This window comes from Pseudomonas sp. PME37.24/006, assembly GCF_055556635.1.
Map to the genome: position 1 here is coordinate 1 of NZ_JBVHNL010000001.1, position 55,802 is coordinate 55,802.

The 55,802-nt window shown below is 63.1% G+C and carries 54 protein-coding genes and 1 pseudogene (1 of these 55 running past the window's edge); 26 read left to right on the plus strand and 29 right to left on the minus strand.

Translation table 11 applies throughout. The annotated features are described in order from the left end of the window. The 12 genes from ACZ3GY_RS00005 to ACZ3GY_RS00060 form a co-directional block, all read right to left on the minus strand. Positions 1–299: TRAP transporter large permease subunit (locus ACZ3GY_RS00005; protein ID WP_465908488.1), on the minus strand; the 299-nt coding region annotated here is incomplete at its 3' end. After that, positions 296–934 (minus strand): TRAP transporter small permease, encoded by a 639-nt coding sequence (locus ACZ3GY_RS00010; RefSeq protein ID WP_465908489.1) that lies wholly within the window; start codon positions 932–934, stop codon positions 296–298. The genes ACZ3GY_RS00010 and ACZ3GY_RS00005, both read right to left, overlap by 4 nt. A gap of 157 nt (positions 935–1,091) precedes the next feature. Continuing rightward, positions 1,092–2,087, minus strand: coding sequence for a C4-dicarboxylate TRAP substrate-binding protein DctP (dctP, locus tag ACZ3GY_RS00015; protein ID WP_463563378.1), 996 nt, complete (start codon positions 2,085–2,087; stop codon positions 1,092–1,094). A 325-nt stretch (positions 2,088–2,412) separates the two neighbouring features. Then, complete coding sequence (locus tag ACZ3GY_RS00020; protein WP_463563379.1) at positions 2,413–3,798, minus strand: sigma-54-dependent transcriptional regulator; 1,386 nt, start codon at positions 3,796–3,798, stop codon at positions 2,413–2,415. Then, positions 3,795–5,612, minus strand: coding sequence for a sensor histidine kinase (locus tag ACZ3GY_RS00025; RefSeq protein ID WP_463563380.1), 1,818 nt, complete (start codon positions 5,610–5,612; stop codon positions 3,795–3,797). The genes ACZ3GY_RS00020 and ACZ3GY_RS00025 overlap by 4 nt, the downstream gene beginning before the upstream one ends. 126 nt (positions 5,613–5,738) lie before the next feature. Next, on the minus strand, positions 5,739–6,608 hold the full coding sequence (rfbD, locus tag ACZ3GY_RS00030) for a dTDP-4-dehydrorhamnose reductase (RefSeq protein WP_465908491.1): 870 nt from the start codon (positions 6,606–6,608) through the stop codon (positions 5,739–5,741). After that, positions 6,605–7,150 carry a dTDP-4-dehydrorhamnose 3,5-epimerase gene (gene rfbC, locus ACZ3GY_RS00035; RefSeq protein ID WP_463563382.1) on the minus strand — a complete coding sequence of 182 codons (546 nt, stop codon included), beginning with the start codon at positions 7,148–7,150 and terminating at the stop codon, positions 6,605–6,607. The genes rfbD and rfbC overlap by 4 nt, the downstream gene beginning before the upstream one ends. Further along, positions 7,150–8,019: a glucose-1-phosphate thymidylyltransferase RfbA gene (gene rfbA / locus ACZ3GY_RS00040; RefSeq protein ID WP_225835866.1), complete on the minus strand. Its 870-nt coding sequence runs from the start codon at positions 8,017–8,019 to the stop codon at positions 7,150–7,152. Before rfbA ends, rfbC begins: the two co-directional genes overlap by 1 nt. Next, positions 8,016–9,083 carry a dTDP-glucose 4,6-dehydratase gene (gene rfbB / locus ACZ3GY_RS00045; protein WP_465908492.1) on the minus strand — a complete coding sequence of 356 codons (1,068 nt, stop codon included), beginning with the start codon at positions 9,081–9,083 and terminating at the stop codon, positions 8,016–8,018. The genes rfbA and rfbB overlap by 4 nt, the downstream gene beginning before the upstream one ends. A gap of 63 nt (positions 9,084–9,146) precedes the next feature. Then, positions 9,147–9,710: a hypothetical protein gene (locus ACZ3GY_RS00050; RefSeq protein WP_463563384.1), complete on the minus strand. Its 564-nt coding sequence runs from the start codon at positions 9,708–9,710 to the stop codon at positions 9,147–9,149. Positions 9,711–9,806: 96 nt separating this feature from the next. Beyond that, on the minus strand, positions 9,807–10,667 hold the full coding sequence (ypfJ, locus tag ACZ3GY_RS00055) for a KPN_02809 family neutral zinc metallopeptidase (protein ID WP_463563385.1): 861 nt from the start codon (positions 10,665–10,667) through the stop codon (positions 9,807–9,809). A 25-nt stretch (positions 10,668–10,692) separates the two neighbouring features. Further along, the gene (locus ACZ3GY_RS00060; protein WP_465908494.1) at positions 10,693–11,127 is read right to left on the minus strand and encodes a DUF411 domain-containing protein; all 435 of its coding nucleotides are present in this window, start codon (positions 11,125–11,127) and stop codon (positions 10,693–10,695) included. A 152-nt stretch (positions 11,128–11,279) separates the two neighbouring features. Here ACZ3GY_RS00060 and ACZ3GY_RS00065 point away from each other — a divergent pair, with 152 nt between their 5' ends. The 9 genes from ACZ3GY_RS00065 to ACZ3GY_RS00105 all read left to right on the plus strand — a co-directional run bounded on the left by ACZ3GY_RS00065 (position 11,280) and on the right by ACZ3GY_RS00105 (position 18,617). After that, a complete protein-coding gene (locus ACZ3GY_RS00065) occupies positions 11,280–11,696 on the plus strand; it encodes a DUF4345 domain-containing protein (RefSeq protein WP_465908495.1) in 417 nt (138 codons plus the stop codon). After that, on the plus strand, positions 11,689–12,141 hold the full coding sequence (locus tag ACZ3GY_RS00070; protein ID WP_465908496.1) for a GNAT family N-acetyltransferase: 453 nt from the start codon (positions 11,689–11,691) through the stop codon (positions 12,139–12,141). The genes ACZ3GY_RS00065 and ACZ3GY_RS00070 overlap by 8 nt, the downstream gene beginning before the upstream one ends. A gap of 422 nt (positions 12,142–12,563) precedes the next feature. Then, positions 12,564–12,725 carry a hypothetical protein gene (locus tag ACZ3GY_RS00075; protein WP_179539244.1) on the plus strand — a complete coding sequence of 54 codons (162 nt, stop codon included), beginning with the start codon at positions 12,564–12,566 and terminating at the stop codon, positions 12,723–12,725. A gap of 141 nt (positions 12,726–12,866) precedes the next feature. After that, positions 12,867–13,820: a SctD/MshK family protein gene (locus ACZ3GY_RS00080; protein WP_465908497.1), complete on the plus strand. Its 954-nt coding sequence runs from the start codon at positions 12,867–12,869 to the stop codon at positions 13,818–13,820. Positions 13,821–14,088: 268 nt separating this feature from the next. Next, a complete protein-coding gene (locus ACZ3GY_RS00085) occupies positions 14,089–14,460 on the plus strand; it encodes a hypothetical protein (protein WP_463563391.1) in 372 nt (123 codons plus the stop codon). Continuing rightward, positions 14,457–14,798, plus strand: coding sequence for a type III secretion apparatus assembly chaperone SctY (gene sctY, locus ACZ3GY_RS00090; RefSeq protein ID WP_465908499.1), 342 nt, complete (start codon positions 14,457–14,459; stop codon positions 14,796–14,798). The genes ACZ3GY_RS00085 and sctY overlap by 4 nt, the downstream gene beginning before the upstream one ends. Then, positions 14,795–16,930 (plus strand): type III secretion system export apparatus subunit SctV, encoded by a 2,136-nt coding sequence (sctV, locus tag ACZ3GY_RS00095; protein WP_465908500.1) that lies wholly within the window; start codon positions 14,795–14,797, stop codon positions 16,928–16,930. Before sctY ends, sctV begins: the two co-directional genes overlap by 4 nt. 29 nt (positions 16,931–16,959) lie before the next feature. Beyond that, positions 16,960–18,204 (plus strand): type II and III secretion system protein family protein, encoded by a 1,245-nt coding sequence (locus tag ACZ3GY_RS00100; RefSeq protein ID WP_465909203.1) that lies wholly within the window; start codon positions 16,960–16,962, stop codon positions 18,202–18,204. A 14-nt stretch (positions 18,205–18,218) separates the two neighbouring features. Continuing rightward, complete coding sequence (locus ACZ3GY_RS00105) at positions 18,219–18,617, plus strand: hypothetical protein (RefSeq protein ID WP_465908501.1); 399 nt, start codon at positions 18,219–18,221, stop codon at positions 18,615–18,617. 14 nt (positions 18,618–18,631) lie between these two features. Here the strand turns inward: ACZ3GY_RS00105 and ACZ3GY_RS00110 are convergent, their stop codons facing one another. After that, positions 18,632–19,441 carry a tetratricopeptide repeat protein gene (locus ACZ3GY_RS00110; RefSeq protein ID WP_465908503.1) on the minus strand — a complete coding sequence of 270 codons (810 nt, stop codon included), beginning with the start codon at positions 19,439–19,441 and terminating at the stop codon, positions 18,632–18,634. A 144-nt stretch (positions 19,442–19,585) separates the two neighbouring features. Between ACZ3GY_RS00110 and ACZ3GY_RS00115 the strand changes: the two genes are divergently transcribed. The 13 genes from ACZ3GY_RS00115 (at position 19,586) to ACZ3GY_RS00175 (ending at position 28,439) form a co-directional block, all read left to right on the plus strand. Next, on the plus strand, positions 19,586–20,179 hold the full coding sequence (locus tag ACZ3GY_RS00115; protein WP_463563396.1) for a type III secretion protein: 594 nt from the start codon (positions 19,586–19,588) through the stop codon (positions 20,177–20,179). 39 nt (positions 20,180–20,218) lie between these two features. Beyond that, positions 20,219–20,422, plus strand: a complete 204-nt coding sequence (locus tag ACZ3GY_RS00120) for a hypothetical protein (RefSeq protein ID WP_463563397.1) — start codon at positions 20,219–20,221, stop codon at positions 20,420–20,422. A gap of 102 nt (positions 20,423–20,524) precedes the next feature. Then, positions 20,525–20,845 (plus strand): hypothetical protein, encoded by a 321-nt coding sequence (locus ACZ3GY_RS00125; RefSeq protein WP_463565985.1) that lies wholly within the window; start codon positions 20,525–20,527, stop codon positions 20,843–20,845. Positions 20,846–20,847: 2 nt separating this feature from the next. After that, positions 20,848–21,627, plus strand: coding sequence for a type III secretion system inner membrane ring lipoprotein SctJ (sctJ, locus tag ACZ3GY_RS00130; RefSeq protein ID WP_465908504.1), 780 nt, complete (start codon positions 20,848–20,850; stop codon positions 21,625–21,627). Beyond that, positions 21,624–22,250, plus strand: coding sequence for a type III secretion protein (locus tag ACZ3GY_RS00135; protein WP_465908506.1), 627 nt, complete (start codon positions 21,624–21,626; stop codon positions 22,248–22,250). Before sctJ ends, ACZ3GY_RS00135 begins: the two co-directional genes overlap by 4 nt. After that, the gene (sctL, locus tag ACZ3GY_RS00140; RefSeq protein ID WP_465908507.1) at positions 22,247–22,831 is read left to right on the plus strand and encodes a type III secretion system stator protein SctL; all 585 of its coding nucleotides are present in this window, start codon (positions 22,247–22,249) and stop codon (positions 22,829–22,831) included. Before ACZ3GY_RS00135 ends, sctL begins: the two co-directional genes overlap by 4 nt. Continuing rightward, entirely contained in the window at positions 22,828–24,150 is a 1,323-nt protein-coding gene (locus ACZ3GY_RS00145) for a FliI/YscN family ATPase (protein ID WP_465908508.1), read from the plus strand. Before sctL ends, ACZ3GY_RS00145 begins: the two co-directional genes overlap by 4 nt. Next, on the plus strand, positions 24,147–24,626 hold the full coding sequence (locus ACZ3GY_RS00150) for a hypothetical protein (protein WP_465908509.1): 480 nt from the start codon (positions 24,147–24,149) through the stop codon (positions 24,624–24,626). The genes ACZ3GY_RS00145 and ACZ3GY_RS00150 overlap by 4 nt, the downstream gene beginning before the upstream one ends. Then, positions 24,623–25,633 carry a type III secretion system cytoplasmic ring protein SctQ gene (sctQ, locus tag ACZ3GY_RS00155; protein ID WP_465908511.1) on the plus strand — a complete coding sequence of 337 codons (1,011 nt, stop codon included), beginning with the start codon at positions 24,623–24,625 and terminating at the stop codon, positions 25,631–25,633. The genes ACZ3GY_RS00150 and sctQ overlap by 4 nt, the downstream gene beginning before the upstream one ends. Further along, positions 25,630–26,289, plus strand: coding sequence for a type III secretion system export apparatus subunit SctR (gene sctR, locus ACZ3GY_RS00160; protein WP_042556778.1), 660 nt, complete (start codon positions 25,630–25,632; stop codon positions 26,287–26,289). The genes sctQ and sctR overlap by 4 nt, the downstream gene beginning before the upstream one ends. A gap of 3 nt (positions 26,290–26,292) precedes the next feature. Beyond that, the gene (locus tag ACZ3GY_RS00165; protein WP_042556779.1) at positions 26,293–26,562 is read left to right on the plus strand and encodes an EscS/YscS/HrcS family type III secretion system export apparatus protein; all 270 of its coding nucleotides are present in this window, start codon (positions 26,293–26,295) and stop codon (positions 26,560–26,562) included. A gap of 3 nt (positions 26,563–26,565) precedes the next feature. Continuing rightward, a complete protein-coding gene (gene sctT / locus ACZ3GY_RS00170) occupies positions 26,566–27,384 on the plus strand; it encodes a type III secretion system export apparatus subunit SctT (RefSeq protein ID WP_465908512.1) in 819 nt (272 codons plus the stop codon). After that, complete coding sequence (locus ACZ3GY_RS00175) at positions 27,384–28,439, plus strand: EscU/YscU/HrcU family type III secretion system export apparatus switch protein (RefSeq protein ID WP_465908514.1); 1,056 nt, start codon at positions 27,384–27,386, stop codon at positions 28,437–28,439. Before sctT ends, ACZ3GY_RS00175 begins: the two co-directional genes overlap by 1 nt. 72 nt (positions 28,440–28,511) lie before the next feature. Here the strand turns inward: ACZ3GY_RS00175 and ACZ3GY_RS00180 are convergent, their stop codons facing one another. Further along, the gene (locus tag ACZ3GY_RS00180) at positions 28,512–30,242 is read right to left on the minus strand and encodes an ATP-binding protein (RefSeq protein ID WP_463566184.1); all 1,731 of its coding nucleotides are present in this window, start codon (positions 30,240–30,242) and stop codon (positions 28,512–28,514) included. Between the two features lie 704 nt (positions 30,243–30,946). On the opposite strand from ACZ3GY_RS00180, the gene ACZ3GY_RS00185 reads away from it, so the two are divergent. Continuing rightward, positions 30,947–34,351, plus strand: a complete 3,405-nt coding sequence (locus ACZ3GY_RS00185) for a hypothetical protein (RefSeq protein WP_465908515.1) — start codon at positions 30,947–30,949, stop codon at positions 34,349–34,351. Between the two features lie 195 nt (positions 34,352–34,546). Here the strand turns inward: ACZ3GY_RS00185 and trmA are convergent, their stop codons facing one another. From trmA to ACZ3GY_RS00225, 8 genes are all read right to left on the minus strand, one after another. Continuing rightward, positions 34,547–35,644: a tRNA (uridine(54)-C5)-methyltransferase TrmA gene (trmA, locus tag ACZ3GY_RS00190; protein ID WP_465908516.1), complete on the minus strand. Its 1,098-nt coding sequence runs from the start codon at positions 35,642–35,644 to the stop codon at positions 34,547–34,549. Positions 35,645–35,855: 211 nt separating this feature from the next. Then, entirely contained in the window at positions 35,856–37,145 is a 1,290-nt protein-coding gene (locus ACZ3GY_RS00195; RefSeq protein WP_463563410.1) for an NCS2 family permease, read from the minus strand. A 263-nt stretch (positions 37,146–37,408) separates the two neighbouring features. Next, a complete protein-coding gene (locus ACZ3GY_RS00200) occupies positions 37,409–38,647 on the minus strand; it encodes an MFS transporter (protein WP_463563411.1) in 1,239 nt (412 codons plus the stop codon). Positions 38,648–38,818: 171 nt separating this feature from the next. Then, positions 38,819–39,112 (minus strand): hypothetical protein, encoded by a 294-nt coding sequence (locus ACZ3GY_RS00205; RefSeq protein WP_463563412.1) that lies wholly within the window; start codon positions 39,110–39,112, stop codon positions 38,819–38,821. A gap of 192 nt (positions 39,113–39,304) precedes the next feature. Further along, positions 39,305–41,416: an ATP-binding protein gene (locus ACZ3GY_RS00210; RefSeq protein WP_465908517.1), complete on the minus strand. Its 2,112-nt coding sequence runs from the start codon at positions 41,414–41,416 to the stop codon at positions 39,305–39,307. Between the two features lie 113 nt (positions 41,417–41,529). After that, positions 41,530–43,920, minus strand: coding sequence for a hybrid sensor histidine kinase/response regulator (locus ACZ3GY_RS00215; RefSeq protein ID WP_463563414.1), 2,391 nt, complete (start codon positions 43,918–43,920; stop codon positions 41,530–41,532). Positions 43,921–43,981: 61 nt separating this feature from the next. Beyond that, positions 43,982–44,467: a response regulator gene (locus ACZ3GY_RS00220; RefSeq protein WP_225835795.1), complete on the minus strand. Its 486-nt coding sequence runs from the start codon at positions 44,465–44,467 to the stop codon at positions 43,982–43,984. Between the two features lie 20 nt (positions 44,468–44,487). Next, positions 44,488–46,776, minus strand: coding sequence for an ATP-binding protein (locus ACZ3GY_RS00225; protein ID WP_465908518.1), 2,289 nt, complete (start codon positions 46,774–46,776; stop codon positions 44,488–44,490). A gap of 296 nt (positions 46,777–47,072) precedes the next feature. Between ACZ3GY_RS00225 and ACZ3GY_RS00230 the strand changes: the two genes are divergently transcribed. After that, a complete protein-coding gene (locus ACZ3GY_RS00230; protein ID WP_465908519.1) occupies positions 47,073–48,008 on the plus strand; it encodes an SdiA-regulated domain-containing protein in 936 nt (311 codons plus the stop codon). Positions 48,009–48,157: 149 nt separating this feature from the next. Here the strand turns inward: ACZ3GY_RS00230 and ACZ3GY_RS00235 are convergent, their stop codons facing one another. From ACZ3GY_RS00235 to ACZ3GY_RS00255, 5 genes are read right to left on the minus strand one after another with little or no spacing between them, the layout of a single operon-like run. Beyond that, positions 48,158–48,721, minus strand: a complete 564-nt coding sequence (locus ACZ3GY_RS00235) for a DUF4136 domain-containing protein (protein ID WP_463563417.1) — start codon at positions 48,719–48,721, stop codon at positions 48,158–48,160. Positions 48,722–48,754: 33 nt separating this feature from the next. After that, complete coding sequence (locus ACZ3GY_RS00240; protein ID WP_225835788.1) at positions 48,755–49,372, minus strand: DUF4136 domain-containing protein; 618 nt, start codon at positions 49,370–49,372, stop codon at positions 48,755–48,757. Positions 49,373–49,398: 26 nt separating this feature from the next. Then, positions 49,399–50,148 (minus strand): methyltransferase domain-containing protein, encoded by a 750-nt coding sequence (locus ACZ3GY_RS00245; RefSeq protein WP_465908520.1) that lies wholly within the window; start codon positions 50,146–50,148, stop codon positions 49,399–49,401. Next, complete coding sequence (locus ACZ3GY_RS00250) at positions 50,148–50,450, minus strand: MazG-like family protein (RefSeq protein ID WP_465908521.1); 303 nt, start codon at positions 50,448–50,450, stop codon at positions 50,148–50,150. Before ACZ3GY_RS00250 ends, ACZ3GY_RS00245 begins: the two co-directional genes overlap by 1 nt. Positions 50,451–50,491: 41 nt before the next feature. After that, complete coding sequence (locus ACZ3GY_RS00255; protein ID WP_465908523.1) at positions 50,492–51,343, minus strand: MaoC family dehydratase; 852 nt, start codon at positions 51,341–51,343, stop codon at positions 50,492–50,494. Between the two features lie 240 nt (positions 51,344–51,583). On the opposite strand from ACZ3GY_RS00255, the pseudogene ACZ3GY_RS00260 reads away from it, so the two are divergent. Continuing rightward, positions 51,584–51,949: pseudogene (locus ACZ3GY_RS00260) on the plus strand (helix-turn-helix transcriptional regulator); the annotation flags it as partial. On the opposite strand, the gene ACZ3GY_RS00265 reads toward ACZ3GY_RS00260, so the two are convergent. Next, positions 51,950–53,305, minus strand: a complete 1,356-nt coding sequence (locus ACZ3GY_RS00265) for a 3-oxoacyl-ACP reductase (RefSeq protein ID WP_465908524.1) — start codon at positions 53,303–53,305, stop codon at positions 51,950–51,952. It lies immediately after the preceding pseudogene. Between the two features lie 149 nt (positions 53,306–53,454). On the opposite strand from ACZ3GY_RS00265, the gene ACZ3GY_RS00270 reads away from it, so the two are divergent. Then, positions 53,455–54,732: an acetyl-CoA C-acetyltransferase gene (locus ACZ3GY_RS00270; protein WP_465908525.1), complete on the plus strand. Its 1,278-nt coding sequence runs from the start codon at positions 53,455–53,457 to the stop codon at positions 54,730–54,732. 80 nt (positions 54,733–54,812) lie between these two features. Here ACZ3GY_RS00270 and ada read toward each other — a convergent pair whose 3' ends face one another. Then, positions 54,813–55,802 carry the 3' portion of a bifunctional DNA-binding transcriptional regulator/O6-methylguanine-DNA methyltransferase Ada gene (gene ada, locus ACZ3GY_RS00275; RefSeq protein ID WP_465909204.1) on the minus strand. Its footprint extends 75 nt past the window's final position, so only the last 990 of its 1,065 coding nucleotides appear in the window; its start codon lies off the right edge, out of view — the gene reads right to left on this strand; it ends in the stop codon at positions 54,813–54,815.

A 55,802-nucleotide genomic window follows, 5' to 3' on the forward strand; every position in this document is an offset into this window, starting at 1 on the left:
GCGAGGATCGCAGCGATGGCCAAGCCACCCTTGATATGACCGACGCAGGCGTTGGCGAAGTCGATCAGACGACGGGCCACGCCGCCGCTGGTCATGAATGCACCGGAGAGCAGGAAGAACGGAATCGCCAGCAGGGTGTAATGCTCGCTGGTCTCGAACAGCTTGATCGCCAGCGAACGCACCGAGTCGTTACTGAAGAACAGAATGGTCATGGCCCCGGACAAACCCAGGGAAATCGCCACGGGAATGCCGATGAACATCAGCACGAACAGGGCGACGAACAGGAAGGCAATGGTCATTTGGTAGTCTCCGCCTTGTCGCTTTCAGCCAGTTTCACAGCGTCATCAACTTCGCTGTGCAGGCCCAGGCCTTGTTGTTTGCCCTGCAGGACGCGGATGAAAATCTGTAGAAAGCGCAGGAACATCAGGGTGAAGCCGATCGGTACGATCATCACGATGTGCCATTGCTGAACACCGAAACGATCCAGATCCTCGGCGCCGGTGCCGACGCTGTACAGCACGGCGACCCACTGTTCGCTGGAGTACGCCATCAGGGCGCAGTAGCCCAGGCAGATGAGCAGCGCGAGGATAGCCATCAAGCGCTGATTGGCGGGGTTGAACTGGCGCACCAGCAGGTCGACGCCGATGTGCGCGCCGATGCGCACACCCCAAGCCAGGCCAACGAAGATCAGCCAGCCGAACATGGCCTTGGTCAGGGCCACGCTCCAGGTCATTTCCTGGGCGACATAGAGGATGCCGTCGCCGATGCTGAACATCGCATCGTTGGCGAAGGGCAGCGAATCACCCAGGGAATAGAAAACACCGTACAGGTTGTTGAATACCACGTACGAGAAGGTGACCAGGGTCATGCCTGCAAGCAGGAATGCCACCAGTATTTCCTCGAGTTGGTTCCAGACACGAGAGACAGCGTGCATGGGTTATCTCCATCAATAGAGCGGTCGCGAGGCGACGAATGAGACAGGAACGCGCAGCCCGACAGCCTGAGTGTGGCATTCGGTCAGAGATCTGTCGGTGAAACGGGCGGCGATCCCGCTCAGGAACCGCCGCCTATCGCGCAGCTAAGGCTCAGCCTTAGTTGGCGTTGTTGGAGTTCTCGGCAGCTTTGATCAGGTCAGCACCGATCTCGCCTTCGAACTTCTTCCATACCGGACGCATGGCTTCGCGCCACTCTTCACGCTGCTCGGGAGTCAGGGTGACGATTTCAGTGGTGCCAGCATCGATGATGCGCTGCTTGTCTTTCTGGTTCAGCTCGCCAGCCTGCTTGTTCACCTCAACGGTGACCTCAGCCAGGATCGCGGTCAGTTCTGTACGGATATCTTCCGGCAGACCTTCCCAGAACTTGGTGTTGGTGATCACCATGTAGTCCAGTACACCGTGGTCAGACTCGGTGATGAACTTCTGCACTTCGTGCATCTTCTGGCTGTAGATGTTCGAGTAGGGGTTCTCGGCACCGTTGACTACACCGGTCTGCAGGCCTTGATACACCTCGGCGAAGCTCATCTTGCGCGGCGCAGCGCGCAGGGCCTTGAACTGCTCATCGAGTACGGCGGAGGCCTGTACGCGGAATTTCAGGCCACGGGCGTCTTTGGGCTCAACCAGCTTCTTGTTGGCGGACAGCTGTTTCATGCCGTTGTGCCAGTAGCCGAGGCCGGTGATGCCTTTGCTTTCCATGCTGGTCAGCAGGGATTTGCCCTCAGGGCTTTGCTGGAAGCGGTCGACGGCGTTGATGTCGTTGAACAGGAACGGCAGGTCGAAGATCTGGATCTGCTTGGTGTAATGCTCGAACTTGGCCAGCGACGGAGCAATGATTTGCACGTCGCCAAGCAGCAGCGCTTCCATTTCCTTGCCGTCGCCGAACAGCGAGGAGTTCGGATAGACCTGCACGGTCACCTTGCCATCCATACGCTCTTCGACGAGCTTCTTGAACAGCAGCGCGCCTTGACCTTTAGGGGTGTGCTCGGCCACCACGTGGGCGAACTTGATGGAGATCGGGTCGGCAGCCTGAGCCATACCGGCGATGCTCAGCGACAGGGCGCAAGCCAGTGCCTTGGCAGTGAATTTGAACATGCGATGCTTCCTCTTGTTGTTGGATATCTAGCCCTGCTGGGGGCTGAAACGAGCGGACAAGAGCAAGTCGAGGATTGCCGTATGAAGCGGCAGGATCGGTTGGCTGCGATTAGGCCTGGACTTGTACTTGTTCTTCGCTGGTCAGGAATATAGCAAGCGCTGTGCCAGCCTGCGACGAAAGCGCGCAGGACAGCTTTGCGTTGTTCGCAAAGCCTTGTGGGGTGGGCTTGCTTGATTTCGCCAGGAAATGCTGCCGGTCATGGCGACTGTCGGCTTTCATGGGAGGTTGGCAGGGATGATGAATACTCGGCAATAATCCGCCTATTCAGTCGGCGTCGTCTGGCGAGCTACCGCCAGCGTCCGCGAAATTCAGCCCATGCTTACGCAATTTATCGTGCAGGGTCTTGCGCGGCACGCCGAGGGCTTCGGCCAGGCTGCGCAATGAGCCGTGGCTGCGGGTCAGCTCGGCAGCGATCAACGCGCGTTCGAAGGCCTCGACCTGTTCACTGAGGCTGCCGGTCAATGGGGCGCTCTGCGGCTGGCTGTTAATCGTCAACTCCAGGCCGAGATCCAGCCCCAGAGCGAAGCGCTCGCCGGCGTTCTGCAATTCGCGCACGTTACCCGGCCAGGGATGGCGCAACAGCATGGCCCGCTGGCCGGGCTGCAGTTCGCGTTGCGTCAGGCCGTGGCGGGTGCTGGCGGTGTCGGCGAAATGCTGGAACAGCACCAGAATATCCTCGCCGCGCTCGCGCAGTGGCGGGATACGCAATGGCGCGACGTTGAGGCGGTAATAAAGATCCGCACGGAAGCGACCCTGATCGGCGGCGGTGCGCAGGTCTTCCTTGGTCGCGGCAATCACGCGGATATCCAGGGGAATCAGCTGGTTGCCACCCAGGCGCTCGACCACGCGTTCCTGCAGTAGGCGTAACAGTTTGACCTGTACGTCGAGGCTCATGCTCTCGATCTCATCGAGGAACAAGGTGCCGCCATTGGCGAATTCGAATTTACCGATACGGCGCTTCTGCGCGCCGGTGAAGGCGCCGGGCTCGTGGCCGAACAGTTCGCTTTCCACCACGGACTCTGCCAGTGCGCCGGCATTGATGGCTACGAAAGGCCCGTCGCGTCGATTCGACAGGTCGTGCAGGGCGCGAGCGACAACTTCTTTTCCTGCACCGGTTTCGCCCAGGATCAGTACATCGGTGCTGATGCTGGCGAGGGAGCCGATTTGCTCGCGCAACCGTTGAATGGCGGGGGAGTTTCCGACCAGCCGTCCGGAGAGCTGCTGACGGTCGGCCAGGGCCAGGCGCAGGCTGCGGTTGTCCAGCACCAGGCGGCGCAGGGCGAGGGCTCGACGAACGCTTTCCAGTAAATCCTCGCTGGCGAAGGGCTTTTCCAGGAAGTCGTAGGCGCCCGTGCGCATAGCCTGTACGGCCAGCGGTACGTCGCCGTGCCCGGTGATCAACAGTACTGGCAGCTCGGGATCCTGTTCGTGCAATTGCTGCAGCAACTGCAGACCGTCGACACCAGGCATGCGGATATCGCTGACCACCACACCGGGCCAGTCGCGTTCGATGCGTTCGGCGAGGCCCTTGGCATCGGCCAGGGTGGTAACCTTGAGGCCTGCCAGATCGAGGGTTTGGCTGAGGGCCTGGCGCAGGTGCGGGTCGTCGTCGATCAGCAGAACCTGGGTACGGGCGTCGATGGTGGTCATACGGCGAAGTCCTCGGGCGGCTGGATGTTCACGCCATTTTCGGCGGTGTGCAGGCGCAGGATCAGGTGAGCGCCTCCTTTGGGATGGTTGCTGAACAGCAACTCGCCACCCAGGGCGCGCATCAGGGTGTCGCAGATCGCCAAGCCAAGGCCGAGGCCCTGGGCGCTGGTCTTGGTGGTGAAGAAGGGTTCCCGGGCATGGGCCAGAGCGGTCTCGGAGAAGCCTGGGCCATTGTCGCGCAGGTGCAGCTCGACCAGATTGTCGTGCAGCTCGGTGCTGATCCAGATGCGCCGCGGCTGCGCCCGTTCGCCAAGGGCGTCTAGGGCATTTGCCAACAGGTTGCTGAGCACCTGGCGCAGGCGGGTTTCGCCGGCCTGTACCCAAAGGGTGGCGTCGGGTAGGTCGCGGATCAGTTCCACATCCATCGCCCGACGGCGTTTGGCGAGCAGTGCCAGGGCATCATCCAGGGCCGGCTGTAGAGCCACGCTTTCCGGAGCGTGCCGGTCGCGGCGGGCGAAGGCGCGCAAGTGGGCGATGATCGAGGCCATGCGCTCGGTGAGCTGGCTGATCAGCTTGAGGTTGCCGCGGGCGTCCTCGGTGCGCTCGTGGTCGAGCAGCACACCGGCGTTTTCGGCATAACTGCGAATGGCCGCCAGCGGTTGATTGAGTTCGTGGCTGATGCTCGCGCTCATGGTACCCAGGGCTGTCAGTTTGCTGGCCTGTACTAACTCGTCCTGGGCCTGCACCAACTCCTGTTGGGCTTGCTCGCGTTCCAGGACTTCCTGTTTCAGGCGGCTGTTGAGGCGTTCCAGATCCTGGGTACGCTCCTGCACGCGCTGCTCCAGTTCCTGGCGGGCCCGGGTGCTGAGGGCGATGCGATCGAGGTAGTGACGGCGCCGCTGCATCATCAGGCCGAGCAGCAAAATCAGCACCAGCAGGGTACCGCCGCCGATGGCCACCACGGTACGTACCGAGCGGTCGAGCACCACGCGCGGGGCAAGAATGCTGACACTCCAGCCAGTTTCGTCGAGCACTCGGCTCTGTGTCAGCCAGACGTCGGCATCCAGTCGCAGGGGTGGCGGCGATTGGGTCGGATACGGCTGGATGGCTGCGATGGAGGCGCGCTCGGCCTTGTCCAGCGGGCGACTGGCGTGAAACCGCCAGTCCGGTCGCGAGGTGAGGATCACCACGCCATTGCCGTCGGTCACCAGCAACTGCTCCGGGGTATTGCCCCACAGGCTTTCGGTGTGGTCGAGATCGACCTTGATGACCATCACGCCGATCTTCTGGGCACCATCGTAAACGGCGGAGGCGAAGTAGTAACCGCGCTTGCCAGACGTGGTGCCGAGACCGAAGAAGCGCCCCAGGCGGCCGGCCAGGGCCTCCTGGAAATAGGGCCGGAAGGCGAAGTTGCCGCGCACGAAGGTGTCCTGCTGATCCCAGTTGGAGGCGGCCAGGGTTTCGCCTGCAGGGTTCATCAGGTAGATCACGTCGGCACCGGTCTGCTGGCGCACCCGCTTGAGCAACTGGTTGGCCGCAGCCTGGGCGGCTTCGTCTCCCGGCGTGGCCAGTACGGTACGCAGTCCCGGCAGGTCGCCGAGAATCGGTGGCAGCACTTCGTAACGGCGTAAGGTGCCCAGCAGGTTGGCCACGTACAGGTCGAGGGTTTGACGATTCTGCTCGGTCAGCTCGGCGCGGTAGTAACGCTCGGCAAGGTGCTGCAGTGGCCACAGCAGCGGCGCCAGCAGCAGCGCCAGCAGGGCCAGGCTGCGCCAACGTGGGCGTTTGGGCATGGTGGTGGGAATCGTGTTCATGAAATAGGCGCCGGGAAGACCTGGGCATTATGAGCGCATAAGCTTTCAGCCTGGTAGCTCGGGTCGAACGTGGCGACACCCAAGGCCCTGGGTATCGCTGCACTCAACCCAGGCTACGGGGTGGCGTCAGCGTGGACTGCTCAGGCACTCCAGCAGGCCATCCTGCCAGTCTGGCAGGCGTACGCCCCAATCATGTTCCAGGCGAGTGCCATCCAGCCGCGAGTTGAGCGGGCGCTGGGCGGGTGTCGGGTAGTCGCTGGTGGCAATCGGCTTCAGTTGTGCGACGGATTTGCCTTGGGCCTGCAACTGCGCGGCGATGGCTTCAGCGAAGCCGAACCAGGAGGTCTCGCCGCGAGCGGTGAAGTGATAGAGGCCCCAGGCAGCGGTCTGCTGCGTTTGCCAGCGTTCGATCAACTGAGCGGTGGCGGCGGCGATACTGCCGGCCCAGGTCGGTGCACCGATCTGGTCGGCGACTACGCTGAGCTGCTCGCGCTCCTGCAACAGGCGCTGCATGGTCAGCAGGAAGTTGCGTCCGTGCAGGGAATACACCCAACTGGTGCGCAGGATCAGGTGCTTGCCGCCGACCGCGGCGATAGCCTGCTCGCCGGCCAGCTTGCTGTGCCCGTAGACGCCCAGCGGATTGGGCGTGTCCTCCTCGTGGTAGGCGGCGGGGTTGCTGCCATCGAACACGTAATCGGTGGAATAGTGGATCAGCGGTACGTCGAGGTCGGCCGCTTCCTCGGCGAGCACTCCGGGAGCGCTGGCATTGATCGCGAAGGCAGCGTCCGGCTCGCTTTCTGCCGCGTCGACCGCGGTGTGCGCGGCGGCATTGACGATCAGTTCTGGGCGCAGATGGCGTACGGCTTCACGAATGCGCCCGGTATCGGCAAGGTCGAGTTGCTCTCTGCCCAGTACGATGAGTTCGTGATGCTGACTAAGCAGCAATTGCAGCTCTCGGCTGACCTGGCCGTGCTGGCCGAGCAGAAGAATTTTCATGGAAACAGCTCGGCCTCGTCGAAGCGCAGGCCCTGCTGATCCTTCGCCGAGAGTTTGGGATCGCCTTGCAGCTGCCAGTCGATGGCCAGTTTGGGATCATCCCAGCGGATGCAGCGCTCGTGGGCCGGCGCGTAGTAATCGGTGGTCTTGTAGAGAAATTCGGCGAATTCGCTGAGCACCAGAAAACCATGGGCGAAGCCTTCCGGTACCCACATCTGACGCTTGTTGTCAGCGGAAAGGTGAGCACCGACCCACTGGCCGAAGGTCGGCGACTGGCGGCGCAGATCCACGGCAACGTCATACACCTCGCCTGCGGTGACGCGCACCAGCTTGCCCTGGGCCTGTTGCACCTGATAGTGCAGGCCGCGCAACACGCCGCGCTGCGAGCGGGAGTGGTTGTCCTGCACGAAGGTGGGGTTCAGGCCGGTCGCTTCGGTGAAGGCCAGGGCGTTGAAACTCTCGAAGAAGAAACCCCGCTCATCACCGAATATCTTCGGTTGCAGAATGAGTACATCGGGGATTTCGGTGTGGATGATTTGCATCAATTGTCCTCGGCCAGACCGAACAGGTACTGGCCATAGCCGGTTTTGCCGAACGCCTTGGCCTGCAGCAGCAGGCGGTCGCGGTCGATCCACTCCTGCCCATAGGCGATTTCTTCCAGGCAGGCGACTTTCAGACCCTGGCGGTGCTCGATGGTTTGCACGTACTGCGACGCTTCCAGCAGGCTGTCGTGGGTGCCGGTGTCGAGCCAGGCGAAACCACGGCCGAGGCGCTCCACGCGCAGGTCGCCGCGCTGCAGGTAGGCATTGTTGACGTCGGTGATTTCCAGCTCGCCGCGCGGCGAGGGTTTGACCGCCTTGGCGATCTCGATCACGTCGTTGTCGTAGAAATACAACCCGGTCACTGCGTACTGAGAACGCGGCTGGGCCGGCTTTTCCTCGATGGAAATGGCCTGGCCCTGTGCATCGAACTCCACCACGCCGAAGCGCTCGGGATCGCGAACCCAGTAACCGAACACCGTGGCGCCCTTGTCCGCTGCCGCGGCACGCAGCAGTTTCTCGGTGAAGTGCTGACCATGGAAGATGTTGTCGCCGAGGATCAGGCATACCGAGTCATCGCCGATGAACTGCTCGCCAATGATGAAGGCGCGCGCCAGGCCATCTGGTTCGGGTTGTTCGGCGTAGCTCAACTGCAGGCCGAACTGGCTGCCGTCGCCGAGCATCTTCTGGAACTGTGGCAGATCGTGGGGCGTGGAAATGATCAGGATCTCGCGGATGCCAGCCAGCATCAGCACCGACAGCGGATAGTAGATCATCGGCTTGTCGTAGATCGGCAGTAACTGCTTGGACACGCCCAGGGTGATCGGGTGCAAGCGGGTGCCGGAGCCTCCGGCGAGAATGATGCCTTTCACTGTTGTTGCTCCTTGGGGGCGCCGAGCCGCTCACGTTGATAGCTGCCGTCCTGTACGCGGCGACACCAGTCAAGGTTGTCGAGGTACCAGCGTACGGTCTTGCGCAGGCCGCTGGGGAAGGTCTCTTCCGGCGTCCAGCCTAGCTCGCGTTCGATCTTGCTGGCGTCGATGGCGTAACGCAGGTCGTGGCCGGGGCGGTCGGTGACGAAGGTGATCTGTTCGCTGTAGGAGCCCGCTGCGCGCGGCTGCAACTCGTCGAGCAGGTCGCAGATGGCATGCACCACGTCGAGGTTCTTTTGCTCGTTGTGGCCGCCGATGTTATAGGTCTCGCCAACCGCGCCGCGGCTGACCACCTGCAGCAGGGCCCGGGCGTGATCCTCGACGAACAGCCAGTCGCGTACCTGTTGGCCGTTGCCATACACAGGTAGCGCTTTGCCATCCAGAGCATTGAGGATGACCAGCGGGATCAGCTTCTCAGGGAAGTGATACGGGCCGTAATTGTTCGAACAGTTGGTCAGCAGCACCGGCAGGCCATAGGTGCGCTGCCAGGCGCGTACCAGATGGTCCGATGCGGCCTTGCTGGCCGAGTACGGGGAGCTGGGGGCGTAGGGCGTCTGCTCGGTGAACAGATCGTCGACGCCGTGCAGGTCGCCGTACACCTCGTCGGTGGAGATGTGGTGGAAGCGGAACGCCTGACGACGCTGCTCGTCCAGACCCAGCCAGTAGGCGCGGGTGGCCTCGAGCAGAGCATAGGTGCCGACGATGTTGGTCTGGATGAACGCCGCCGGGCCGTCGATGGAACGGTCGACGTGGGACTCGGCAGCCAGGTGCATGATGGCATCCGGCTGAAAACGCTGCAGGGCATCGGCCACGGCGGCCTGATCGCCGATGTCGGCCTGCAGGAAGCTGTAACGCGGATCGTTCTCGACCTGCTGCAAGGATTCCAGATTGCCGGCGTAGGTCAGCTTGTCGAGGTTGAGCACTTCATGATCGGTATCGTTGATCAGGTGACGAATCAGCGCGGAGCCGATGAAGCCCGCGCCGCCGGTGACGAGAATACGCATTGAAGATAGCCCGACGGTAAAAGTGTGAAGTATGCCTGCCCACCGGGTTTTGCGTACAGCCGGTCATCCCTGGCCGATCTGCGGTGCAGTGATCGTATCGCGCTCCAGTAGGGTCTCGAAGCGATCCAGATCGAGCAGGAAAGAAGACTTGGCGTTGCCTTGGGTGTCGTGCATGCGGTGCGCGTAGAAGTGCTCTGGCGCGGATGCTTCGATCAGCTTGGCGAGTTGCGCAAAGGGCAGTCGATAGATGCCGGCTAGGTAGTCGACACGGCCGAAGCGTGATTCGGTTTGCGTCCAATCGACCCAGTAATAGATGTCGATCTGTGGATAAAGCCGCGAATAGCGTTCGTAGTCCTTACGGTTGAAAGTCACTGTACGGCGAGGATCCAGGCCATAGCGGGCGCTGACGAAAAAAGGTGTGTTTTGAACCTTGAGATCGGCCAGCCGACCCTCGACCAGCAGATCCGGGGCGTAGGGGTTATGCGATTTTTCCGGATTTTCCATGGCGCTTAGCCGCAGGTGGCGGCTACACAGCTCGACGAAGCTGCGCTCCAGATGCAGGCCGTGGTGGCACCACCAGCCTTTGTCTTCGGTATTGTGGATGACGCGGTCATTGCGGATAGGCATCGGTACATTCCTTGTCCGTGGAGTGGGGCGGTTGCCGATCCAGGCAACCGTGAAGGGGCATGCCGATTGAACGGCGTGCCCCTCCAGTCTAGACGCTTACAGCTGTGCGCTTGAAAAGGTATCGCAGGCATTGACCTGGCCGCCTTCGAAGCCGGTGGTGAACCAGCGCACGCGTTGTGCCGAGGTGCCGTGGGTGAAGGAGTCCGGGACTACCTGCCCACGGGATTTCTGTTGCAGGCGGTCGTCGCCGATGGCGTTGGCGGCGTTCAGCGCTTCCTCCAGATCGCCGGGCTCGAGCCAGTCCAGGCGTCGTTGTGCGTGGTGTGCCCAGATCCCGGCCAGGCAGTCGGCCTGCAACTCCTGGCGAACCAGCAGGCCGTTGGCACCCTCCAGGTTCTCACCGCGCTGGCGCGCCGCGTTGACCTTGGCGGAGACGCCCAGCAGGGTCTGCACGTGATGGCCGACCTCATGAGCGATCACGTAGGCCTGGGCGAAGTCGCCAGCCGCGCCGTAGCGCTGTTCCAGATCGCGGAAGAAACTCAGATCCAGGTAGACCTGCTTGTCGCCCGGACAATAGAAGGGGCCAACTGCCGAGCTGGCGAAACCGCAGGCCGAGTTCACGCCGCCATCGAACAGCACCAGGGTTGGATCCTGATACTGGCGATTGGCGGACTGGAAGATCTCGCGCCAGGTATCTTCGGTATCTCCGAGCACCGCCCGCACGAACTCCGACTGCTCGTCATTGGCGGCAGGATTATCCGTCTGACTGCTGGAGTAACCTCCCGATTGGCCCGCCAATTGACCCAATATCTGCAGCGGATCCTGGCCCATCAGTAGGCCGACCACTACGACAATGGCGATACCGCCCAAGCCCAGGCCACGGCCACCACCGAAGCGTGACCCGCCACCGCGGGCATCCACCACGTTGTCACTGCGTCGTGCTCGTTTCCAGCGCATGGGGATGTCCTTTCAAGAGGGCGATTCAGTTGCCCGGGTAGCTACTGACCACACTTTCGCCGCCTTGTGCGTCCAGACCGATGACCTGATAGGCATCGCGGATATTACCGCGCTCCATACCCGGTGAGCCGGTGGGCATTCCGGGTGCGGCGATGCCGAGTAAATCCGGGCGTTGGCGCAGCGTGAGGATGTCTGCCGCGGGAACGTGGCCTTCGACGAACTTGCCGTCGATCACGCCGGTATGGCAGGAACCCAGGTGCTCGGGTACGCCTAAACGCTGCTTGACCGCGTGCATATCGGTTTCAACGTGATCGTTGACTTGAAAACCGTTGTCTTGCAGGTGGCTGATCCAGCCTTTGCAGCAGCCGCAGTTGGCATCACGGTGCACATCGATGCTGGGCGGTTCGGCGGCCTGGGTGATACCGGCGAATAGGCCGGCGAGCAGAAGCAGTGGGCGCATGCTGAGAATCCTGATCAATGATGAACGAGCATAGCGCCGTGCCGGAGGATTTACCTCATCCGATGGCTTGACTGGGGCATGCTGCGCCAACGCCTTCCAGCGGCCGCGGTGAGTGGCCTATGCTCACTGCCTGTGAATAAAGGAGTCCTGCCATGTTGTTTGCCCGTGTGTTTCTCTCTGTGCAGATCCTAGTGCTCGCCGGGTTTGGCGTGGCTTATTTCCTGCGCCCCCAAGAGATGGGCGCAATCAGCGGCATGTTGCTGATGGAGGCGTCGGCGGTGACCGATGTTCGGGCCTATTACGGCGCCCTTCAGGTGGGGGTGGCGGTCTTTCTCGGTTTTGGTTTGTGGCTGCGCGAGTTGACTCGCCCGGCGCTGACGTTACTGCTGGTGCTCTACGTCAGCTTGGCACTGGGCCGCATTGTCGGTATGTGGCTCGATGGTGGCGCGCAGCAGACCTTCAACCTCTGGGCGGCGCTGTTCGAAATGGTATCAGCCGGTCTTGCCGGTTGGGCGCTGCAGCGTTTGCGTTTGCGTCGCAATCCACCGTTACGTGTATCAGATGAGTGACCTTCATATTCGGGCAGCCTGCGTTGCGGATGCCGAGGCGATAAGCGAGGTTATCGTCCGGGCTTTGCGACAAAGCAATGCGCTGGACTATCCAGCATCGGTGATCGAGCGCGTGGTGGGCAATTTTACGCCCGCTGCGATTGTGCAACTGCTTGCGATCCGTTTGGTGCTGGTAGCTGAGCTCGGAAACGTTATCGTCGGCACCGCGAGTCTGGATGGTGAGGTGGTGAGAACGGTTTTCGTAGCGCCCGCTGTGCAAGGGCGCGGTATTGGCCGAGCGTTGATGTGTGCGATCGAGCAGGCTGCGCTACAGGCAGGCGTGCGGCGGTTATCTGTTCCCTCCTCGCTGACGGCCAGGGCTTTTTATGCCGCGCAAGGCTACAGCTTGGTTCGCGAGGTTGTGGACAACGATGAACGCACACTGGTGATGGCGCGTGACCTTTGATGCGCCACTTTATGACAGGCAATAAAAAACCCGCCGAAGCGGGCTTTTACTGACCAATGCCAACATCCTGTCGGCTGCCATCCTGGCTATGGTCACGTCGTCCATGACCCCGAGCACATCCTGTGCTGCAGGAATGTGGCTAGATTACGGCGTCATCGATCTGTCGGCGAGAGCGAACCCGCGCGTTGTCGTGTAAGCCTTTCGCTATAGTTGCGCTGGAGTATCGACCAGTTCACGGGCACTCCCCTGTTAAACGCCTATCTACAAGCTTTAACAACCTTTAACAACACCGCTTGGCCATCCATCCCTAGGCTTCGAGTCGTTGCAGGAAAGCCCGCTCATCGAGGTGGTTTTCCTGAAACCGGTTATCACCGCTGGTGGTGCCGCCAATTACTACCCTTAGATTCGTTTGGAGATATCCCATGGCTGAGACTCCTGCAGTAAACAGTGGCAACTCAGACGCCGCCATCGACAAGATGTCCGCAGTGTTCGATATGGCGATCGAGAAATCCGCCAAGATCACCGAGATCACCACGGCCAAGAAAGCCGAGCTCGACGCTACCAAGCAGCGTCCGCAGAACTGACCCGGGCTGCAGGCGGCGCTTGGCGTCGCCTGCAACCTGTGTCTGCGCCGTTATCGGCACCTTTTCCATCGAGTGCGTGGTCTGGCCGTTCTGGCTGGATATGTCGCTCGATAGCGCGATCCCTGAGCCCTGGTGAGTCATATGACTGCGATAGCCTCTAGTTCCGTCCTGCCGAACAGCGGCGACCAGCCCCGTCTGGATGTGACCGCAGGCATCCACCGTGGCGTATCCCTGCCGCTTGATGAAGCGGTGTACAGCATCGGCAGTGGCGCTGCGGCGAACCTGATGCTGCGTGACGCCGGTGTTGCGGAGCGTCACTTGACCCTGCGTTTCAGTGCCCGCCACGTCGGCGTGGAGGCCACCGGCGGCGACGTTCGGGTGATCCGTGGCGGGCGTGAAACCACGATCGCGCGCGGGCACGGCTACCGCGGTCGATTGCCTGTGGATATCCGCATCGGCGAAGCGACTCTGCGCCTCGCCATGCCCCAGCGCGGAGGTTCGGCTGCCAATCCTGTGTGGTACGGCAAGGCGCAATGGGCCATTGCCGCGCTATTCATGTTCATTTGTGCGGGCGCCCTGGCGATGCTGCGCGACACCCCGATGTACGCCTCCGAGCCCGAGTCGCTGCAGCGCCTGACTATTGCCGAGGAGCAGCCGGCAGAGGCGCCCAAGGCAGCGTCACTGCAACTGGCACGCGCCGACCTGGCCAGCCAGGCCAAGGCCGCCGGGCTGAACAATCTCAAGCTCGATGCCAGTGCCGGTCAGGTGCGCGTCAGCGGCACCGTGGAGCCTGGACAGAAGCAGGACTGGCTGGCCTTGCAGCAGTACTTCGATGGCCGTTACGGACGCCAGTACGTACTGCGAGGTGACGTCAGCGTGCGCGAAAACGCCGCCCGCCCACGGGTCAATTTCCAGGCCGTATGGTTCGGCGACAACCCCTACGTGATCAATGCATCGGGTGCGCGCCTGTATCCCGGTGCACCGTTGGAAGGTGGCTGGAAGCTCGAGCGTATCGAGGACGGTCAGGTGGTGTTGGCGCTTGGCGATGAGCGCTTCGCTCTCACACTCGGGCCTTCGCCAGTGCCTGAGGGGTAGGGTGTGTTCCTATTCCAGCACCGCCGCGCCGGAGCCCGTTTTGCCGCGAGGCAAGGCACGAGCCGCGAAGTTTGGTTGCCCAAATGAGCCGGCGAGAAACGCAGCATCGCGGCAAAACGGGCCCGGCCCTTCGGGTTGCGCGGGAAACCTCGCCATGCGTCGTTGGCGGACTTGGCAAGGGAATAACCATTACCGGCGTCCTCCGCCTAGCCTGGCGAGGTTTCTCGCGGCAACGCGTCTCGTGCTGGAATAGGAGCACACCCTCAGCATGAAGATCGATTCACGCGCTCCACTGGCCCATGTCGATTCAGCTTCGCAGGCCAGTAACCGAACGGCTGATCTGCTACCTACATCGATAAAGCCTTCACCAGCTCCTCGTGAGCCCAGCCTGCCGCGCACGCCGCCACTGCCATCGGTACAGGATGACCTGCAGGCGCTGGAGCTGGCTGCTGGTGTGGAGCCTGGTCTGTTCGCCGGTTCACGGCCCGCGGAAATTCTAGAAGACATTCTCGAACGCATCTTGCCGACGCTGCCGCTCGACGGCGAAACCAGAACGCTGGCCATGGCCCTCGTCCGCGAAGAGCTCGACACCCGTCAGGCTCTGGATCGGCAACGGGTCGAAACCGAGACGGGGGAATGATGCAGCGCGACGATCATGATGCCGCCAAGCTGTTGCAAGGCCTGGGCGATCTCTATCTGCGGGTTGGTCAGGGGCAGCGCGCGCTGGTGCTGTTGCTGCTGGCCGTACAACTGAACCCGGACGACCAGGTGTTGCTGGCCCGCCTGGCTGCCGCCTTCACCGCCCTCGGCGATGGCGAGCGGGCGTTGCGTACCCTGGATCGTCTGCATGCGCTGCAGGGCGAGTCGGCGGCCTGGCTGCTGCTGCGCAGCCGTGCCCTGTGGAGCACCGGCCAGCACGCCGAGGCACGCGGCTGTTTCGCCCGCTACCGGCAACTGCGCCAGGAGCGTGAAGCATGATGGCGCGCCTCAGCGCCCTGGCGGGCATGGCCGCGCAGCGCACCGAGGTGGTGGTCATCGCCTTTATGATGATGGCCATCGTGATGATGATCATCCCGCTGCCGACCTACCTGGTCGATACCCTGATCGGTATCAGCATCGCCCTGAGCATTCTGGTGCTGGTGGTGGCCTTCTACATCAGAAAGCCATTGGAGTTGTCGGCACTGCCGGCACTGATTCTGCTCAGCACGCTGTTTCGCCTGGCCCTGTCGATCAGTACCACACGGCTGATCCTGCTGCACGCCGATGCAGGACACATCATCGAAGCCTTCGGCAAGTTCGTCATCGCCGGCGAGGTGGTGGTGGGGCTGGTGATCTTTCTGATCATCACCGTGGCGCAGTTCGTGGTGATCACCAAGGGGGCCGAGCGGGTTGCCGAGGTGGCCGCACGCTTCAGCCTGGATGCCATGCCCGGCAAGCAGATGAGCATCGACAACGACTTGCGTAACGGCGACATCGACGCCAACGAGGCCCGTCGTCGGCGCTCCGACCTGCAGCGCGAGAGCCAGCTGTTCGGCGCCATGGACGGTTCGATGAAGTTCGTCAAAGGCGATGCCATCGCCGGCCTGATCATTCTTTTTGTCAACCTGATCGGCGGACTGCTGATTGGCATGCTGTCACGCGGTATGTCGTTCGCCGACGCGGGCCACACCTACTCGCTGCTCACCGTCGGCGATGGCCTGATTTCGCAAATTCCTGCGCTTCTGATCGCCGTCGCGGCCGGTACCGTGGTCACCCGGGTCAACAACGAGGCTGAGCAGGTCGACCTGGGTACCGAGATCATCCGCCAGATGGGCAATAGTCAGCGTGCACTGACGATCACGGCATTGATTCTGCTCGCGGTGGCTTTTATTCCCGGTTTTCCAGCCGCCGTGTTTGTCGGTTTGTCAGCGGTGCTCGGTCTGTGCGCCTGGATGCTGCGGCGGCGCCAGAACCGTGAGCTGGAGGCCGAAATGACGCTGCCCGAGGTGATCGAGGAGACTGCTGTCGAGGCTGAGGCGGAAAGCGAAGCCGAGGGATCAGCCGCCGCGGATTCTCGGGTGCTGCTGTCCCTCGGCCCGGCGCTGGCCGAAGCGGTGCCCCTGCAGCCCTTCAAGCAGCGCCTCGAGGTGCTCTGCCACGATCTGCACAACGAGTTGGGCATCGAATTTCCGATGCCGTCGGTGCTGGTCGACATGGCTGCGCCGGCTGGCAGCTATCGCGTCGAGCTGGAAGGCGTGCCGGTAGATCAGGGCGAGTTGAACCCTGCTCAGGTGCTGCTGCGCGACGATCCCGTGCACTTGCAACTGCTCGACATCCAGGGCGAGGAGCGCGCATCACCGCTGAGCAGCCGCCCCGGTGTATGGATCGCCGGCGAGCACCAGGCCGACTTGAGCGATGCGGGCATCGTCTATCTGCGCCCGGACGAAATTCTCCGTGATGTGATGGCGCGTACCCTGCGCCGTTACGCCGGGGACTTTCTCGGTATTCAGGAAACCCGTCAGCTGCTCGCCCATCTGGAGGAGAGCCATGGCGAATTGGTCAAGGAAGCCCTACGTGCGGTGCCCTTGCAACGTATCGCCGATGCCCTTCGCCGTCTGGTGGCAGAGGGGGTATCGATCCGCAACCGCCGGGCGCTGCTTGAGGCGATGGTCGAGTGGGGCGGTCGCGAGGGTGATGTCGGGCGTTTCAGCGACCACCTGCGTACCGCGCTGGCGCGCCAGATCAGCCATCAGCATGCCGATGAAAAACGGGTGATCGCCGCCTTCGTGCTGGGCTCGGCCCTGGAGGCTCAACTGCTGGAGGCCGCGCGTCAGCAAGACACCGGGCGTGGCGAAATCCGCGCTCGGGAAGCCACCCGCGGTCTGCTCAAGGCGCTGCGTCAGCAGTGCGCGCAACTTCCCGAACAGGTCAAACCGACCCTGGTGGTGCACCCGGAGTTACGCCGCCGGATCCTGCGCCTGTGCATGCGTGACGAACTGGAGATGGCCGTGTTGTCCTTTACCGAACTGGCTCCTGAATACAGCCTGCAGGCGATCAAGGTGATCGGTACGCCGGCTACTGCGCGGGCGGAAAAAAGCCAACCGGCACCTGCTCTGGCAGGTGCCACATGATGCGTGGGCTGTTGTTGTTGCTCTGCTGCATGCCATTGCTGGCTGTGGCGCAGTCGCCGCGGGAGGGCAGCATCGAGCTGGCGACGGGGGAGGGGCGCATCATGCGTTTCGCCGAGCCCGTGGATGCGGTGATGGTCGCCGAGCCGGGCGTTGCCGACCTGCAGGTGGTTTCGCCTGGCGTCATCTACCTGTTTGGCAAGCGTGCCGGGCACACCACGCTGGTGGCCCTGGGCAGCGACGAACGGGAGATAGCCTCGCTGCAGATCAATGTCGGCAGCAATGGGCGGCCGATCAGCAGCGCGCTGCGCAGTCGCTATCCACAGAGCGGCGCCGTAGTGAAGGGCGTGGGCAATCGCCTGGCGGCCAGCGGCCAGGTCAGCAGCGTCGGCGAGGCGCTGGATCTCAATGCCATGCTCGACCCTACCGGGCAGGAATGGCAGGGCGCGGTGAACACCGCGACCTACCCGGGTTCGGCGCAAGTGAATATTCGCGTGCGTTTCGCCGAGGTGTCTCGCGAGGAACTGCTGCGCTATGGCGTGAGCTGGAATGCCTTATTCAACAACGGCACCTTTTCCTTCGGCCTGCTCACCGGCGGCAACCTGGCAGCGGAAGCGGCGAGTGGCGCCTCCAACTTGATAAGCGCCGGCCTGGACAGCAGCAATTTCAATATCGACACCGTGCTCGAGGCGCTGCAGAGCAACGGCGTGCTGGAGATTCTCGCCGAGCCCAACATCACCGCCATGACCGGTGAAACGGCGAGCTTTCTGGCAGGCGGTGAAGTGCCGGTGCCGGTGCCGGTAAACAGCGATTTGGTCGGCATCGAATACAAGTCATACGGTGTGTCGCTGCTATTCAGTCCGACGGTGCTGCCGGGCGACCGCATCGGTTTGCAGGTGCGCCCGGAAGTCAGCAGCCTGATGGGCGGCAGCACCTTGGAAGTGTCCGGGTTCCGCGTGCCGTCGTTCCGCGTGCGCCGCGCCGATACCCGCGTCGAGGTGGGCAGCGGGCAGACCTTCGCCATCGCCGGCCTGTTCCAGCGAGAGAACTCCCAGGATCTGGAGAAAGTCCCACTGCTCGGTGACATGCCGATCCTCGGCAACCTGTTCCGCTCCAAGCGCTTCCAGCAGAACGAAACCGAGCTGGTGATCCTGATCACGCCTTATCTGGTCGAGCCGATGCAGACCCAGGCCATGCTCACGCCGCTCGATCGCGCCAACGGCATGCATGCGCAGGCGCCAACGCGAAGCAGTGCCTTCGGGTTCTATCTGCAATGAACGGGAGTGCTGCCGTGATTCGTTTAAGTCTGTCTGGCGTCTGTCTTCTGCTCGCTGCGTGTCAGACCGAATTGAAAGCGCCGGCCTACGAGACTGGCTTCGAGCGGGTGGTCGATGCCGAAGGCCGCAGCCTGCTGATCCCCAAGGCGTGCCGACGCTACGATGGCGACGGCCAGCTGATACCAGAAGAGGATGTGCTGGCGCTGCCACTTGGCTGTGCCAATAACGCCAACCTGCTGCGCATGGTTGAGCGCCGTGGTGACGTGCTGCGCGGTCGCGAGACCGGGCCGACACTGGCGGCGCCCGTGGGCCGGGCGGCGCAGTCGTATCTGGAGGGCTTCGAGACCGAGGAGAAGCGCCGCCGTCGGCAGGAACAGGCGGCGCAGAATGCTATCTCAGGTGGTGCGCGATGAGCCCCCGGCAGCGCCTATTTGTTGGCGCTCAGGCCCAGTGCTCGGGCGCGTTCGGCGGGGTCGGCGATGGCAGCGATACGCTGCGCTTCGGCGATCAGCGACTGACGCTCGGCTGTGCTGACACCGACGAGTTGCACGCTGGCCGGTTTACCTTGGGCGCCGGCCAGCACCTGAACCAGCAGCGCGGCGCGCTGGTGGCGCGGTTGCGCGGTGGATGCACGGTCGACGCCATCGATTTCTCGCAAGGCCTTGGCACTATCACCGTTGAGGGCGTAGGCCAGTGCCAGGTTGCTGCGCGCATCGAGATCCGAGGGCGTCAGTTTGTTGGCTGTAGCGAAGGCATGCTGCATGGCGACGATATTGCCCAGCTGCGCCTCGGCTGCGCCAAGCCGGGAGAAGGCCTGGACGTTGTCCGGCATTTGCTCGGCAGCACTGGCGAGCAACGGCTGGGCGCGCTCCGGATACCCCAGGCGCAGTTGTGCAGTGCCCAGACCCAGCAGGCCGACAGGGTTGTCCGGCTCCAGGGAGACGGCTTTCTGGTAGGCCTGTTCGGCACCCGGCAGGTTGCCACCGGCCAGGCGAGCGGCACCGAGCCGCTGCCAGGCCTCGAAACCGGCGCCGGGCTGTTCGGCGGCGCGCTGATAAAGCGTCGCGGCGGTACCGCGGTCACCGCGCGCCTCGACGTCGCCGGCCAATTTCATCAGGCGTTGGTAGGCATCATCACCCGCTGGCGCGGACGCATTGCTGGGCGCGTTGCTGCTGCAGGCGCCCAGCAGGGCGAAGCTGGCGAGCAGCAGAATGTGGCGGGGGGAAATCGACGGCAAAGGCGGTGCTCCTGGGTTGATCCGGCACGTGCTGGGCATTCTATAGAGCCATCTTCGGCGGGGTATGTGAAGCGGCTGCGAAATCTTGTGATTGTTGCCGGCCAGCGGTTGTTTCACCGCCCTGCCTGCGCCGATAGTGGTTCCATGAGGCGCGGCCTGGCGCTGGCTCTGCTGTTACTGGCGGGTAGTGCGGGGCTGGCTCGCGCCGAGGCAACGCCACAGTGGTACGAACAGCCCTACGCCTACGTGGTGATCAACCAGGATCTGCGCAGTGCACTGGAAGCCTTCGGGCGCAACCTCGGTCTGCCGATGGCAATTTCCAACCGGGTCAAGGGGCGCGCACAGAGCAATCTACGTGCTTCCAGCGCTGGCGAGTTTCTCGACGCGCTGTGTGGCAACAGCGGCCTGACCTGGTTTTTCGACGGCAACATGCTGCACGTGAACAGTGAGGAAGAGATCGAGATTCGCCAGTTCGAACCCAGCGGTTTCCAGCTCGACGAGCTGCAGACCTCCCTGGACGAGCTGGGTGTAGCAGGCAAGCACCTGTCCCTGCGCAGCAGTTTCCACGGGGACGGCATGCTGATTTCCGGGCCGCCGCCCTACATGGCGCTGGTTCAGCAACGTATCGATCAACTGCAGAGCCCGGTGGTAGCGGAACCCGAAGTGGTTCGCGAACGGGGGGTGCGGGTGTTTCGCGGTAGCGCCGGCATCCAGGTGGTCAAGGATGCGGACGAATAGCAGGTAGCTTTTCAACATCCAGGTGAAAGGAGAGATCCCATGGCAGTCAGTTCGGTAGATGGCAACAGCACTGTAGAGAACACCCCTGAGGCCGAGTTCGACCAGGCGCTGGAGAACGCACAGGCCGAGGAGGAACTCACCGATAGCATGATTACCCAGGCGATCATTCTGGGCGGCCAGTTCCTGATCATGCCGCGAGCTCAGGAGATCCTCAAGGAAGCCACCGCGGACGATGAAGAATAACCACGGGGATCGGCCATGACAGTCAGCGCAGCAGTTGCCACGGCGGCCCCTTCGGCCGCCGGCCAAGACGTCGCCCAGGTATCGCAGAACCTGTTCGAGCACATGGCCAGCCAGGCCAAGGGCATGCCGCAAGGTGCCAGCCCTAACCAGATCGGCGAAAACCTGATGGAGCGTCTCAACGGTTTCATCGACCGCTCGCGGGGTTTCTCCGACGCTGCTGCCGTGGAGCGCACGCCCTACGTCAGTAACTCGCCAGTAGACAAGGGCGCTGGCGTCGAGCCGGGCAAGGTCAACGAACAGCAGATCGATCGTCTGGTCGGCTCCCTCAGCCGGGTCTTCGATTACTCCATCGAAACCCAGATGGTGGTGCGTGGCGCCACGCAGATTTCCGGCTCTGCCAACACCCTGCTAAGGGGCCAGTGAATATGCGCGGGCATCCCTTTCGGCTGGTCGCGCTGTTGATGCTGACGCTGCTGCTGCAGGCCTGTGACGGCATGGTGCTGTACAGCAACCTGGGAGAGCGTGAAGCCAACAGCATGGTCGCTGCATTGCTGCGTGAGGGCATCGCCGCCCAGCGCCAGGTGCAGGAGGATGGCCGCATCACCGTCAGCGTGCCCCAGGAGCGGCTTTCCGATGCCGTGGCCCTGCTCGACGAGGCCGGCCTGCCGCAGCAGCAGTTTTCCAACATGGGCGAGGTGTTCAAGAACAACGGGCTGGTGTCTTCGCCGGTGCAGGAACGGGCGCAGATGGTTTACGCCCTCAGCGAGGAGTTGTCGCACACCGTTTCGCAGATCGATGGCGTGCTGTCGGCGCGGGTGCACGTGGTGCTGCCCGACAACGACCTGCTCAAGCGGGTGATTTCGCCTTCATCGGCGTCGGTGCTGATCCGCTATGAGCCGGATACCGATGTCGACCAACTGATTCCGCAGATCAAGACCCTGGTCGCCAACAGCATCTCGGGGCTCAACTACGACGGCGTTTCGGTCACCGCGATCAAGGCGGCGATGCGCAATCTGCGTGACGATGCCCGGCCGCCGCTGAGCTCCTTCCTGGGTATCTGGATGCTCGATGAAAGCGTGTCGCGGGCACGCACCCTGTTCTTTGCCGGGCTGCTCCTGCTGCTCGGCGTGGCCGGGGCATTCGCCTGGTATCTGTGGCGTGAACGCCAGGGCCAGGGCACCTACGTACTGAGGGAAAGCGAATGAGCCAGGCGTTGCGCGACGCCTGGCGCGCGCTGCTGGCTCAACCGATGCAATTCGTCGCCGAAGACTGCCTTGAGGCCGCATTGCTCGGCGCGGTGCCCCGTGAACGAGTGATCGATCTGGCCAGGCAGCCGCGGTTCGCGGGGCGCATCGGCGGCTTGCTCGCTTCCTACTACGGGCTTGAACCGCTGGCGAGCGTCGGCGAGATCGCCGATGACGACCTGCCGGTGGTGCTCCTGTCTCGGCAGCGTTTCGCCCGCCTCGCTGTGACCTGCGGTGCCTGCCAGCATGCTGCCTCCCTGGCTCGGGAGATTCGCGGGCCGCTGGTGCAGAGGTTGCGCGAGCAGCTTGGTGATGAGGTCTACGACCTGGCCGTGAACTGGCGCGAGCCGCCAGTCGGCAAGCAGGCGATCATCGCGGGCGATGCGCTGCTCGCCGCCATCGACCAGGATGGACAGCGCTGCGTGGATGCCTGGCTGGGCGCACAGCCGGCCCCGTTGCAGGCCTGGCTGCGCCTGCGCTTCGATCTGGCTGCGCCGCTGGCGACAGGCAGCGGCGATGACATCAAGCGGGTACGCCAGGTGGCCAGTGCCCTCACCGCTCAAGAAGAGCGGGGCGCGGCATGAGTGGCCTGCCCAGCAAGCCGGGCCAGCGCATCCTGCGTGGCGAGCAAGCCGCGCAATGGATCGACGGCTACGCCTTTCTGCAGGCTGCCCGCGAGGAAGCCGAAAGAACCCACGACGACTTGCAGCGCCTGCGTGATCAGGCACGAGACGAGGGCCTGGCGGCCGGGCGTGCCGAGGGGCAACGCGAGGCAGCGGAGCTGCTCGCACGCACGGCGCTGCAGGTCGATGACTATCTGGCCGGCCTGGAAGCGCAGATGACCGATCTGGCCCTGGGCATCGCCCGCCAGGTGATCGGTGAACTGGATGACGGCACGCGCCTGGCACTGTGCACGCGCCGGGCATTGTCGGCGTTCCGCGAGGGGCAGCGGCTGCGCCTGCAGGTTCGTCCCGATCAGCTCGACGCGGTACGTGGACAGTTGGCCGATCTCGGCGAACGCCTGCAGGTGGAAGCGGATGATGGTCTCTCCACCGGCCATGCCCGTCTGAGCAGCCCCCAGGCCAGCGTCGAGCTGGATCTGCATACCCAACTGCAGAGTTTGCGCCAGGCGCTGTTGCCCGACGTGCTGGAGGGCGGCGCATGAATGCGCCCCTGAACGACCTGTTGCCGACCCTCAGCGCCCGCCTGGACGATGCGCAACCGCGGCCGTTGCGCGGGCGCATCCGCAGTATCCGCGGCACCCTGATCCAGGCCAGCGTACCGGACGTTGGCATTGGCGAACTGTGCCGTCTCAGCGATCCAGCCAGTGGCCGCGTGCTGACTGCCGAGGTGGTGGGGTTCGACGGCGATGAGGCGATTCTGTCCCCGGTCGGTTCTCTCGAGGGGCTGTCGACACGCACGGAGATCGTCGCCACGGGCGAGAACCAGAGCGTTCTGGTGGGCGACGCGCTGCTTGGCCGGGTGATCGGGCCGCTGGGCGACTGCCTCGATGGCGGCCCGCCGGCCAGTGGCCTGCAGCGCTATCCGTTACAGGCCGAGCCGCCTGCGCCGTTTTCCCGGCAATTGATCGAACAGCCGATGCCGCTCGGTATCCGTGCCATCGACGGTCTGCTCACAGTGGCTCGCGGTCAGCGCATGGGGATCTTCGGCGAGCCCGGCGTGGGCAAGTCGTCGCTGCTGGCGAGCATCGTGCGGCGCAGCGAGGCCCAGGTGATCGTCATCGGCCTGATCGGCGAGCGCGGGCGTGAGGTGCGCGAGCTGCTCGACGTGCATCTGGGCGCCGAAGCCCGTGCACGCACCGTCGCGGTGGTCGCTACCTCGGATCGCCCGGCCACCGAGCGGGTCAAGGCCGCACTGGTGGCCACCGCCCACGCCGAGTATCACCGTGATCAGGGCCGCCATGTGCTGTTGCTGCTCGACAGCCTGACCCGCTTCGCCCGTGCCCAGCGCGAGATCGGCTTGGCCATCGGCGAACCGCCGACCCGCCGTGGTTATCCACCGTCACTGTTTTCCGCCCTGCCACGCCTGCTGGAACGCTCCGGGCCCTCGGCCACGGGCAGCATCACGGCGCTGTATACGGTGCTCACCGAAGGTGACGCCTCCCTCGACCCGGTGGCCGAGGAAGTGCGCTCGATCCTCGACGGCCATCTGGTGCTCAGTGCCGCGTTGGCCCAGCGCAACCATTTCCCGGCCATCGATGTGCTGCAGAGCCGTAGTCGCCTGATGGATCGGGTGGTCGAGCCCGAGCAGCGGCAGCTCGCTGCTCACCTGCGTGCACTGATGGCGCGGCATGCCGATATCGAACTGTTGGTGCGTACGGGCGACTACGTGCCCGGCAGCGATCCTCTGGCCGACGAGGCCATCGCCCGGCAGGCTGCCATCGAACAGTTCCTGCGCCAGGATGCCGCCGAACCTAGCAGTCTCGACGACACGCTGCGCGCGCTGCGCAAGGTGCTGGCATGAGCAGCGCCCACGCCGTGCAGCAATTGGACGATCTGCGTCGCCTGCGCGAGCGTCGTGCCGAGGCGCAACTGACCAGCTGGCGCGTGCGTTGCCAGGAGGCGGCCCAGCGGCTGGCCGCAGCGCAAGCGGAGGTTCGCGAGGCGCTGGCGTTGCTCGAACAGGAAGCCCGGCAACTGCAGACCCTGCTCAGCGAAGGCGCACTGCCGGTTGGGCAGTACCGCAACGCCCTGGATCTGCTTGACGCCCTGGAGGCGCAGCGCGGGCATCTGGCGGAGCAGGCCAGCGAGGCGTCTCGGCACCTGGCCGAAGTGCAGGCCCATCGTGATCAGGCTCACCAGCTCTGGTTGCGTCGTCAACTGCAATGCGAGGCACTGGAGCCCTTGCTGCAACGCCATTACCGCACTCAGCAGCGGGCCGCTGAGGCGATCGAGGAAAGCCTTGCCGAAGACCGTTCCCATGGAGCCACACGTCGATGAATTGCCATCAATCGTCGCTGCCCGCGTCTTTGCTACCGTTGCTGCCGCAGCTCGATGTCGCCCGGCAGGCGCTGCACAATCGTCTGTTGCGGCTCCGCCAGCCCTGGCAGGGACAAGTGGCCGGCGAGCGGCTCGAGGTCAGCGTCAGCGGCCAGCCCACAGCACTGGACGCGGCCATCGTGCTGCCTGCGCGGCTCGGCGCCGCAGCGCTGCAACTGCATATGGATGCGCCCCTGCTCGAGTGGCTGCTGGCGCCCCTCGATCTACAACGTGATTTTCACAGCCTGCCGCAGCCCCTGCAGAGCGTGCTGCTCGAACAGGCGCTGTTGCCTTGGATTGCACCTCTGGAACAGGAACTGGGCGAGGCGCTGACACTGGATGCCGAGCCGCAGCCCTGGGATTTCATGCTGACCCTGCAACTGAGTATCGCGGGTGCGCGGCTCGGCGTTCTTGGCCTGGGCCTCAGCACCGCTGCCGGCGAAGCGGTGGCCGGTTTGCTGGAGCGCCACCTGCAGCCGGCGCGCCATGCGCTGCCGATGTTGCAACTGGGCCTGGCGCTGCAGCGAGGCTGGCAGACCCTGAGCCTGGCCGAACTGCGCAGCCTGCAGCCGGGCGATGTGCTGATGCTCGATTGTCCGCCAGGCGCCGATGGTTTGCTGGTGCTCGCCAATGGACACCGGCAGGCCCGTTTCAAACGCCAGCAGTCCGGCCTGGAACTGCTCGAAGCCTTGCAACCGATCAACCCGAATACGGAGAACCCCATGGGGCACGACGCCGATGATGCGCAACTGGACGATGTACCGCTGACGGTGATCTGTCAGATCGGCAGCCTGGAGCTACCGCTGGGGCAACTGCGCGAACTGGGCGAGGGTAGTGTGCTGGCCCTGCCTGTCATCGAGGCCGAACAGGTCGAGCTGATGGTCAATGGGCGCTGCGTAGGGCGCGGCGAGCTGGTCGCCATCGGTGATGGTCTGGGTGTACGCCTGACCCGGTTCGCCAGCCTATGACGGATTACCAACCGAACCTGCTGGAAATCATTCTGGTCGTTACCACGATCGGTCTGATTCCCCTGGCGGTGGTGACCCTGACCGGCTTTCTGAAAATCTCCGTGGTGCTGTTCCTGATTCGTAACGCCCTGGGCGTGCAGCAGACGCCGCCGAACCTGGTGCTCTACGGTATCGCCCTGATCCTCGCCGTGTACGTGACCACGCCGCTGATCGGCGAAATGTACCGCGAGGTGGAGGGCCGTTCGATCAGCCTGCAAAACGCCGAGGAATTGCGCGAATTGGGTGACGCCCTGCATGCGCCCTTGCAGACGCACCTGTCACGCTTCGCCAACCCGTCCGAACGGGCTTTCTTCGTGCAGGCCACCGAGACCGTATGGTCAGAGGAGGCTCGCGCCGATCTGCGCGACGACGATCTGGTGGTGCTGATTCCGGCATTCGTCAGCTCCGAGCTGACCCGCGCCTTCGAAATTGGCTTCCTGTTGTACATCCCGTTTCTGGTGATCGACCTGTTGGTGGCCAACGTACTGATGGCCATGGGCATGATGATGGTGTCACCGACACTGATCTCGATACCCCTGAAGATTTTTCTATTCGTCGCCGTCAGCGGCTGGTCACGGCTGATGCACGGCCTGATCCTCAGTTACGGAGGAGGGTGAAGCATGGGCCAGGATGTATTTCTCTCGTTGATGAAGCAGGCACTGATGACCGTGCTGCTGCTTAGCGCGCCCGCCTTGGGCGTGGCTATTCTCATCGGCCTGGGCGTAGGGCTGTTGCAGGCGCTGACGCAGATCCAGGATCAAACCCTGCCGCAGGCGGTGAAGCTGGTGGCGGTGCTGCTGGTGCTGGTGCTGATCGGCCCGTTGCTGGCGACCCAGGTGGCGGCGCTGGCGAGCCACGTGCTGGACAATTTCCCCGCCTGGACACGCTAGGGCATGGATGCCGACATCGGCCTGGGCATCGCCGAGATCGCTTACCCGGTGATCAGTGCGGCGGCCCTGGCGGTATGTCGGGCGCTGGGCCTGGTATTCATCACCCCTGCGTTCAATCGCCTGGGGCTGACCGGGATGATCCGCAGTTGCGTGGCGGTAGCGATCTCCGCGCCGATGTTCCTGCCTGCCTTCTCCGCGCTGACCGCGCTGGAGGATTACGGCAGCTTTTTTCTCGCCGGTCTGATGGTCAAGGAATTCCTCATCGGGGTGACCGTGGGGCTGCTCTTCGGTATTCCGTTCTGGGCCGCTGAGGTGGCGGGCGAGTTGGTCGATCTGCAGCGCGGCTCGACCATGGCGCAACTGGTCGACCCGTCCGGGGCCGGCGAGGCCGGGGTCACCGCGACTCTGCTCAGCGTGATGCTGATTACTCTGTTTTTCATGTCCGGCGGCTTCATTCTGATGGTCGACGGCTTCTATCACAGCTACCAGCTATGGCCCGTCACCGCGTTCACCCCGGTGATCGCCAGTTCGGCGCTGGAAGCGGTGTTGGCGATTCTCGACCAGGTGATGCGCATCGGCGTGCTGATGGTGGCGCCGCTGATCATTGCCCTGCTGGTCGTCGACATGATGCTTGCCTACTTGTCGCGCATGGCACCGCAGATGAATATCTTCGACCTCTCACTATCGGTGAAGAACCTGATCTTCACCTTCCTGATGGTGCTTTACTGCGGCTTCCTGATCCCGCTGATGCTCGAACAACTGGCCGAGTTTCGCGGCACCGTCGAGGTGCTCAAGACGCTGTCTGGCGCAGGTGAGTCCTAGTGGCGGGCAACAGCGGCAGCGAGGAAAAATCCCAGCCGGCCTCCGACAAGAAACTGCGCGAGGCCCGCCAGAAGGGCCAGGTTTCGAAGAGCCAGGACATGGTGTCGGCGGTGGTGCTGCTGGGCTGCACAGTGTGCATAGCCTTTATCGCCGGCATCGCCGAGTCGCGGGTGCGGGGCTTGCTTGACCTTGCCGCGACCATCTACGTCGAACCCTTTGCCACGGTTTGGCCGCGCCTGCTGGAGAGTGCTCAACAGGTATTGCTGCGCACCGCTCTGCCGATCCTCGGGGTAACCGTAGTGTGCGTGATTCTCACCAATATCGTCACGATGCGCGGCATGCTGTTCTCCGGTGAGTCAATAAAACCAGACATTGCCCGGATCAATCCGGTCGAGGGTGCCAAACGCATCTTCTCGATGCGCAATTTCATCGAGTTTCTCAAGAGCCTGTTCAAGGTGCTGGTGCTGTCGGTCGCCTTCTACGTGGTTGGGCGTATCGCCCTGCAGGCGCTGATGGAGTCGTCGCGCTGTGGTGCCGGGTGCATCGAATCGGTGTTCTTCCTGCTGCTCAAGCCGCTGGTGGCCACGGTTATCGTCACCTATCTGGTGATCGGTATCGTCGACGTGCTGCTGCAGCGCTGGCTGTTCCAGCGTGAAATGCGCATGACCCGCAGCGAGCAGAAACGCGAGCGCAAGGACATGGACGGTGATCCGCTGATCAAGCGCGAACGTCAGCGCCAGCGCCGCGAAATGCAGGCCCTGAGCAGCCGCAAGGTAGGCATCGCCCATGCCACGTTGATGATCGGCAGCGAAGACGGCTGGCTGGTCGGCGTCCGCTACGTACGCGGCGAGACCCCGGTGCCGGTGTTGGTATGCATCGCCTCGGCGCAGGACGCGAAAGCCTTGCTGGCGCAGTCAGTGAGCCTGGGCGTGCCGCGCAGTGCCGATGCCAAACTGGCTGCCGATATTGCCAAGCGTGCAGTGAAAGGCGAGCCGATTCCGGCCAACACGTTTCAGCCGGTGGCCGATGCGCTGGTCGCGGCGCGGCTGATCTAGCAATCGCTGTCGGGCTGTCAGGATCTGTCGCAGTGGCCGCCGTCCATCCGCGATGTCCCGATCTTTTGCCGCTCAGCGTACCTGCTGGCGCAGTGGAGCCTGATAGTGCGCCTGCTCGACTCGCGGGCGCGACGAGCGATCTCGATAAGGGCCAAGGCCGAGTGCCGCCAGCGTCAGTTCCAGGCCTAGCGACTGGTTGCCGTCGGTGGAGCAGGCCCAGGTCAGTGCCGAGCGGATAGTGTCGCTTTCCGCGCCGTAGAGGCTCTTCCAGGCTTCCGGCACCACGGTTTCCAGCTGATTCGCGGCTTTCTTCACCACGGCCAGCGCATAGGCGGCGTGGCGGGCGACGATCCGTTGAGTATTGCCGGTCTGGTCGAGTTTTTCCAGGGCGTATAGACGCTCGGTTTTGGGCATCTGGTAGAACTTCAGGGTGTCGTCGCGGTGAGCGATCAACAGGGACTTATCCACCAGGCTTTCGATCAGCGGCAGCGGATCGCCCGATAGCAGTTCGTCGCCTTCGACTATGGCGCGCACTGCATTGAGGGTGAAGGTGCCGTTGAAAATCGCCACCAGTCGCAGCATCGCCTGCTCGGCGGGTGCCAGCGTCTGGTACGACCAGTCCAATGTGGCACGCAGCGAACGATGGCGTGGCGGCGCGGTACGGCGACCCTCCATTTGCAGGCGAAACTCGCCGTCCAGCAGCTCGGCAAGTTGTGCCAGACCGAAGGCGCTGGCGCGGGTCGCGGCGATTTCGATGTCCAGAGGGATGCCGTCGAGCTTGCGGCAGATGCTGATCACGTCTGCCACGTTGCCGTCGTTGAGGGTGAAGGCGGTGTCACTGGCCTGCACCCGTTCGACGAACAGTTCGATGGCCGGGTAGGCCAGCGCCTGCTCGCTGTTCGGATGCTCACAGGCCGCCGGCAATTGCAGTGGCAGCAGGCGTTCGACCTGTTCGCCCGCGGTGCGCAATGGCTCGCGGCTGGTGGTGAGAATGGCGCAGTCAGGGGTCCACTTGAGCAGGGTTTCCACCACCAGAGCGGTGCCATCCAGAGCCTGTTCGCAGTTATCCAGAATCAGCAACTGGCGGCGTTGCTGCAGGTATTGCATCACGTCACGCAGGGGGTCGCTGCCCGCCTGCAGGCCCAGCGCTTCGGCCAGGGCGTGAGGGATGCGGCTGTCGTCATCGATTTCACTGAGGTCGACGAAGCAGGTGCCGTGGGGCATCTCGCCGGCCAACTGGTTGCCCAGCGCCAGAGCGACGGTGCTCTTACCGATACCGCCGGGGCCGACCAGGGAGATCAGGCGAGTCTGCAACAGTTGCTCGCTCAGTCGCTGCAGCACCGCATCGCGGCCCAGTGGTCGGCTGATCAGGCTGGGTAGCGACTGTAAGCGCTCCGCAACTGCTGGCTCACTGGAGGCCTCGTAGGGCTCGGTACGGGCCACGAAACGATAGCCGCGGCCGGGAACGGTGACGATGTATTCGAAGCCACTTTCATCCTCACCGAGCACCCGGCGCAGGGCGACGATCTGCGCGCGCAGGTTGCACTCTTCGACGATGACCTTGGGCCATGCACAGGCGATCAGTTCGGATTTTTCCAGCAGCTCACCCGAGCGCGAGGCCATCGCAATGAGCAAGTCCAGCGCGCGGCTACCCAGGCTGACGGGTTCGCCGTTCTTCAGTAACAGATGCTGGCGTGGGTAGAGGATGAAGGCCCCGAACCGCAAGGCGCCTTCGCTGCTGAATGGTGCATGGTCATAAGGCGTCTCGGTCGGCGTGGTGGTGCCGAGAGTGGTCGAATACATGCCTATAGTCCCTCAAGGATTATGGTTGTTGTACGCACTGGCGACGGCTGCGCGTGAGCGCACCCAGTCATGCTCGGGTTCGGCTCGTGTGGCGGCCCGGTGAGACGGGTGCTGACGAAACGTGCCAGTACGGCAGTTTGAATAGGCAAGAAGAAATCCCCCCAAACGTCGTTTGTTTTTGTTTATCACCGCATCGCTACAAAGCGGTGTCGATCAGAGGCAGGGGTACACATCGCAATTAACGTGCCGCGCCCGGGCGTGACTGGATGATCGCTAACTGATTGATTGTGAATGGCCCGTACGGTTCACCAAGGAATGTGCGTTCGGGAAATCGGATAGCGGCCAAAAACGCGTTCGGAAATCCGTTCGCGGTGAGGTCGGTCGAGCACGAATAAGCTGGCATGTCGCGATACTCCTGACAGTCCGTTCAGCGCCACCCCCGCATCCTGTTAAGGGTCATGTGGTGCTGTGAAAAGCTGCGAAATCCGTTGCGATCAGGTTGTTACATCAATGTGACGATTGCTTGAATGAGGGAGCAGCAGGTCATGCCTTTTTGCGTGCGCAGTTCTCGTTCTCGTTAATTGGCGAGTCGTCATGTACAGGTCTGCGCCGTTCAACAAGTGCCACAGGCACTCTCTTTTGCACAAGGCTCGCCATCCCGTTTTGCGACCTTGTCCGCTTATTAAGCCGGAGCGCAGACACCCATGAGCACTATCGATACAACAACCCCAAAACGCGTAACTGGAGAGACCGGCGACACTGACTTCGATGACAAGCTGCGTGAGGCTCAGAGCAAGGGCGGTCAGCTCGACAAGGAAGGCATCGAGGCCTACAAGGAGTACCGCGGCCCCTACCTGGACGGTAAGCCGCCGCTGGCCGAGAGCAATCACCAGTGGAAGGAAGAGGACATCGTCAACGTCGAGAGCGAGTGGTTGTCCTCCACCGGCCATCGCCTGATGCTCTGGGATGACCTGCTGCTGGTGACCATGAAAAATGGTGATCAGGTACTGGTGCACGCCGGCGTGAACCCGCGGCTGCACCAGGTGGCCAAGGAAAAACTGGATGCCGGTGACGTCGCCGGGCCACCGGCCTGGACCGAGAAAGAACTGTCCGAAGAGCATGAGCTCTGGCTTGGCAAACGCGAAGCCTACGGGTTCGAGGTGGTCACCTCGGCCGAGCAGATTCCCGAGCTGGGTGATCTGCGTTTCATCGAAGACGGCTACATGGATATGAGCGCGGCGGTGTATCACCCCGTCCATGGCTTCCAGCTGACCGTCGACAACAGCTTGTCCTATGGCGAGAACGATACGGCCCTGTTCACCACTGCCGATGGTAGCAAGTACGCAGTCTCCAAGGAGGTATCGCCGGAAGCCTACAAGAAGGTCAAGGAGCTGGCCGAGACCCGCGACAAGATCGAGAGCAAGATCGAGGACGACGGCTACAAGGTGATGAGTGCCCGGGATGACATCCCGGTGGTCACCGATGGCACCAAGGTGGAGACCCTGGCGCCGGGCGTGCTTGCCGTGGAAACGCCGCGGCGTGGCAAGTTCATCGTCATCGAGAGTCTCACGCCGGAGCATTTTGCCAACCTCAGCGGGGTGCAGACCGAGAAGCAGCAAGGCGCCGTCGACAAGGCATTCGAGGATCGCGACCTGCCGCCCGCCAAGGAAACCGACTTGATGCTCGCCGAAACCAGCGAGAAGAAGGACGGCAAGGCCAAGACCGTTGGCGAGCTGTATTACGACAATCTCAAGGAGGCCTACAAGGACAAGCCGTCCGACTCCAAGGAAGCCAAGTACCTGCGCCTGCTCGAAGCCCGGGCGATGCTCAGCGGCGGCTTCCAGTACCTGCCCTACAGCACCACCAACGGCGCCTTCAACAGCACCACCACCAGCTATGGCAAAGATCCCAAGGAGATGAACCCGGCCGAAATGCGCGGGCTAGTGGACGAGGGCAAGCTCGGCGAGGAACTGCTGGCATTGATGACCGATGAGGACATCGCCGCCGACAACGATCGTTTTCTCAAGGAGGCGATCGACAAGGTCGAGGACAAGGACGGCTTCAAGGACAAGCTGGCCGAGACCCTGCGCGACCCCGAGTACAAGAAGGCGCTCGAGGCGCTGGAGAAGGACAACCCCGAAGGCGCGGCGGCACGTTACGCCGCCGACATGCAGTCACTCAGCCTGCTCGATTCGGAGCTGGCGGCGCAGATCGACACCGAGTTCAAGTTCGGCATTCCCATCGACCAGCTCAACGAGCTTTACAAGGATGGTGTCGAAGGCGTCGGCGAGGAGAACGTCGACAAGGCCACCACCGACATGGTCTCCACGCTGCTGACCACCATGATGACCTCGGTGCTGGGTACCAAGCGCGGTACCGACATCTACAACTACTACTTCGGCGGCGGCAAGGAAAAGGGCCAGGCCAAGCCCGAGCTGAATGCCGAGGAGCAGAAGCTGGTCACCGCCGCGGAAAACTCCCGGGAGCCGCTGACCCAACTGCTCAAGGACAGCGCCAAGGCGAGCATCAACGACCCCTCGGGGAATTCCGGTGCCATCACCGCCGAGAAGATCGAAAAGGCGGTGGCGAAAGTCCCCCTGGCCGAGCGCGACGGTGTCGCCGGGGTATTGGGCAAGCTAGGCAAGACCGGGGTACTGAGTTCCGGCGCCGGGTTGATCTCGATGGTCGCCGGGATCTACAAGCTCTCCGATGGCGGGCTGAACTTCGGCGAAACGCCGGCCGAGCGCATCGAGGCGGCGAAGAACTTCGTGACCACCATCAGCATGATCTCGCCGATGGCCACCATGGTCACCGGGGCCTATGAAGAGCTGTTCCGCACCCCGAGCAGCCCGGGCAAGCCGAGCATTGCCGATACGCTGGGGTTGGGCAAGAGCCTCAAGGAAACCGTCTGGGACAAGCACTTCAAACCCAGGGACGTGTCGGAAACCGACGCCATCGAACTCAAGGAAAGGCAGCAGAAGCTCGACAACCTCAAGGAGCTGCCCCAGCTCGACATGGGCGAGAAATTCACCGCCGACAGTTTCTGGAAGGAGTTCGATGACACCACCCGCAAATCACGGCCGGCAGTCGAGGACTTGATCGAACAGCTGCCGCCGGAGCAGCGTGACGCGGCGCGCACCAGCTTTCTCAACATCACCGACAAGAACCCGGATTTGAGCAAGGTGCCCGAGGCCGATCGGCTGCGCTGGGTGGGTGGTGCGCTGTCGACCATCGGCGGCGCTGCCGACGTGGTGGGTGGGGTGCTCGACCTGGTACTCGGCGGCATGGGCATCGACAAGCTGCGCAAGGAAGGTGGCACGCCCGAACAGTTCGCCGCCAAGAGCCTGCAGCTGGTTGGCGGCACCGCGGGGTTGGTGATGGGCGGGGCCGGCCTGGCTGCAGCCATCGGCGTCGGTTCGGCGGCCGTTGCCGGGGTGGTTGCCGCCGCTGCCGGCGGTGTGGGGGCGGTACTGGGTTTCATCGGCGCCATCATCGGCGGTGTGGTCGCCCTGAAGAAAAGCGAGGAGACGGTCGAGAAGGTACGCGACTACTTCCGCGAGCTGGGCAACGACGGTGTACTCGAGAAGGAGTGGGGCGACAAGCTCAACTACCTGGTGCACATGGGCTACGAGTACAACTATTACGAGGGCAAGTACGAAGACCGCTTCGATGCCTGGTACCCCGAAGACATCCCCGTGTGGGAGGCCCAGCCCGAGCACTACAAGGAATTCACCGAGAAGGTCGAGAAGGATGGGCGCATCGACGACGACTGGTTCACCGACAACATGCAGGATCTGGTCACCCACAGCGACAAGTTCGACGCCGAGTTCTACCGCGACAACAAGGACAAGATCGACCGCATCGTCGACAACTGGGAGCAGTGGCAGGGCAGCGACGATATCGTCAGCGACAAGGACTTCAACAAACTGCTCAAGGGCGACGACCGCTTCGACAACTCCAAGGAAGACATCGAGGCCGTGCAGTTCCTGATGGATAACAAGGAGTTCTTCGAATTCCTCGACACCATCCGCTTCCACCCCAACAACACCAAGAGCGACGGGAAAATCAGCCGCAAAGATGTGGACAAGTGGTTGGAACAGGTGAGCTGATAAGGCGCTCACGGCCCGCACGCTAGAGCGTACGGGCCATTAAAATGGCTGTTTCAAGGCGGTAGCGGACATAGAGCGCTGCTGCTTTTGTGGGAGCGGCTTTAGCCGCGAGCTCTTTGTTAGCCTTGATAAAAAGCTCGCGGCTAAAGCCCCTCCTACAAAAAGAAAGCTCTGCATCCACCGGCTGCTTCCGGCTTAACCGCGACGTACCAGCAGTACCCCTGATTCCATGTGGTGGGTGTAGGGGAACTGGTCGAACAGCGCGCAGCGTTCGATGCGGTGGGTGTCGTGCAACTGGGCGATGTTCTGCGCCAGGGTCTCCGGGTTGCAGGAGATGTACAGAATGCGCTCGAAGCGGCGGGTCAGCTCGCAGGTGTCTGTATCCATGCCGGCACGGGGCGGGTCGACGAACACGCTGCTGAAGTCGTAGCTCTTCAGGTCGATCTCGGCCAGGCGACGGAACGGGCGAACCTCGTTGAGCGCTTCGGTCAATTCCTCGGCGGAAAGGCGCACCAGGGTGACGTTGTCGATCTGGTTGTCGGCCAGGTTGGCCAGCGCCGCATTGACCGAGGTCTTGCTGATCTCGGTGGCCAGCACCTTGCGCACGCGAGTGGCCAGCGGCAGGGTGAAGTTGCCGTTGCCGCAGTACAGCTCCAGCAGATCGTCTTCGCGCTCGCCGAGTACGTCGTAGGCCCAACCGAGCATCTTCTGGCACACCTCGCCATTGGGCTGGGTGAAGGCACCCTCCGGCTGGCGATAGCGGAAGGTACGCCCAGCCACTTCCAGGCGCTCCTCGACATAAGGACGGCCGACGACAATACGCTTGCCCCGCGAGCGCCCGACTACGCTCACGCCCAGCTCTTCGGCCAGCACCTTGGCAGCGGCTTCCCAAGCGTCATCCAGGGGGCGGTGGTAGCACAGGGTGATCAGCGCATCGCCATTCAGGGTGGTGAGGAACTCCACCTGAAACAGCTTGAAGCCCAGCGTGTTGCTCGCCTGCCAGGCGGCCTTGAGGCGCGGCATCAGCGCATTGATGCGCAGGCTGGCGATGGGGAAGTCTTCGAAGAAGATCGGGCTGTGCTTGTCGCCGGCTTCGAACATCGCGTAATGACGATTCTCGCTGCCGGCTTCGCGCCACAGGCGGAATTCGGTACGCAGGCGGTAGTACTCGCGTGGCGACTCGAACACCTCGGGCTCCGGGGCGGCGAACGGCGCCAGCAGCTCCACCAGGCGGGCCTTCTTCTCGGCGAGTTGGGCGTCGTAGGCGGCGGGGTCGAATGCGGGACGGCTCATCGGTCACTCGTGCGGCAGGAAAACGGGGCGCCATTGTAGCGATTCCGCTGCCGGCGTGCCGTTCCCGTCGATCATCTGCGCTGCGGGACGCGGAGCGTCCGGGGAGGCGTTCCCACGCAGAGCGTGGGAACGATCAGGTGGATTGCCTAGGATGCGGCGTAGGGTGGGCTTCAGCCCACCGATGAGCGAATGCCTGATCGGAGGCGAAATCTCAGAACAATGCCAGCTTGATCACGCAGAAGATGGCCAGCGCAATCAACATCCCGTTCAGCTCTCGGAAGCGCCCGGCCAATGTCTTGGCGGCGACCCAGGTGATGAAGCCGAAGGCGATACCGGTAGCGATCGAGTAGGTCAGCGGCATCGCCAGGGCGGTGACCACCACAGGGGCTGCCACGGTGATGTCGCTCCATTCGATCTCGGCCATACCCGAGGCCATCAGCACGGCAACGAACAGCAGCGCCGGTGCCGTGGCGAAGGCTGGCACGCTGCCGGCCAGCGGGGCGAAAAATAGGGCGAACAGGAACAGGATGGCGACCACGATGGCGGTCAGCCCGGTGCGTCCGCCAGCGCTGACGCCAGCCGCCGACTCGATGTAGCTGGTGGTGGTCGAGGTGCCCAGCAGCGAGCCGCCCAGGGCGGCGGTGCTGTCGGCGATCAGCGCTCGGCCCATCTTCGGCAGGTGACCGTCCTTGCGCATCAGCCCGGCTTTCTTGGCCACGGCGATCAGGGTGCCGGAGTTGTCGAACAGGTCGACGAACAGGAAGGCGAAGATCACGCTGATCAGACCGACGTCCAGCGCGCCGGCGATATCCAGCTGCATGAAGGTCGGTGCCAGGGAGGGCGGCATCGACATCAGGCCACCGAACTCGCTGACCCCGAGCAGAATGCTCAGCCCGGTGACCACCAGAATGCTGATCAGTACCGCGCCAGTGACGCGCAGCGCTTCCAAGCCGATGATCAGGAAGAAGCCGAGAATCGCCAGCAGTGCACCGGGCGCGCCCAGGTCGCCGAGGCCGACCATGGTCGCCGGGTTGGCGGCGACGATACCGGCGTTCTGCAGGGCGATCAGCGCCAGGAACAGGCCGATACCGGCGGCGATGGCCGAGCGCAGCTCCAGCGGAATGCTGTTGATGATCCATTCGCGGATCTTGAAGATCGACAGCAGAAAGAACAGGCACGCCGACAGGAACACCGCACCCAGCGCGACCTGCCAGGTGTGGCCCATGCCCAGCACCACGGTATAGGTGAAGAAGGCGTTGAGGCCCATGCCCGGCGCCAGGGCGATTGGGTAGTTGGCGATCAGGCCCATGACGGCGGAGCCGAAGGCGGCCGCCAGGCAGGTGGCGACGAACACCGCACCCTTGTCCATGCCCGTCTCGCCGAGGATGCTCGGGTTCACGAACAGGATGTAGGCCATGGTCAGGAAGGTGGTGACCCCAGCGAGAATCTCGGTACGAACCGTGGTGTTGTGTGCGTTGAGTTGGAACAGTCTTTCCAGCATGCCGGGGCTCCCGATGGCAGCGACGCGTGGTGAATGGCAGAGGGCAAGCAAAGCACATCATGTGCCAGCCGCCCCGCTGATCCGCGCAAGCGCGGCATCATAGCTGCTCGTCTGGGCTCGGTGAACATCGTGTCGGATAGAGCGCTTTCAATTATTGTCCGGTGCAGCCGCCAGCGCGCATTCTTGGTGCGATAAGCCACTGTCAGCCGGCGTGCGCAATATTCACTGCGCGTCGAGCGGGCAAGCGCTGCCGCGTAATGGCCCTAGGTTTTCTCTCTCTCCACCAATGGCGTGTGCATATGGTCACGGGTGGAAAGCGCCGGGAACAGCTTGATCCACAGCACGCTGATGGCGATGGCGCCAACGCCGCCCATCAGTACCGCCGGTACGGTGCCCAGCCAGGCGGCGCTGACGCCTGCGCGGAAGTCGCCGAGTTGGTTGGACGCGCCGATGAACAGCCCGTTCACCGCGCCGACCCGGCCACGCATTTCGTCTGGTGTTTGCAGTTGCACGAAGGCGCCACGGATCACCATGCTGACCATGTCTGCCGCGCCGAGCAGTACCAGCGTCGCCAGGCTGAACCACAGCGAGGTGGAAAGGCCGAAACCGATTGTTGCCACGCCGAAGATCGCCACCGAGCTGAGAATCACCGGGCCGACTCGCCGCTCGATGGGGTGGCGCGCCAGGTAGATCGACATCAGCAGCGCACCCACTGCCGGCGCCGAACGCAGCAGACCAAGGCCCCAGGGGCCGGTGAGCAGGATGTCCTTGGCGAACACCGGCAGCAACGCGGTGGCGCCGCCGAGCAGCACGGCGAACATGTCCATGGAAATGGCGCCGAGCACTTCCGGGCGGCTGCGAATAAAGCGAAAACCCGCCAGCAGGGACTCCACCGAGATTTTCTGTTTCAGCGGTTTCTGTTGCGATGGCAGGCTGAGCATCAGGCTCATGGCGATCAGGTACAACACCAGTGCGGGCCCATATACCCAGGCTGGCGCCACTGCAAACAATACGCCGCCGAGGGCGGGAGACACGATAGTGGCAGTCTGCATCGCTGAACTGGATGCGGCCACCGCGGCAGGGAACAGGCCCGGCGGCACGATATTAGGCAGCAGCGCCTGGGTGGTGGGCATCTCGAAGGCCCGTGCCGTACCCATCATGAAGGCGATGATGAAAATCATCTCGCGGGTCAGGCTGCTGGTGCTGGTACCGATCAGCAGCGTGATGGCGACCACGGCCTGGCCGCACTGGCACAGCGCCGCGACCTTGCGGCGGTCGAAGCGGTCGGCGACGTGGCCGGTCAGCAGGATGAAGAGGATCTTTGGCAGAAACTCCACCAGGCCGACCAGGCCCAGGTCGAGCACGTTGCCGGTGAGGCTGTACATCTGCCAGCCGATGGCCACGGTGAGCATCTGAAAGCCGCTGGCGGTGAATACCCGCGCCAGCCAGAAGCGAATGAAGGGCGTGTGGTGACGCAGCAGCAACTGACCATGAACGGACATTGGAATACTTAGGCGGCTAACGACGGCCGCTCAGGTTAGCACGTCCGCTGTAACATTTGGATGCAAGAGGCCGCCAGGGCACGGCTCATCGAGTCTGGAAGAGAGCACGCCGTGCTTTAGGGCCTGTTTTTAACGCTGCAGTGCCGACGCGTACAAACGTTGAACAGGTGCTTAGCGAATCAGGCCACTGAGCAGCCACAGACCAAGAAGCAGCCAGATCAACCCGCCGATCACTGAGCCACGCATGAACGAGCGCACCGCACTGTAGAGCAGGATCAGACCGATCAGCAGTACGGCGATGCTGAGTAGAGAGGGGGTAACGCCCAGAGCACCGGCCATGCCATCGATAAAGCCGGCAACCGCGCCGCCTAGCAGGCTGAATACGCCGCTCAGGGCATCGACGATAAAGCGGATGAACGAGCCGAATGCCTCACCGAGGGATTCAAAAAAACCTTCTACGCGCATAGAGACATTCCTGGTGATATAGAAGAGGCAGTCAAAAACTGGCCGGCAGCGATGTTTGATGTCGCTTGTGACGGCCCGCAGGTTGGCCGCCAGGGATGGCGGGCCACAAAATCGAGCTGCTGGCCTATTGGGCTGCCAGGTGTTGGTGGAGTTCCACGATTTTGCGCATGGCCTTGCCCAGTCGACGCGCGATCAGTTGCCGAGCATCGCCTTGATCTTGCCCGCCAGTGCCTCGAACGAGAACGGCTTGGCGATCATCTCCATGTTGTTGCCGAGGTAGCCTTCGTGCACGTGCGCGCCTTCAGCGTAACCGGTGGCGAACAATACCTTGAGGTTTGGTTGAGCCTGCCGAGCTGCATCGGCGAGCTGGCGCCCGTTCATGCCCGGCAGGCCAACATCGGTGAGCAGCAAGTCGAGCGCCGGGTGCTGTTCCATCAGGCCCAGGGCGCTTTGTGCGTCGCCTGTCTGGAGCAACTGGTAGCCAAGCTCTTCCAGCACCTCGACGATCAGCATGCGCACCACGGTGTCGTCTTCCACCACCAGGATTCGTTCACCAGTACCGTGTGGCGCCTGCGGCGGTGCAAGCTGGATTGGCACCGCTGGCGCGACATGCAGGCGCGGCAGGTAAAGGTTCAGGGTAGTGCCACGCCCGACCTGGCTTTCCAGCTGCAGGTAGCCGCCGGTTTGCTTCACGAAGCCGTAGACCATCGACAGACCCAGGCCCGTGCCCTTGCCGATGGGTTTGGTGGTGAAGAAGGGCTCGAAGGCATGGCGAATCACCTCCTGGGACATGCCGCTGCCGGTATCACTGACCGAGAGCCGCAGGTAATCGCCAGCAGGCACTTGGTAACTCTGTGCGGTGGCCTCATCGAGTTGCGTGTTGTGAGTTTCGATGCGCAACGTGCCGCCGTCTGGCATCGCATCACGGGCGTTGATGGCCAGGTTGATCAGCGCATTTTCCAGTTGGTGGCCATCGCTGCGGGTCAGCCACAGATCATTGGCGAGGTGAATCTCCAGGCTGATCTGCTCGCCAAGGGTGCGGGCCAGCAGTTCCTCGATGACGTGTACCAGGGTGTTGACCTCGACAGGGCGCATGTCCAGCGATTGACGCCGGGCAAAGGCCAGCAGTCGATGGGTCAGGGATGCGCCGCGGTTGGCTGAGGCGATGGCGGCTTCTATGAACTTGGCCAGCCCAGGGTTTTCGGTGGCCGGTAGTTTGCGCTGGATCAATTCCAGGCTGCCGAGTATGCCGGCCAGCAGGTTGTTGAAGTCGTGGGCGATGCCGCCGGTGAGTTGGCCGATGGCTTCCATCTTCTGCGCCTGGCGTAGTTGCTCCTCGGCCTGAATGCGCTGCAGTACGGCTTCACCGACTCGTTCCTCCAGGGTCTGGGTCAGTTGGCGCAGGGCCAGTTCGGTTTGCTTGCGCTCTTCAATATCGATCAGCACGCCCGGAAAGCGCAGTGGTGTGCCATCTGCCGCCAGTTCGCAGCGGCCGTTGGCCTCGATCCAGCGGTAGCTGCCGTCTGTTTGGATAATCCGGTATTCGGCGCGGTAGGCGCCGCCCGTTTGCATGGTCTGCTCGATCAGCGCCTGAACCTGTGCGCGGTCTTGCGGGTGGATGGCTGGGGTAAAGTGGCCGAGCGGCATGCCGTTGCTAGCGTCTAGCGGATCAGTGGAGAAGGCACGTGCGAAGCGTTCATCTCCGGTGACGGTATCAGTAGGGATGTTCCATACCCAGGTACCGAGTACTGCGCCGGCATTCAAGGCGAGCTCGATGCGCTCGTTGGCGGTGCGCAGTTCTGCAGCAACCTGGGTGCGCTGCTGTGTGGCGACCATCTGGCTGGTGGTTTCCACGACGATGCACATCATGCCGTGGGAGTGGCCTTGGGAATCGAGCAGCGGATTGAAGTACAGGTTCATCCAGGCATCGTCCTGCAGGCCTGGGCGGCGCAGCGGCAGGTAGAGGTTTTCCTGGGAGATCGACTTGCCGGCCATGCCCATGGCGATCACATGGCGGTTCCAGTCGGCGATTTCCGGCCATGCGTCTTCTGCCGGCAAGCCGAAGATCTCCGGGTGGCGCAGGCCAGCGAAGGTGGCGTAGGCATCGTTGTAGATCAGTACGCCGTCTTCGCCGCAGAGCAAAACGATGGGCGTGGGAGAGGAGAGGATCAGGCGCGTGGTGCTGAGCAGTACATCCGGCCATAGGTGGATTGGGCCGAGCGATGTAGCGGCCCAATCGAAGCGCCGGATAATCTCGACGGTGTCACCGGATTGGCCGGCAAACAGGCAGGGTTCTGTGGGCATGATCTAGGTCGCGAGCAAGAGTCTGAGAAGGCTAACGTAACGGTTGAGCACTTGCATGAGCCGTTGATTTGACGCGGCCTATCGCGGTGTTTTCCGCGGGCCGCGCGCTTGCTTCAAGTGGCTTTTTTGCTAGCAAAGGCGTACTGCAATTTTTCCGCCAGCTCTTCGCTGCGGTAAGGCTTCTGCACAATAAAGTCTTCGTCGTCATTCAGCCCGCCCAGTTCGGCATAGCCGGTCACGAACACTACGGGCAACTGCGGGTAGCGCTGGCGAGCAATCTGGGCCAGTTCGGCGCCGTTCATACCGGGCATGGCGAAATCAGCCAACAGTAGGTCAATTCCCTCATCAAGCTTGCTCAGGGCTTCGGCGCCGCTGTTGGCTTCACGCACCTGGTAACCCAGCGCGTCGAGGGTCAGGGCGGTGACCTCGCGCACGTGTGGGTCATCGTCGACCAGCAGGATCGTGCGCTGTGCACCGTACTCGGCGTTGGGCTGTGGTTGGCTGGATATTTCGTCGATTGGTTTGATGATGTCGCGCAGCCCCGGGAGGTAAACCTTGACCGTGGTGCCTGCGCCCATTTCCGTAAGGATGCGTGCACCGCCGCCGGACTGCTTGGCAAAACCGAATACCTGAGCCAGACCGAGGCCTGAGCCCTTGCCAATTTCCTTGGTGGTGAAGAACGGCTCGAAGGCCTTGGCCAGTACCGCTTCGCTCATGCCGCTGCCGGAATCCTGCACCGATAGCACTACATACTCCCCTGCTTCAGGGTCTTCCGGCCGCTGCGGCGCTTGGCTGATCACCTCGTTACTAGTGCTCAGGCGCAGCGTGCCGCCCACGGCCATTGCATCGCGGGCATTGATTGCCAGATTGAGGATGATCAGTTCGATCTGCGTCGGGTCGACCCGCGCGTGCCACAGGCCTGGCTCGGTGGTGGTTTCGATCAGCACACTGCCGCCCAGGGTGCTCTTGAGCAGTTCCAGCATGCCGTGGACGGTTTCGCCCAGATTGACCGCTTCCGGTACCAGACGCTGGCGCCGCGAGAAAGCTAGCAGTTGGCCGGTGAGCTTGGCGCCGCGTTCGCCGGCGTCGGTGATGTTTTGAAGGCGGCTGCGAGCTTTGTCCAGATTGCCCTTTTCCAGGTCACGGATCAGGAAGCTGGTGCTGGTCAGTACCACCGTCAGCAGGTTGTTGAAGTCGTGGGCCACACCCGCAGTGAGCTGGCCGACGGCTTCCAGGCGCTGCATTTGCTGCAAGGTCGCCTCGACGCGCTCGCGCTCGTCGATCTGCTCACGCAGTTGCTGGTTGGTGGAGGCCAGCTCCTCGACCACGGCACGCTCATGAGTGATGTCGCGCACGGCGGCGTAGAGTAAGTCGTCGTCACGAACCAGAATCCATGACAACCAGTGGTAGTCACCACTAACGTGGCGCATGCGGTTGACGAAGCGCACCGAGACATTTGCCGACGTGACCCGCTCGATCTGCATCAGCGTTGCGGTGAGATCGTCGGCATGCACCAGTTCCCAAAGCGGCCCTTGGGTCAGTTGCTGGCGTGACCAGCCGAGGGTTTGCTCCCAGGCCGGGTTGAGTGCACTGGGGTGCATGTCGAAACGCAGTACGGCGAGCAAATCGCGTGACAATTCCCAGTTGCGGTCACGCTCGCGGGTGCGCTTCTCGACGCGCTCGCCGAGCATGTCGTTGAGGCGCAGCAGGGCTTCGTTGGCCTGCTTCTGTTCGGTGATGTCGTGCAGCACACCGAGGAAACGCGTGCAGGTGCCCTGATCGAAAAAGGCCTGGCCACGGGCGGAAATCCAGCGTTCGCTGCCATTGCTCAACGGCAGGCGGAATTCAGCCTGGAACTCGTTGCCGGTGTCTTTGGACAACGCTTCGGCGACTTGCTTGCGCAGTTGCAGGCGATCATCGGCATGGCAGCGTTCGTAGAACATCGCCATGCCGACGTCAGCATCGGCATCCAGCTCATAGAGTGCCCTGCAGCGCTCGTCCCAGATCATGCTGTCGGTCGCGGGTACGTAATCCCACATGCCCATGCGTGCTGCGCCAATGGCCATTCGAGCGCGTGCTTCGACGGCTTGCAGCGTGTCTTCGACACGCCGGCGTTCCTGGCGCTCATTGACCTCGGCCATGGCCCGGTCGACGGCCTTGGGCAAGAAGGGCAGGTTCTGCTTGAGGACGTAATCGACAGCGCCCAGGCGCATCATCTCTACGGCGTGTTCTTCACCGAACATGCCGGACAGGAAGATGAAGGGCGTTCGCGGTGCCAGCCGGCGTGCAACTTCCAGCGCTTGGGCACCTGAGGAGCCGGGTAATAGATAGTCCGAAAGGATCAGATCGAAGCTGCCTTTCTGCAGTGCGAGTTCGGCCGCTTGATGGTCATAGACCAAGGTGCTGTCGACGACCAGCCCATTGCGTTCCAGTGTCAGCAGGGCCAGTTCCGCATCACGCGGACTGTCTTCGATAAACAGCAGTTTCAGAGGCTCGAGCGGCATGGAAAGGTCATCAGTTACTGTCTGGATTAGGCCTGCGCTTCAAGCGAAACCGTGTTGGTCTTCAATCGCTGCCAGATTCCGGATCGGTCTCTGCGTTGCGTCGGTGCAGGCGCAGCGAACCAGGAGGCGGCTCGTTGAGTACTGCCCAAAAAATACCAAGATCGGAGATAGCGGAGACGAATGCCTTGAATTCGACCGGCTTGACCACGTAAGCGTTCACGTTCAATTCGTAAGCTCGCTGCAGATCCGGACCTTCACGCGATGAGGTGAGCATGACAATCGGGATGCTGCGCAATTCAGGCGATTCGCGAACGGTCTCCAGCACTTGCAGACCATCGACCTTGGGCAGCTTGAGGTCGAGCATCATGATCGCCGGATTGCCGGGCAGGCGGTCGGCGTAGTCGCCACGGCGAAACAGGTAATCCAGCGCTTCTGCGCCGTCTCGCATGATGATTACATCATTGGCTAGCTGACTACGCTCCAGGGCGATCAGGGTCAGTTCCAGATCGTGGGGGTTGTCTTCGACCAGCAGAATCGGTTTTAGCATTCAAGTCCTCTTCCCGTCATCTAAGCAGCGGGGTGGTTACGTTTGGGTAGGGCGAAATAAAAGGTAGCCCCTTGATCGACAGTTCCCTCTGCCCAGACCCGGCCATCGTGTCGCTCGATTATACGTCGCACGCTGGCCAAGCCTATGCCGGTACCTTCGAATTCTTCCATGCGGTGCAGGCGTTGGAAAACCCCGAACAATTTGTCGACGTACTCCATGTTGAAGCCGACCCCGTTGTCGCGCACGAACACCACGACCTCGTCGTCGTCCTCATGGGCGCCGATGACGATCACCGCCTGCTCGCGATCTCGGCTGTATTTGATGGCATTGGCCAGCAGATTGCGCAGCGCCAAGTGGAGAAAGACCGCGTCGGCGATCACGGCTGGCAGTGGCTGCACGTGCCATTCCAGGTTGCGCCCCTCGTAGTCGGGCTTCATCTCTTCACGAATCGAGTCGACCAGAGCCTGCAGGTTGACGTCGGAGAAGCGCAATGCAGAGCGGCCCATCTGCGAGAAGCTCAGCAGGTTATCCACTAAGGTGCCGGCGAAGCGTGCCGACTCGCTGATGTGCTCGAGAAAGCGCACGCCGCGTTCTGACAGTTTGGGGCCTTCGAAGTCACCGAGTAGCTCGGCGTAGCCCGCGATATGCCGCAGTGGTGCGCGCAGGTCGTGGGACACGCTGTACGAGAACGCTTCCAGCTCTTTGTTGGATTTCTTCAGGTCGCTGGCCAATTGGGCCATTTCCTCGGCCTTGCGCAGTACGATGCCGAGTACTGCGTTGCGCAGCTCCAGGGCGCTTTCCGGCTCCTGTGGATGCCAGGGCGTGGAAAAGCCGCTTATATCTTCCTGCCAGCGCGCAAAACTGTTGCGCGGGTTGAGCGCGCCGCTGGCGCTGATGGATTTCTCAGGCTTGCCCGCCCAGTTGACGATGCGCGTCTGTTCCGGCTTGAACCAGATCAGGTAATGGGAGTGCAGCTCGGAAATGGCCACTGCCAGCACGCCGCCGACATGTTTGGCGAGCCCCGGAAGCTCCGGAATATCGCGGCTGACGTTGTCGGTCTGGAACAGCTCTTCACCGTTGCGGGCACCCAGCCACTGCACCAGTGCGTTGACTTGATCGCGGGGCGGCGTTTGCCCGAGCAGGTCGCAACGTGATGAGGAAATGATCGCTGCACCGCTGGCCTGAACGAAGTTCAGGAAGGTATCGGGCAGCGATAGCAAGCCTTCACTGACGCTGTCGCGGTCGGCCATGGCCGAGAGCATCTGCACGATGTACTGGCGCAATTGCAGCAGGTGCTGGGTGCGTGCCTGTGCGATCTTCGCTTCGATCTGCAGCGACAACATGCGGCCTAGCAGCTCGCAGGCCGTTCTGGTCTGGAAGCCGACCGGGCGCGCATGCGCGTGGTGGCAGGAAATCAGCCCCCAGAGCTGCCCTTCGACCACGATGGAGATCGACATCGAAGCGATGGTCTGCATGTTGCGCATGTACTGCAGGTGCACCGGCGACACGCTGCGCAGGGCCGCATAGCTGAGATCCAGCGGCTTGCCGGTCTGCGGGTTGAGCGACGGGCGCAGGGCGGAAGGCTGGTAGTTGGCGTCTTCGATCACGCGGATGCGATTGCCCACGTACAGCGCGCGCGCTTGGGGCGGGATATCCGCAGCGGGAAAGCTCAGGCCCAGATAGCTGGGGTAATCAGGATCGACGCGTTCGGCAAGCACCAGGCCATTACCCTCGGTATCGAAGCTATAAGCCTTGACCCGGCCGAACCCGGTGATGCGTTTCACTTCGTCCACTGACAGGCGGCACAACTCATCGACGCTGTCGGCGTCCTGCAGATGGCCGATGAACGTGCGCACCATCGGGTAGAGGTTGTTGTAAGCCGCGACCACATTGCTGGTCGGCTCGAATTCGGCAATCAGCACGCTGTCGTAGCAGTGCGCCATCATGGCGGTCAGTTGGCCGCTGCGGCTGCCTTCGCGGAAGCGCACATCGCCGATGTGAAACGGTGTAGTTTCATCGTGGGACAACTGCGCCAGGCGCTCGGTCAGCGAGTCGCTGTCTTCGAGCAGCCTGTTCAGGTGTTGGCCCAGCAGGTGATCCGGCTCGAGGCCCAGCCACTCGACGACGTTCTCGCTCACCTGCAGCACCGTGAGCGCCTGCTTGTCGAACACCACCATGAATCCCTGAGGCTGAATGCTGCCGGGAATATGGATGGGTTCTTTGGCGCAGTTGGCGATCGCGCTGCTCAATGAGGTGATGGTTTCGCTGGTCGCCAAGCGTTTCTCCTTCGGTTCCCGGCCGATCTGCATGAACGGTCTCGAGGGCGGATGCCTTGGTGCGGTGGGAGGAGGGCCGCTACAGCCTAGGACAACGGCGCGTGGGGATTTTCTCCGTGAATCTGTTCTGTCTGCGCAGGCAGTCTGCACGGTCTCGAATGCCGGGTAAACCGTAACGCGGTGTAATCAATGTGTAAGGCCATTACACCCTGACTGCCGGGTGTCTAGGAACTTAGCCGCGCCGTACACCTCTCATGATGCGGTCTGCCGTACCGACAGATTGCAACATTCCTTGGGCACACTGCCCGCATTTGAACACGAGAATCGCCATGATATCTGCTGCCAAGCGGGCTTTTTCCCGGCTGCCCGTTCTGCGCCCATGGGCGTGGCTGCTGTTGCTGATCCTGCTCGTTGCTGGTTATCAGATGCGGGCTCTGCACCTGGACGACCGTCTTTATTACTGGCTGACCACCCCGGCGGTCTCGGAATGGGCACCGAACAGCCTGTTTTCCCATAAGTACAAGGTTCAGATCGATGCCAAGGTAGTCAGCGGCGTAAGCGATAACCTTTCGGCCTTGAGCTACGACGACCAACGCGACCAGTTGTGGGCGGTGCTCAATAATCCCGAAGAGCTGCTGGCCATGAGCAAGGACGGCGAAGTGCTGGCGCGTTACCCGTTGAGCGGCTTTAGCGATGTTGAGGGCGTGACCTACCTGGGCGATGGCATGCTGCTGCTCGCCGAAGAGCGCTCGCACGCGCTGGTGGTGGTGCCGGTGCCGAAACGCTCTGGCGCCTTGTTCCGTGAGGACTATCGCGCTCTGACCCTGGGCATCCAGCGTGACGGCAACCAGGGCTTCGAAGGCGTGGGTTACGACCGGGCGCGGGATCGGCTGTTCGTGGTCAAGGAGCATTCGCCCATGAAGCTCTACGAAATCCGCGGTTTCAAAAGCAGCGTGAACGGTAACTTCGGCCTGGAAATCATCGACCACGACGATTGGATTCGCGATTCGGTATTCGCGTCCGACCTGTCATCGGTGCACTTCGACGAGCACACCGGCAACCTGGCGCTGCTCAGTGACGAGTCCAAACGGATCATGGAACTGGACGGCGAGACCGGCGAGCTGGTCGGTTTCCGCACCCTGGACAGTGACTTTGCCGGCCTCGGCAAGTCGGTGCCCCAGGGCGAAGGCATGACCTTCGACGATGAAGGCAATCTGTATATCGTCAGCGAACCCAATCTGTTCTATCGCTTCGGCCGTGGTTAGCAGCCGCCGCGCCGAGCATTTGTAGGAGCGTCGCCCCGGCGCGAATCGACGGCAGCTTCATCGCCATATCGGTGCTGCCCGCATGATTCGCCCTGGGGGCGGGGCTCCTACAATGGAATATTCTCGCCGCCCCTACTTCGTCGGCTCTCCTAGCGCGGTGGATACTGGCTCAGCACCCGCCCCACGGTTTCACGGATTACCGTCTCGCGCTGCGCGGGATTACCCTCGTCGTTGCGCATGATGCGTTCGTCACTGCCGCGCCAGACCAGCTTGCCGTCCTTGCCATCGAACAGGTCGATTTGCACGGTGGCGACCTTGTAATCGACGGTACGGGTTTCGTTGTAGGCCGGGCCGCCCCAGTAATTGCCCCAGTAGCCGCCGAAACCGCCACCAAAGCCGGTGCTGACCTGCTGCTGGCGCTGGTCGACGATCAACCACACCTGTACGCGCAGATCCCCCGCGGCACCAGCCGCTGCAGGGCGCAGGCCGCGCTGGTCGAGCTGATCGCCCACTGCGCCGCGCAGACGCTGCTCGGTCAGGTCGCTGCGAATCCGTGGATCATCGGGCTTGTACTGCACGGCCGGTTCCTGCCAGCTCCAACTGCGGTAGCCGGCGAAGTCGCGGCTGGCATCGAAGTCACGGTTGATTTGCTGGCTTTGGCAGGCGCCGAGCAGCAACAGGACGGGGATCAGTAGCAAAGGCAGGCGGCGCATAAGAGTTCTCCTGAATCAGTCAGACATCGAGGGTCATGCCGGCGGATATTCGCCCAGTGCGTCGCTTACCGCCTTGCGCAGGGCCTCGGCGCGTTCCGCCTGGCTGCCGCTGCTGCGCATTTCTGCCTGGCCGCTCCACACCTGTTCTCCGCTGCGGCCGTCAAAGAAGTCGATACGCACCACCACGACCTCTTCTTCATAGTTGCGAGTCAGCGGAACGCGGGCGCCCACGCCAACACCGTTGCCGTAATAACCGCGGTTGCCGTAGCTGCCATAGCCACCTCCATAGTAGGGATCGTAGCTGTCAGCGACCTGACGTACGCGGCGTTCCAGGCGCGTATCGGTGCGCACCTTGAGGTCGGCAGCGGCATTGCCCTGGGTGGGGCGTAAGCCGCGTTGATCGAGGGCATTGTTGAGGGCGTCCTGCACCAGATCCGCACTGGCCCAGGCGCTGCCCGCCGGGCGCTGCTGCCAGGCCCAGCTGCGATAGGCCGCGTAGTCGCGCGGCGCGGCGGGGTAGGCGCTACGGTCGAAATGGTTGGCCGCACCGGGCGGGGCCGGCGGTATTGGTACTGAATCCGTGGTGTACGGGTTCTGGCTCTGGCAGGCCGCCAGGGCAGTGGTGAGCAGCAACAGCGCGATGCGTTTCATGACGGTTCTCCTGGCAGAGCAGGCGTTCAGCGTGGCCGACAGATCCAGTGCAGGTAGCGTCCGAGTCCGGCGAATGCCGGGTGACGACGGTGTGCCAATTCCATTTCCAGCAAGTCGGCGAGCTCGGCCTTGGCCTGGAATTCCCGAGGCATGTAATCATGAAAGACCCGTACGCCGCTCTCCTGTTCGACCTGCCAGTGAGCGGCAAGTTGCGACTTCAATTCGCGCGGATCGAGGGGGCGTTGCGGCGTCAGGCTCTGCTTTTCGCCGGCGAATTCGTCCTTGCGCAACTTGCGCAGGTGGCCCTTGAGCAGGTTGCGGTAGATCAGCGCGTCCTTGTTGTAGAAGGCCAGAGACAGCCAGCCATCCGCCGCGGTCAGGCCATGCAGGGCCGGGAGGATGGCGGCTGGCTCGGCCAGCCATTCGAGCACCGCGTGGCAGATGACCACGTCGAAGGGCGCTTCGAAACGGCCCGCTAATTCTTGCCACGGCGCGTGAATGAAGGTTGCCTCGGCACCCGCTTCGGCGAAACGCGCGCGGGCGCCGGCCAGCATCGGTTCGGCAGGCTCGGCGAGGGTGACCTGATGGCCGCGCTGCGCCAGCCACAGAGCCATATGGCCAAGCCCGGCGCCGACATCGAGCACCCGCAGTGGGCGTTCCGGGAGTGCCTCGGTGAGGTCAGCCTGCAGCACGGCGAGGCGGATTGCACCCTTGGCGCCGCCGTAGATCTTCTCGGCGAAGCGGGTCGCCAGTTCGTCGAAGTGACGGTCGCTCATCAGCTAAACCGCCGTTCGCTGTCGGCCAGCTTGGCACGGACTACCTGTTCCATGTCCAGGCCCAACTCGCTGCACAGCAGGAGCAGATAAAGCACCACGTCACCGACTTCCTGCCCAGCATGTTCGAGCTTGTCAGCCGGCAGGCTGCGCGACTGATCCTCACTGAGCCACTGGAAGATCTCCACCAGCTCGGCCATTTCCACACTGGCGGCCATGGCCAGGTTCTTCGGGGCGTGGAATTGTTGCCAGTCGTTGCGATCACGAATGGCGTGCAGGCGAGCGGTAAGTTCGGCGATGTTCATGCGGTGACCTTAGGCGGTAGCCGCGCATTCTTTCACGACGCTTATATGACCTGCCAGTAGCCGACCATATGTGGCACATCTTCTTTGCCCTGCAAATCGAACTGGCCCTCTGCCGCGGGCAGGCTGGCGCGCATACGGACGCTGCTCGGCAGCCGCACCGGCTTCTGGAAGCGCACTTCGACGCTGTAGCCAGAGGCGGGCAGATGCGCCTGCAACGCCGCCAGGGCTCGCGCCTTGTTCCACAAGCCATGGGCGATGGCGCGCGGGAAGCCAAAGGGCTTGGCGGTCAGTGCCGAAAGGTGGATGGGGTTGTAGTCGCCGGAGATCCGCGCATAACGACGGCCGATATTGGCGGGCGCCTGCCATTGCGTCAGTTCGTCCATCGGCAGGCTGGCAGGGTCGCTGCGGCCAACCGTCGGGCCATCCAGCTTCATGCCACGGCAGAGCAGGCGGCTGTCACCTTCCCAGAGCAGGCCGAGTTGATCCTCAAGGCGGGTGATGACGCTGAACACCGCGCCCTTCTCATGGGGCACCAGGTTGCTGGCTTCCACGCTCAAGGTGAAGGGGCCGAGCCCCGCGAGTTGGCGAATCACCCGGATACGATTTTCCAGGTGCACCAGGCCGAGCAGCGGAAAGGGAAAGTCGGGCTCGGTGAGCAGCTTCATCTGTAGCGCGAAAGCCAGCACATGAGGGTAAGTGGCCGGCAGTCTGGCATCGTCTGTGAACCCGCACAGTTCGCGGTAGCGGGCCAAGTGGTTGGTGTCGACGCTGACCTGACAGCGTAGCCCCCGGTGCGGTAGCACCTTGCCGGTGATACCACGACGCATCGCCGCGCGCAGGAGCAGGCCGGGCAGGGCTGGTGGGGTGTGCAGATCGAGCCATTCGGTTGCCATCGTGCGCTCCAGTGCAGAATGAGATTCAGCGTACTTTCGCCGAGATTTGGGACAGTAGCCAGCATGGATTGGTGCCCGCTGGGCATGAGCCGGGCGCGGATCGCTAAAGCCGCCTACGCTTGTTGTCATCCAGTCAGGCAAGGAAGAGTCCAGCATGCATGCAATTTCCCTTCAGGCTGTGCCCTGATGCGGTCGATCACGGATGCGCCGCAACTGTCGTACCTGCTCAACCCGTTGTTACAACGCTCGCTGGGTGAGGCGCGCCTGGATCTGGTGAGCCAGGTGCGTGAGCTCATCGATCAGCTCCTTATCGACGGCGCCACCCTGGAGCAGGTTGCCGCTCGTTTGCAGATGCCGGCGCGACGTTTACGCGAGCAGCTGGCACAGGCGGACGTGCGCTTTAACGACATGGTCAATGACCGTCGCAGCCACCTGGCCAAGCGCCTGTTGCTGGAGACCGACGAGCGCATCGAGCTGATCGCCGAGCGCACCGGGTTTTCCGAGCCAAGTACCTTCTACCGCGCGTTCAAGCGCTGGGTCGGTGAGACACCGGTGGAGTTTCGCCGCCGCGGTCGGTTGCCGGCAACCGACCGCGGTGCCTCCTGATCAGGCCCCCAGCAGACTCTGCCCGCACACCCGCAGCACCTGGCCGCTGACGGCGCCGGAACCGGGCTGGGCGAACCAGGCCACGGCTTCGGCGACATCCTGGGGCAGGCCGCCCTGATTCATGGCATTCATGCGCCGCCCGGCCTCGCGGATGGTGAAGGGGATGGCGGCAGTCATGCTGGTTTCGATAAAGCCCGGTGCCACAGCGTTGATGCTGATGCCGCGCTCGGCCAGCGACGGCGCCCAGCTTTGAGCCAGGCCGATCAGCCCGGCCTTGCTGGTTGCATAGTTGGTTTGCCCGACATTACCGGCGATGCCGCTCAGCGAGGCGATCAGCACCACCCGTCCGTTATCACGCAAGGCACCGGCCTGCAGCAGGGCCTCGGTGAGCCGCTGCGGTGCGCGCAGGTTGACGTCGATCACCGACTCCCAAAGCTCTTCACTCATCTTCGCCAGAGTCTTGTCGCGCGTGATGCCGGCGTTGTGCACGACGATATCCACACCTTGCGGCAGGGCCTCGAGCAGTTTGGCGGGCGCGTCGTCGGCACAGATATCCAGCGCCAGGCTGCGCCCACCAAGGCGCGAGGCCAGGGCATCGAGAGCATCCTTGGCCTGCGGTACATCCAGCAACAAAACTTCGGCACCGTCACGGGCCAGGGTTTCGGCGATGGCGGCGCCGATGCCGCGGCTGGCCCCGGTGACCAATGCGGTTTTGCCGGCCAGTGGGCGCGTCCAGTCGTTGACCTGTTGCGCACAGGGCTGCAGGCGCAGCACCTGGGCGGAGACATAGGCGCTCTTGGGGGAGAGCAGGAAGCGCAGCGCGCCTTCCAGCTGGGACTCCGCGCCCTGATCGACATGCAGCAGCTGCACGGTGCCGCCTCGGCGGATCTCTTTGGCCAGGGAGCGGGTGAAGCCTTCCAGAGCACGCTGCACGCTGGACGCCTGGGGATCGTCGAGCGTCTGTGGCGCGCGACCGAGCACCACGACATGCGGGCAACGACCCAGGTTCTTCAGTGCAGGCTGGAAGAACTGGCGCAGGGCGTCGAGCTCCTCGAAGCGTTTCAGGCTGCTGGCATCGAACACCAGTCCCTTGAGCTTGGGGCCGTGCTCGGCGGTCCAACGCGGCAGACCGTACTGGTCATCGAGAGCGGCGAAGGTTTCGTCGGTCAGGCGGCTGGCAAAGGCTGCCACTGCAGCGCCCAGCTCGCCGTCGCCGCCAATCAGCAACGCACCTTCCAGAGGCCTGTTGCGGCCCGCTACCCAGCGCTCCAGGGGCAGCGGAGCGGGCAGCCCGAGCGCGCCGACCAGGCGGCGTCCGGTAGGCGTATTGGCGAAGTTGAGGTAGCGATCAGACATGGAACAGACTCCAGGGCAGAAACTCAAAGAGGTTGACCACTGTACGCCATCACTCGTTTCATGCATCGACAGCAGCCCAACGACCGGCCACCGAGTCGGTGAATCGGCACACCAAAGTGCCGCAAAATATTACCTGCAAGGAGCCGTACATGAGCCTGCCGCGCCGGGTCGCCATCGTTGGTGGCAACCGTATTCCCTTCGCCCGTTCCAATAGCGCCTACGCCACGGCCAGCAACCAGGCCATGCTCACCAGCGCGCTGGACGGCCTGATCGAGCGCTACAACCTGCATGGCGAGCGTCTCGGCGAGGTAGTCGCAGGGGCGGTGCTCAAGCACTCAAGGGACTTCAACCTGACCCGCGAATGCGTGCTCGGCTCGCGCCTGGCCCCCGAAACGCCGGCCTATGACCTGCAACAGGCCTGCGGCACCGGGTTGGAGGCCGCACTGCTGGTCGCCAACAAGATCGCGCTGGGGCAGATCGAGTGCGGTATCGCCGGTGGCGTGGACACCACTTCGGATGCGCCTATCGGCGTGAATGAGGGCCTGCGCAAGATCCTGTTACAAGCCAATCGCAGTAAGAGCACCGGCGACAAGATCAAGGCGCTGCTGCAGATCCGTCCGCGGCACCTGGCACCCTCGCTGCCACGCAATGGTGAGCCGCGTACCGGTTTGTCCATGGGGCAGCACTGTGAGCTGATGGCGCAACACTGGGCCATCCCCCGCGACGAGCAGGATCAGTTGGCCGTTGAGAGCCATCGCAAACTCGCCGCCGCTTATGCCGAAGGCTGGCAGGACGATCTGCTGACGCCGTTTCTCGGCCTCACCCGCGACCAGAACCTGCGTCCCGATATCGACCTGGCCAAGTTGGCAACCCTCAAACCGGTGTTCGAGCGTGGCCAGCGCGGCACCCTGACCGCGGCCAACTCGACGCCGCTGACCGATGGTGCGTCGCTGGTGCTGCTCGCCAGCGAAGAATGGGCCAAGGCTCGCGGCCTGCCGATTCTTGCCTACTGGCGCGATGGCGAGGCGGCGGCGGTGGATTTCGTCAAAGGCCACGAGGGGCTGCTGATGGCCCCGGTTTATGCGGTGCCGCGCTTGTTGGCGCGCAACGGCCTGACCCTGCAGGACTTCGATTACTACGAAATCCACGAAGCCTTTGCAGCTCAGGTGTTGTGCACGCTCAAGGCCTGGGAGGACGCCGATTATTGCCGCACGAAGCTTGGGCTGGAGCAGCCGCTGGGCAGCATCGACCGCGCGAAGCTCAACATCAAGGGCAGCTCCCTGGCTGCCGGCCATCCGTTCGCCGCAACCGGCGGGCGCATCGTCGCCAACCTGGCCAAGCTGCTGTCGGTGGCCGGCGAAGGCCGCGGCCTGATCTCTATCTGCGCCGCAGGCGGCCAGGGCGTTACCGCGATTCTGGAGCGCTGAGTCAGTCAGAACGTAGCCCGTGTCGAGCGCAGCGACACGCGGGAGCCGCTGTCCTGGGGATCGCTGCGCTTAACGCCAGGCTACGGGGAGAGCTTGCCCGATCGGTCTTTGCGGCTGATCGTCTCGGCTTCGGCCTTGAGCAAGGCGGCCTTGCGCGCCACACCCCAGCGGTAGCCGCCGAGGCTGCCATCGGCTGAGGTAACGCGGTGGCAGGGCACCAGTAGGCCCAGTGGATTGCTGGCACAGGCCCGAGCGATGGCGCGTGGATGACTGCCAAGGCTGGCGGCCAGTTGTCCGTAGGTGCGTGTCTGTCCCGTGGGAATGGCTCGCAAGGCTTGCCATACCTGCTGCTGAAAGGCCGTGCCGCGTAGATCCAGAGGCAGGCTGCTAGCGCGTGCCGGTTCCTCTATCTGCCTCAGCACCTCGTTCAGCCATCCCTGCAGTGCCCTGTCTTCGCGTTGCAGCGTTGCCGCAGGAAAGCGCTGACGCAGCTCCGCCTCCACCGCGCTCTCGGACCCGCCGAACAATACGGCGCAGAGGCCCTTGTCGCTGCTCGCCAGCAGCAGGTAGCCGAGTGGGCAGGGTGCCACGGCCATGCGCAACAGTTCCCCCGCTGCCCCCTTGCGTCGGCTGGCTGCGCTCACGCCATCGGCTCGTTCGTAGAGCGCTCGGGTACTGGAGTAACCGCTGTTCAGCGCAGCATCGAGCAGCGAATCCGCCTGGGGCAGTTCGAGTTCCAGGCGCTCACGTTGGCGGGCGCTGACCCAGGCCTTGGGCGTCATCCCGGTGCGGGCTTTGAAGGCTCTGGTCAGGTGTGACGGGGATAGCCCGATGCGCGCAGCAAGCTCGACAAGTGTTGGCGGTTTGTCGGCCTCATCGAGCAGGCGACAGGCCGCTGTCACCAGTGAATCGAGTTGCTCGGCCGGGCTGCTGCCCTGTGGCGTGCAGCGTTTGCAGGGTCGATAGCCCGCTGCCTCGGCTTGCGCAGGTGTGGCATGGAAGCTGACATTCTCACGACGCGGCCGGCGTGCCGGGCAACTGGGGCGGCAGTAAATACCGGTCGAGCGCAC

Excerpts from the sequence above, each read along its gene's own strand:
- ACZ3GY_RS00010 (WP_465908489.1), bottom strand. The coding sequence starts at position 934 with ATGCACGCTGTCTCTCGTGTCTGGAACCAACTCGAGGAAATACTGGTG.
- dctP (WP_463563378.1), bottom strand. The coding sequence starts at position 2,087 with ATGTTCAAATTCACTGCCAAGGCACTGGCTTGCGCCCTGTCGCTGAGC.
- ACZ3GY_RS00020 (WP_463563379.1), bottom strand. The coding sequence starts at position 3,798 with ATGACCACCATCGACGCCCGTACCCAGGTTCTGCTGATCGACGACGAC.
- ACZ3GY_RS00025 (WP_463563380.1), bottom strand. The coding sequence starts at position 5,612 with ATGAACACGATTCCCACCACCATGCCCAAACGCCCACGTTGGCGCAGC.
- rfbD (WP_465908491.1), bottom strand. The coding sequence starts at position 6,608 with ATGAAAATTCTTCTGCTCGGCCAGCACGGCCAGGTCAGCCGAGAGCTG.
- rfbC (WP_463563382.1), bottom strand. The coding sequence starts at position 7,150 with ATGCAAATCATCCACACCGAAATCCCCGATGTACTCATTCTGCAACCG.
- rfbB (WP_465908492.1), bottom strand. The coding sequence starts at position 9,083 with ATGCGTATTCTCGTCACCGGCGGCGCGGGCTTCATCGGCTCCGCGCTG.
- ACZ3GY_RS00050 (WP_463563384.1), bottom strand. The coding sequence starts at position 9,710 with ATGCCTATCCGCAATGACCGCGTCATCCACAATACCGAAGACAAAGGC.
- ypfJ (WP_463563385.1), bottom strand. The coding sequence starts at position 10,667 with ATGCGCTGGAAACGAGCACGACGCAGTGACAACGTGGTGGATGCCCGC.
- ACZ3GY_RS00060 (WP_465908494.1), bottom strand. The coding sequence starts at position 11,127 with ATGCGCCCACTGCTTCTGCTCGCCGGCCTATTCGCCGGTATCACCCAG.
- ACZ3GY_RS00065 (WP_465908495.1), top strand. The coding sequence starts at position 11,280 with ATGTTGTTTGCCCGTGTGTTTCTCTCTGTGCAGATCCTAGTGCTCGCC.
- ACZ3GY_RS00070 (WP_465908496.1), top strand. The coding sequence starts at position 11,689 with ATGAGTGACCTTCATATTCGGGCAGCCTGCGTTGCGGATGCCGAGGCG.
- ACZ3GY_RS00075 (WP_179539244.1), top strand. The coding sequence starts at position 12,564 with ATGGCTGAGACTCCTGCAGTAAACAGTGGCAACTCAGACGCCGCCATC.
- ACZ3GY_RS00080 (WP_465908497.1), top strand. The coding sequence starts at position 12,867 with ATGACTGCGATAGCCTCTAGTTCCGTCCTGCCGAACAGCGGCGACCAG.
- ACZ3GY_RS00085 (WP_463563391.1), top strand. The coding sequence starts at position 14,089 with ATGAAGATCGATTCACGCGCTCCACTGGCCCATGTCGATTCAGCTTCG.
- sctY (WP_465908499.1), top strand. The coding sequence starts at position 14,457 with ATGATGCAGCGCGACGATCATGATGCCGCCAAGCTGTTGCAAGGCCTG.
- sctV (WP_465908500.1), top strand. The coding sequence starts at position 14,795 with ATGATGGCGCGCCTCAGCGCCCTGGCGGGCATGGCCGCGCAGCGCACC.
- ACZ3GY_RS00100 (WP_465909203.1), top strand. The coding sequence starts at position 16,960 with ATGCCATTGCTGGCTGTGGCGCAGTCGCCGCGGGAGGGCAGCATCGAG.
- ACZ3GY_RS00115 (WP_463563396.1), top strand. The coding sequence starts at position 19,586 with ATGAGGCGCGGCCTGGCGCTGGCTCTGCTGTTACTGGCGGGTAGTGCG.
- ACZ3GY_RS00120 (WP_463563397.1), top strand. The coding sequence starts at position 20,219 with ATGGCAGTCAGTTCGGTAGATGGCAACAGCACTGTAGAGAACACCCCT.
- ACZ3GY_RS00125 (WP_463565985.1), top strand. The coding sequence starts at position 20,525 with ATGGCCAGCCAGGCCAAGGGCATGCCGCAAGGTGCCAGCCCTAACCAG.
- sctJ (WP_465908504.1), top strand. The coding sequence starts at position 20,848 with ATGCGCGGGCATCCCTTTCGGCTGGTCGCGCTGTTGATGCTGACGCTG.
- ACZ3GY_RS00135 (WP_465908506.1), top strand. The coding sequence starts at position 21,624 with ATGAGCCAGGCGTTGCGCGACGCCTGGCGCGCGCTGCTGGCTCAACCG.
- sctL (WP_465908507.1), top strand. The coding sequence starts at position 22,247 with ATGAGTGGCCTGCCCAGCAAGCCGGGCCAGCGCATCCTGCGTGGCGAG.
- ACZ3GY_RS00145 (WP_465908508.1), top strand. The coding sequence starts at position 22,828 with ATGAATGCGCCCCTGAACGACCTGTTGCCGACCCTCAGCGCCCGCCTG.
- ACZ3GY_RS00150 (WP_465908509.1), top strand. The coding sequence starts at position 24,147 with ATGAGCAGCGCCCACGCCGTGCAGCAATTGGACGATCTGCGTCGCCTG.
- sctQ (WP_465908511.1), top strand. The coding sequence starts at position 24,623 with ATGAATTGCCATCAATCGTCGCTGCCCGCGTCTTTGCTACCGTTGCTG.
- sctR (WP_042556778.1), top strand. The coding sequence starts at position 25,630 with ATGACGGATTACCAACCGAACCTGCTGGAAATCATTCTGGTCGTTACC.
- ACZ3GY_RS00165 (WP_042556779.1), top strand. The coding sequence starts at position 26,293 with ATGGGCCAGGATGTATTTCTCTCGTTGATGAAGCAGGCACTGATGACC.
- sctT (WP_465908512.1), top strand. The coding sequence starts at position 26,566 with ATGGATGCCGACATCGGCCTGGGCATCGCCGAGATCGCTTACCCGGTG.
- ACZ3GY_RS00180 (WP_463566184.1), bottom strand. The coding sequence starts at position 30,242 with ATGTATTCGACCACTCTCGGCACCACCACGCCGACCGAGACGCCTTAT.
- ACZ3GY_RS00185 (WP_465908515.1), top strand. The coding sequence starts at position 30,947 with ATGAGCACTATCGATACAACAACCCCAAAACGCGTAACTGGAGAGACC.
- trmA (WP_465908516.1), bottom strand. The coding sequence starts at position 35,644 with ATGAGCCGTCCCGCATTCGACCCCGCCGCCTACGACGCCCAACTCGCC.
- ACZ3GY_RS00195 (WP_463563410.1), bottom strand. The coding sequence starts at position 37,145 with ATGCTGGAAAGACTGTTCCAACTCAACGCACACAACACCACGGTTCGT.
- ACZ3GY_RS00200 (WP_463563411.1), bottom strand. The coding sequence starts at position 38,647 with ATGTCCGTTCATGGTCAGTTGCTGCTGCGTCACCACACGCCCTTCATT.
- ACZ3GY_RS00205 (WP_463563412.1), bottom strand. The coding sequence starts at position 39,112 with ATGCGCGTAGAAGGTTTTTTTGAATCCCTCGGTGAGGCATTCGGCTCG.
- ACZ3GY_RS00210 (WP_465908517.1), bottom strand. The coding sequence starts at position 41,416 with ATGCCCACAGAACCCTGCCTGTTTGCCGGCCAATCCGGTGACACCGTC.
- ACZ3GY_RS00215 (WP_463563414.1), bottom strand. The coding sequence starts at position 43,920 with ATGCCGCTCGAGCCTCTGAAACTGCTGTTTATCGAAGACAGTCCGCGT.
- ACZ3GY_RS00220 (WP_225835795.1), bottom strand. The coding sequence starts at position 44,467 with ATGCTAAAACCGATTCTGCTGGTCGAAGACAACCCCCACGATCTGGAA.
- ACZ3GY_RS00225 (WP_465908518.1), bottom strand. The coding sequence starts at position 46,776 with ATGCAGATCGGCCGGGAACCGAAGGAGAAACGCTTGGCGACCAGCGAA.
- ACZ3GY_RS00230 (WP_465908519.1), top strand. The coding sequence starts at position 47,073 with ATGATATCTGCTGCCAAGCGGGCTTTTTCCCGGCTGCCCGTTCTGCGC.
- ACZ3GY_RS00235 (WP_463563417.1), bottom strand. The coding sequence starts at position 48,721 with ATGCGCCGCCTGCCTTTGCTACTGATCCCCGTCCTGTTGCTGCTCGGC.
- ACZ3GY_RS00240 (WP_225835788.1), bottom strand. The coding sequence starts at position 49,372 with ATGAAACGCATCGCGCTGTTGCTGCTCACCACTGCCCTGGCGGCCTGC.
- ACZ3GY_RS00245 (WP_465908520.1), bottom strand. The coding sequence starts at position 50,148 with ATGAGCGACCGTCACTTCGACGAACTGGCGACCCGCTTCGCCGAGAAG.
- ACZ3GY_RS00250 (WP_465908521.1), bottom strand. The coding sequence starts at position 50,450 with ATGAACATCGCCGAACTTACCGCTCGCCTGCACGCCATTCGTGATCGC.
- ACZ3GY_RS00255 (WP_465908523.1), bottom strand. The coding sequence starts at position 51,343 with ATGGCAACCGAATGGCTCGATCTGCACACCCCACCAGCCCTGCCCGGC.
- ACZ3GY_RS00265 (WP_465908524.1), bottom strand. The coding sequence starts at position 53,305 with ATGTCTGATCGCTACCTCAACTTCGCCAATACGCCTACCGGACGCCGC.
- ACZ3GY_RS00270 (WP_465908525.1), top strand. The coding sequence starts at position 53,455 with ATGAGCCTGCCGCGCCGGGTCGCCATCGTTGGTGGCAACCGTATTCCC.